Source organism: Myxococcus sp. CA039A (assembly GCF_013336645.1).
In the GTDB taxonomy this organism is placed as follows: Bacteria; Myxococcota; Myxococcia; order Myxococcales; family Myxococcaceae; genus Myxococcus; species Myxococcus llanfairpwllgwyngyllgogerychwyrndrobwllllantysiliogogogochensis.
Genome location: NZ_JABUMQ010000042.1, coordinates 1 through 45,615, shown reverse-complemented (window position 1 = coordinate 45,615; position 45,615 = coordinate 1). Strand labels below are relative to the sequence as shown.

Annotated in this window: 36 protein-coding genes and 2 pseudogenes; 23 read left to right on the top strand and 15 right to left on the bottom strand. The window is 69.7% G+C overall.

Features of this window, described 5'->3' with window-relative positions:
- Both HR086_RS09795 and HR086_RS09790 read right to left on the bottom strand, forming a co-directional pair.
- A pseudogene (locus HR086_RS09795) lies at nt 1-311 on the bottom strand (twitching motility protein); the annotation flags it as partial.
- Nucleotides 312-556: 245 nt separating this feature from the next.
- Nucleotides 557-1,096, bottom strand: coding sequence for an N-acetyltransferase (locus tag HR086_RS09790; protein ID WP_174465449.1), 540 nt, complete (start codon nt 1,094-1,096; stop codon nt 557-559).
- A 287-nt stretch (nt 1,097-1,383) separates the two neighbouring features.
- On the opposite strand from HR086_RS09790, the gene HR086_RS09785 reads away from it, so the two are divergent.
- The 3 genes from HR086_RS09785 to HR086_RS09775 all read left to right on the top strand — a co-directional run bounded on the left by HR086_RS09785 (nt 1,384) and on the right by HR086_RS09775 (nt 4,307).
- Nucleotides 1,384-2,103: an ATP/GTP-binding protein gene (locus HR086_RS09785; protein WP_174454114.1), complete on the top strand. Its 720-nt coding sequence runs from the start codon at nt 1,384-1,386 to the stop codon at nt 2,101-2,103.
- Nucleotides 2,100-3,611, top strand: coding sequence for an ATP-binding protein (locus HR086_RS09780; RefSeq protein ID WP_174460854.1), 1,512 nt, complete (start codon nt 2,100-2,102; stop codon nt 3,609-3,611). Before HR086_RS09785 ends, HR086_RS09780 begins: the two co-directional genes overlap by 4 nt.
- Nucleotides 3,612-3,719: 108 nt before the next feature.
- On the top strand, nt 3,720-4,307 hold the full coding sequence (locus HR086_RS09775; RefSeq protein ID WP_141641967.1) for an NYN domain-containing protein: 588 nt from the start codon (nt 3,720-3,722) through the stop codon (nt 4,305-4,307).
- Nucleotides 4,308-4,336: 29 nt separating this feature from the next.
- Here the strand turns inward: HR086_RS09775 and HR086_RS09770 are convergent, their stop codons facing one another.
- Nucleotides 4,337-5,047: a sigma-70 family RNA polymerase sigma factor gene (locus tag HR086_RS09770; RefSeq protein ID WP_141641968.1), complete on the bottom strand. Its 711-nt coding sequence runs from the start codon at nt 5,045-5,047 to the stop codon at nt 4,337-4,339.
- A 26-nt stretch (nt 5,048-5,073) separates the two neighbouring features.
- Between HR086_RS09770 and HR086_RS09765 the strand changes: the two genes are divergently transcribed.
- The 18 genes from HR086_RS09765 to HR086_RS09680 all read left to right on the top strand — a co-directional run bounded on the left by HR086_RS09765 (nt 5,074) and on the right by HR086_RS09680 (nt 26,592).
- Nucleotides 5,074-7,935, top strand: a complete 2,862-nt coding sequence (locus HR086_RS09765) for a serine/threonine-protein kinase (protein WP_174460855.1) — start codon at nt 5,074-5,076, stop codon at nt 7,933-7,935.
- 145 nt (nt 7,936-8,080) lie between these two features.
- Nucleotides 8,081-8,506, top strand: coding sequence for a VOC family protein (locus tag HR086_RS09760; RefSeq protein WP_174454118.1), 426 nt, complete (start codon nt 8,081-8,083; stop codon nt 8,504-8,506).
- 16 nt (nt 8,507-8,522) lie between these two features.
- Nucleotides 8,523-8,870, top strand: a complete 348-nt coding sequence (locus HR086_RS09755) for a helix-turn-helix transcriptional regulator (protein WP_174465448.1) — start codon at nt 8,523-8,525, stop codon at nt 8,868-8,870.
- 19 nt (nt 8,871-8,889) lie between these two features.
- Nucleotides 8,890-9,372 (top strand): SRPBCC domain-containing protein, encoded by a 483-nt coding sequence (locus HR086_RS09750; protein WP_174465447.1) that lies wholly within the window; start codon nt 8,890-8,892, stop codon nt 9,370-9,372.
- 88 nt (nt 9,373-9,460) lie between these two features.
- Nucleotides 9,461-10,483, top strand: a complete 1,023-nt coding sequence (locus HR086_RS09745; RefSeq protein ID WP_174465446.1) for a hypothetical protein — start codon at nt 9,461-9,463, stop codon at nt 10,481-10,483.
- A gap of 316 nt (nt 10,484-10,799) precedes the next feature.
- Nucleotides 10,800-12,413 carry a hypothetical protein gene (locus HR086_RS09740; protein WP_174460859.1) on the top strand — a complete coding sequence of 538 codons (1,614 nt, stop codon included), beginning with the start codon at nt 10,800-10,802 and terminating at the stop codon, nt 12,411-12,413.
- A 221-nt stretch (nt 12,414-12,634) separates the two neighbouring features.
- Nucleotides 12,635-14,533, top strand: coding sequence for a Hint domain-containing protein (locus HR086_RS09735; protein WP_174454122.1), 1,899 nt, complete (start codon nt 12,635-12,637; stop codon nt 14,531-14,533).
- Between the two features lie 139 nt (nt 14,534-14,672).
- Entirely contained in the window at nt 14,673-16,202 is a 1,530-nt protein-coding gene (locus tag HR086_RS09730) for a hypothetical protein (protein WP_174465445.1), read from the top strand.
- A 55-nt stretch (nt 16,203-16,257) separates the two neighbouring features.
- On the top strand, nt 16,258-17,190 hold the full coding sequence (thiL, locus tag HR086_RS09725) for a thiamine-phosphate kinase (protein ID WP_174465444.1): 933 nt from the start codon (nt 16,258-16,260) through the stop codon (nt 17,188-17,190).
- 133 nt (nt 17,191-17,323) lie between these two features.
- Nucleotides 17,324-18,649 carry a methyl-accepting chemotaxis protein gene (locus tag HR086_RS09720; protein WP_217439534.1) on the top strand — a complete coding sequence of 442 codons (1,326 nt, stop codon included), beginning with the start codon at nt 17,324-17,326 and terminating at the stop codon, nt 18,647-18,649.
- A complete protein-coding gene (locus HR086_RS09715; RefSeq protein ID WP_174460863.1) occupies nt 18,646-19,248 on the top strand; it encodes an MmcQ/YjbR family DNA-binding protein in 603 nt (200 codons plus the stop codon). Before HR086_RS09720 ends, HR086_RS09715 begins: the two co-directional genes overlap by 4 nt.
- Nucleotides 19,249-19,263: 15 nt before the next feature.
- Complete coding sequence (locus tag HR086_RS09710; RefSeq protein WP_141641980.1) at nt 19,264-19,686, top strand: chemotaxis protein CheW; 423 nt, start codon at nt 19,264-19,266, stop codon at nt 19,684-19,686.
- Between the two features lie 75 nt (nt 19,687-19,761).
- Nucleotides 19,762-20,130 carry a response regulator gene (locus HR086_RS09705; protein WP_015352829.1) on the top strand — a complete coding sequence of 123 codons (369 nt, stop codon included), beginning with the start codon at nt 19,762-19,764 and terminating at the stop codon, nt 20,128-20,130.
- 50 nt (nt 20,131-20,180) lie between these two features.
- Nucleotides 20,181-22,658, top strand: coding sequence for a chemotaxis protein CheA (locus HR086_RS09700; RefSeq protein ID WP_174465443.1), 2,478 nt, complete (start codon nt 20,181-20,183; stop codon nt 22,656-22,658).
- Complete coding sequence (locus HR086_RS09695) at nt 22,655-23,254, top strand: chemotaxis protein CheC (protein WP_174454127.1); 600 nt, start codon at nt 22,655-22,657, stop codon at nt 23,252-23,254. Before HR086_RS09700 ends, HR086_RS09695 begins: the two co-directional genes overlap by 4 nt.
- 24 nt (nt 23,255-23,278) lie before the next feature.
- Nucleotides 23,279-24,031, top strand: a complete 753-nt coding sequence (gene larB, locus HR086_RS09690) for a nickel pincer cofactor biosynthesis protein LarB (RefSeq protein WP_141641983.1) — start codon at nt 23,279-23,281, stop codon at nt 24,029-24,031.
- A gap of 5 nt (nt 24,032-24,036) precedes the next feature.
- A complete protein-coding gene (larC, locus tag HR086_RS09685) occupies nt 24,037-25,209 on the top strand; it encodes a nickel pincer cofactor biosynthesis protein LarC (protein WP_174460865.1) in 1,173 nt (390 codons plus the stop codon).
- Nucleotides 25,210-25,323: 114 nt separating this feature from the next.
- Complete coding sequence (locus HR086_RS09680) at nt 25,324-26,592, top strand: SH3 domain-containing protein (RefSeq protein WP_174465442.1); 1,269 nt, start codon at nt 25,324-25,326, stop codon at nt 26,590-26,592.
- A 66-nt stretch (nt 26,593-26,658) separates the two neighbouring features.
- On the opposite strand, the gene HR086_RS09675 is transcribed toward HR086_RS09680, so the two are convergent.
- The 4 genes from HR086_RS09675 to HR086_RS09660 all read right to left on the bottom strand — a co-directional run bounded on the left by HR086_RS09675 (nt 26,659) and on the right by HR086_RS09660 (nt 30,925).
- Nucleotides 26,659-27,369: a hypothetical protein gene (locus HR086_RS09675; protein ID WP_174454130.1), complete on the bottom strand. Its 711-nt coding sequence runs from the start codon at nt 27,367-27,369 to the stop codon at nt 26,659-26,661.
- Nucleotides 27,366-28,934, bottom strand: a complete 1,569-nt coding sequence (locus HR086_RS09670; RefSeq protein ID WP_141641987.1) for an AAA family ATPase — start codon at nt 28,932-28,934, stop codon at nt 27,366-27,368. Before HR086_RS09670 ends, HR086_RS09675 begins: the two co-directional genes overlap by 4 nt.
- Nucleotides 28,935-29,012: 78 nt before the next feature.
- Nucleotides 29,013-29,786: a VOC family protein gene (locus HR086_RS09665; protein WP_174465441.1), complete on the bottom strand. Its 774-nt coding sequence runs from the start codon at nt 29,784-29,786 to the stop codon at nt 29,013-29,015.
- Between the two features lie 125 nt (nt 29,787-29,911).
- Entirely contained in the window at nt 29,912-30,925 is a 1,014-nt protein-coding gene (locus HR086_RS09660) for a Gfo/Idh/MocA family protein (RefSeq protein ID WP_174465440.1), read from the bottom strand.
- Nucleotides 30,926-31,361: 436 nt separating this feature from the next.
- Between HR086_RS09660 and HR086_RS09655 the strand changes: the two genes are divergently transcribed.
- The gene (locus HR086_RS09655) at nt 31,362-32,078 is read left to right on the top strand and encodes a DUF2238 domain-containing protein (RefSeq protein WP_174460867.1); all 717 of its coding nucleotides are present in this window, start codon (nt 31,362-31,364) and stop codon (nt 32,076-32,078) included.
- Here the strand turns inward: HR086_RS09655 and HR086_RS09650 are convergent.
- Nucleotides 32,065-32,562 (bottom strand): hypothetical protein, encoded by a 498-nt coding sequence (locus HR086_RS09650; protein WP_174454134.1) that lies wholly within the window; start codon nt 32,560-32,562, stop codon nt 32,065-32,067. The two genes, HR086_RS09655 and HR086_RS09650, sit on opposite strands and share 14 nt — an antisense overlap.
- Before the next feature lie 165 nt (nt 32,563-32,727).
- Nucleotides 32,728-34,116, bottom strand: coding sequence for an ATP-binding protein (locus HR086_RS09645; protein ID WP_141641992.1), 1,389 nt, complete (start codon nt 34,114-34,116; stop codon nt 32,728-32,730).
- A 280-nt stretch (nt 34,117-34,396) separates the two neighbouring features.
- On the opposite strand from HR086_RS09645, the gene HR086_RS09640 reads away from it, so the two are divergent.
- Entirely contained in the window at nt 34,397-35,953 is a 1,557-nt protein-coding gene (locus HR086_RS09640; protein WP_174465439.1) for a sensor histidine kinase, read from the top strand.
- Between the two features lie 5 nt (nt 35,954-35,958).
- Here HR086_RS09640 and HR086_RS49730 read toward each other — a convergent pair whose 3' ends face one another.
- The 6 genes and pseudogenes from HR086_RS49730 to HR086_RS09610 form a co-directional block, all read right to left on the bottom strand.
- Entirely contained in the window at nt 35,959-36,996 is a 1,038-nt protein-coding gene (locus tag HR086_RS49730) for an ATP-binding protein (protein WP_141641994.1), read from the bottom strand.
- Nucleotide 36,997: 1 nt separating this feature from the next.
- Complete coding sequence (locus HR086_RS09630; RefSeq protein WP_174454137.1) at nt 36,998-38,659, bottom strand: FAD-dependent oxidoreductase; 1,662 nt, start codon at nt 38,657-38,659, stop codon at nt 36,998-37,000.
- Between the two features lie 116 nt (nt 38,660-38,775).
- Entirely contained in the window at nt 38,776-40,821 is a 2,046-nt protein-coding gene (locus HR086_RS09625) for a hypothetical protein (protein WP_174465438.1), read from the bottom strand.
- A 53-nt stretch (nt 40,822-40,874) separates the two neighbouring features.
- Nucleotides 40,875-42,764, bottom strand: coding sequence for a hypothetical protein (locus HR086_RS09620; protein ID WP_174465437.1), 1,890 nt, complete (start codon nt 42,762-42,764; stop codon nt 40,875-40,877).
- Nucleotides 42,761-44,695, bottom strand: coding sequence for a hypothetical protein (locus HR086_RS09615; RefSeq protein WP_174465436.1), 1,935 nt, complete (start codon nt 44,693-44,695; stop codon nt 42,761-42,763). The genes HR086_RS09620 and HR086_RS09615 overlap by 4 nt, the downstream gene beginning before the upstream one ends.
- A 27-nt stretch (nt 44,696-44,722) precedes the next feature.
- Nucleotides 44,723-45,615, bottom strand: a pseudogene (locus HR086_RS09610) (caspase family protein); the annotation flags it as partial.

The following is a 45,615-nucleotide window of genomic DNA, read 5'->3' as shown; positions in this document are numbered from 1 at the left end:
GCCGCGACTTCCGCCGCGCGGGACAACCTCAGGTGCATGAGGTCTCCCCGACGCATCGCGGCGATGGACAGGGCACCCAGTCCATTGGCGTTGACGGACCAGTTCGAGGGTGCGTCGGAGACGCTGGATGCCCGGGCCACACCCACCATGGCCTGGAGCGCCCGGACGACGTCGTCCGTCGTCACCGCGGCGGGGTCCACCGGCTCGTAGCCGTTGCTGCCCCGAATCATGGGAGGGCGCCCGGTGGCCAGGGTCAGCTCCGTCACTCCAGGCCGCGACAAATGGCGCAACAGCTCTGCAAGGGGTCTCATGCGGATTCGAACTCGAGCCACGGAGCGCGGAGCGCGGGGGACCGCAGGATAGTCGACATTGACGCAAAAGCGCCCACCCCTGGACGGAGTCACGCCGCGCTGAGCGCGGTGGGCCCCACACCCACCCTGTCGAGGGGGCCGGGCCATGTCCGCCAGGGTTGAAGAGAGGGGCTCCGGGGCCAGGAGGCCCGCTCGGAGCGAAGGCGGCGGGAGGCAAGCGTCCTCCCGCCAGCCAGGTCCAGGAACTACAGCTCGCGGGACATCAGCAGCCGGAGCTTGCCGGACTTCTTGGACACCACCGTGGCCACGGTGGTGAATCCCGCCTTGCGGTAGAAGCTCACCGCGGGCGCATTGGACGGGTCCACGCGCAGGGCAATGGTCTTGCGGTACATGTCCCGAGCGGCTCGGAGCGCCTGCTCCAGGACCACCGCGCCCAGGCCCTTCTTGCGCAGCTCCGTCTTCACCACGATGTTGCGCAGGTAGGCGGCGCCGGGCACCGGGCCGTCGCGCTCCACCGTGACGTAGCCGACGATCTGCGTCTGCAGCTTCGCTACGTGGATGAAGGGCTTGAGCTGGGCCAGGGCCTTGAGGCTGTCTTCCTGCGTCTCACCCCGGCTCTTCCAGGGCTCGGAGCTGGCGCGCAGGGCCGCCACCGCCGTCATGTCTTCGTCGGTGGGCAGGGTGAACTTCACCGCCGCCATCAGGTCGTTGGGGAGGCCCACCGCCGCTTCCAGCACCGGGGCTGGGGCCAGCTCCACGCCCGGGTCCACCTGCTTCATCGTCATCGCCATCTCCTCCGTCGCTCTGCGATCCTAACCGCACCCCCGCCACCGGTGCACGCGGTCATTCCGCGCACATTGTCTTCCCAAGTGAGGAGATTGCCTCCCCCGCGGTTGTGAGGGGCGGATTCCGGTCAACCCGACTCTGGCCCGTCCCATTCCAAGAATGGGCATCGCTTCCACGGCTGGCATCCAGCCGGCCTTCCGCGCGGGGCGCCTTCCCACTATAAAAACCCTGGTCATCCACGGAGGGCTGGCCTCCTCATCTAGACCCCGCCTGCCCGAGCCATCCTTTGCAACTCAACCACGCCCAGCGAGAGCTGACGCTCAAGATCGTCTACTACGGGCCCGGACTCAGCGGGAAGACGACGAATCTGCGCCAGCTCCATGCCCGGGCGTCCCCCGAGGTGCGGGGCCGGTTGCTGACGGTGGAGACGCACGACGACCGGACGCTGTTCTTCGATCTGCTGCCCGTCTTCTTCTCCACGTCGTCCGGCTTCAAGGTGAAGGTGAAGCTCTTCACCGTGCCCGGCCAGGTCATCCACAACGCCACCCGGCGCATCGTGCTCCAGGGCGCGGACGCGGTGGTGTTCATCGCGGACAGTCGGCACGGGGCGACGGCGGAGAACAACGCCTACTGGCGAAACCTCCAGGACAACATGAAGGAGAACGGCCTGGACGTGGATCAGGTGCCCGTCGTCATCCAGTTCAACAAGCGGGATTTGCCCGACGCGCGCACGGACGCGGAGCTGGAGGAGGCGCGCAAGCGCGGCGGGGAGGCCGTCGTGGGCGCGGTGGCGCTCAAGGGTGAGGGCGTGCTGGAGACCTTCCACGCGGTGGCGCAGGCGGCCTACCGGCGGCTGGATGCCCGGGCGCACCTGGCGCGCAACGTGGGGCTGACCGAGACGGAGTTCCTCTCCCAGGTCTTCGGGCGGATGGACCTGGCGGGCACCACGCTGGCGGGCCGCTACTCGGCGGTGGGGCGCGACGAGCACCTGGGGGGCGGGCGATGAGCGGCTATCAGGGGAACGCGCCACCGGAAGGCGCCACGGGCTCGCGCCGCGAGTCGGTGCTCCAGCGTCGCCTGTCGCTGGGCGAGATGCTGGACCTGCCCTCCTTCTCCGAGGTGGTGAAGAGCTTCAGCGAGCTGTACCGCGTGGGCATCAAGGTGCTGGACGCGCGAGGCACCAAGCTGGCCGACGTGAAGGTGGGCCACGGCGACTTCTGCGCCTACGTCTTCTCCTTCCCGGATGGCCGCACGCGCTGCACGGCGACGGTGGCGCGGGTGAAGGACGGCCCGGTGCACCCGCTGCAGGGCGCACGCGTGGCTCAGGGAGATGGCGCGGAGGAGGCGGGCCTCATCGCGCTGCCGTGCTTCACCGGCCTGCGCTACCTGGTGATGCCGGTGCGCTGGGAGGGGGACTTCCTGGGCCGTGTCATCCTGGGGCCCTTCACGCCCGAGGAGCTGGGGGACTTCCCCGACACGCTCACGGACATCTCCGGGCTGGAGCTGACGCGCGCCCAGGAGCTGGTGGCCAAGGTGCGGCGCGCGCCCGAGCGCACGGCGGCGCAGGTGCTCACGCACTTTGGCCAGGTGCTCGCCGCGCTGGTGGCCAGCGGCCACCGCACGTACCTGACGACGCAGCTGCATATCGAGGCGATGCTGGAGACGCACCGCGAGCTGGAGGCGCAGAACTCGCGCCTGGCGCAGGTCAACACCCGCCTCAAGGAGCTGGACCGGCTGAAGTCCACCTTCCTGGGCACGGTGAGCCACGAGCTGCGCACGCCCCTGGCGTCCATCATCGGCTACTCGGAGATGTTGGCGGAGGGGCTGGCCGGCGTGCTCAACCCGGAGCAGCTGCTCTACGTGCGCACCATCGTCGAGAAGGGTGAGTCGCTGCTCAACCTCATCTCCTCCATCCTGGACCTGAGCCAGATTGAAGCGGGCAAGCTGCGCCTGGCGATTTCTCCCGTGGACCTGGCCGGCGTCATCCAGACGGCGGTGTCCACCGTCATGCCGCAGGCGCAGCGCAAGGGCGTGGAGCTGGAGGTGCGGCTGCCGCCCCTTCCCAGGCCCCGGCTGGCGGGGGACGCGGACAAGCTGCGGCAGGTGCTGGTGAACCTGCTCGCCAACGCGCTGAAGTTCACCGCCTCCGGGGGCCGGGTGTCGGTGGTGCTGTCGGAAGCGGGCCCGCAGGAGTCGCTGGGGATGTCCGGCTATCGCGTCAGCGTGGAAGACACCGGCGTGGGCATCCGCGAGGACCAGTTCGAACGCATCTTCCAGAGCTTCTACCAGGTGGACGGCAGCTCCACGCGCGAGCACGGCGGCGCGGGCCTGGGGCTGGCCATCGTCAAGAGCCTGGTGGAGGGCCACGGCGGCAAGGTGTTCGTGGAGAGCGAGTTCGGACGGGGCTCGCGCTTCACGGTGGTGCTGCCCATGCAGCCGCCCATTCCGGAGCATGGCCTGCTGGCCGCGCTGGCGCCGCTGCCGGAGATGCCGCCGGGGCCGGACCGCTTCTGACGCGTCAGGTCGCCTGAGGTGCCGTCAGGTGTTCGTGACATGCCAGGGCGGCTCGCGGCGCTCACGCAATCCCCCTGGAAATGGCGCGCGAGCGTATTGTCCGCGCCCATGCTCACCGGACGTCCCCCCGCCGCCTCCTATGTGCTCATCGATGCGGAGAACATCGACTGGGCCGTGTCCAACGTTGTCGGCCGCAAACCCGAGTCACAGGACCGCGTCCAGTTCGACCGGCTGGTGGCCTTCTGCGAGAGCTACTTCCCCGCGCCCGTGCGCTGCGTGGTGGTGCTCAACGCGCGGGGCGAGCAGCTGCCGGACATGATGATTGGCTTCATCCGCGCGCTGAAGTCCGCGGGGTGCGAGGTGGCGCTCCTGTACGGGCGGCAGGACCAGAAGGTGGTGGACCTGGGCATCCTCAAGTTGCTGGAGTCCATTCGCGTCCAGCGCCCCAAGGCGGCGGTGGGCCTGGCCAGCCATGACGGCGGAGACTTCGCCGAGGCGCTCAAGCCCATGTTGGAGGAGAAGCGCCAGGTGGCGGTGCTCGGCCTGCGCGAGTACGTCAGCCAGCGCTTCAGGGATTTGGTGCCCTCGGGCCTGAAGATTGTCGACCTGGAGCTCAACGCGAAGGTGTTCCAGCGCCCGCTGCCCCGGCTGCTGCCGGTCAACGTGGACGAGTTCGACCCGATGATGTTCGTGTAGTCCGCTCGCGGGCACGAAAGGGGGCCGCGCTACGGCGCGTCTCCCTCCGTCGTCATCAGGCGGCGGATGCTCAGGTCGAGCTGGCTCTGGAGCTGGGCGAGCAGACTGCCCAGCTCCGGCACGCGCGCGCCCACGCGGGCCGCGAAGCGCGTGCGGGTCTGGTCCAGCAGCCATTCGCGCGCGGTGGCGAGCCAGCGCTTCACCGAGGAGCGGTCCACGCCGTACGCCTCCGCGATGCGCGCGGTGCCCATTCCGTCCACCAGATGCATTCGCAACAGGGTCCGCGCGCGCGGCTCCAGCCCCGCGAGCGCCTCCTGGAAGGCGGCGTTGAAGTCCGCCCCATAGCGGGACTTGAGGTACTGCAGCTCCATGTCGTGGGGCGCGGCGCTCAGCGCCTCCAACGGCGTGTCATCGGGGAGGGCCGGCCCTTTGCGCTCGTTCACCAGCCCCCAGGCCAGCCGCAGCACGGTCATGCGGAGCCAGGCGGAGAGCGGACCGCGCCCGGAATACTCCATGATGCGGGGCGGCATGGCGCCGTCGGCGACGAGGAAACGCGCGCGAAAGACCTGGAGCGCCTCGTCGGTTGTCGTCTCGTCCACTCCACGGCGCTTCAATGCCACGCGGACCTGGGGAATGATGCGCGCCTCGAGCGCGGCCAGGGCCACGGTGTCACCGTGAGCGCAGGCTCTCGCGAGCGCAAGGTCCTCTTCATGGACCTCGGTGTCCGGTGTCTTGGCCATCCACCCGAAGCCTACCTTGAGGACTCATGCAATGTCCCACCACGGAGAACCTCCTCGCCTTCGGTCGGGGATTGTTGCGGGGTGAAGAGGCCACGGTGGTGCAGGAGCACCTGGATGGCTGCCCCGCATGCCGCGTGCTGGTGGCGGAGGCCGTGGCCTCCGTGGACGGTGACGCGAGCCAACCCACGGCTTCGCCGACACCGCCATGGGAGCCGTTGAGTCCCGGCACCTCGCTGGGTCGCTACGTGGTGATGGCGCGCATTGGCTCGGGGGGCATGGGCGTCGTCTATTCCGCGCGGGACCCGGAGCTCGACCGCCGCGTCGCCCTCAAGATTCTGCGCTTCGACACCATCCAACCCGCCCGTCTCGCGGAAGCCCAGGGCCGGCTGCTGCGTGAGGCCCAGGCGACCGCGCGTGTCGTCCATCCCAACGTCGTCGCCATCCACGACTTCGGCCGAGTCGACGAGCGCGTCTTCCTGGCGATGGAGTTCGTCGAGGGCACCACGCTGGGGGCCCGCATGCGCGCGGGACGGATGCCCTGGCGCGAGGTGCTGGGCCTGTTCCTCCAGGCGGGGCAGGGGCTCGCCGCCGCGCACGCCGCGGGACTCGTGCACCGCGACTTCAAGCCGGACAACGTCCTCATCGACAATGCGGGACGGGTTCGCATCACCGACTTCGGACTCGTGCGCATCCTCGACGAAGGTGTCGAAGAGCCGCCGAAGCCCGGGCCCGCGCTCGTGGCCCCATCCGTGCCAGGTGTGTCTCTCACCCAGACGGGGGCGCTGCTGGGCACGCCGGGCTACATGTCCCCCGAGCAGGCGAGAGGCGAACGGCCCGACGCGCGCAGCGACCAGTTCAGCTTCTGCGTCGCGCTCCTCGAGGCGCTCTATGGCGTCAGGCCCTCCGCGCGGGCCTGTCAGATGGACGTCACGCCCGCCGAGCGCGCTCGCGAGGTCCGTGCCCTCCAGCGCGAGACGGGGGTCCCTGACTGGGTTCACGTCGCGGTGTTGAAGGGCTTGTCGCCGACCCCCGGAGACCGTCACGCCTCCATGGATGTGCTGCTGCGGGCCCTGCGGCAGGAGCCTCGCTCGCGCAGGCAGAAGCTGCTCGGGGGCGCCGCCGCGGCCGTACTGCTCGCGGCGGTGGGGGCGGGCGTCTTCATTTCCACGCGGCCCGCGCTGTGCGCGGACGACCCTGGCGCCTTCACCGACATCTGGGACGCGAAGACCCGGAGCACCGTTCACGTCGCGCTCACGAAGGACACGCTGCCCTACGCGGCGGATGCGTGGCGCGTGGTGGAGAAGGGGCTGGACGCGTACGTGCGTGATTGGACGACGGCGTCGAAGCAGGCGTGCGAGGCCACGCGCATCCACGGGCGGCAGACGGAGGGCATGTTCGAGCGGCAGTTGCTGTGCCTGGACCAACGCCGCAAGGACGTCTCCGCCTTGGTGGAGGTGCTGGCGTCGGCGGATACGACCGTGGTCCAGAACGCCGCCCGCGCGGTGAGCCGTTTGGAGGACCTGGCCCGGTGCTCGGATGTGCAGGCACTGACTTCGCCACGTCCGCTTCCGAAGGACCTGGAGACGCGACAGCGACTGGAGGCGCTTCAGAAGGAGTTCGCCACGGTCCGCGCGCGGCTGCACGCGGGGCAGCTCAAGTCCGCGCTCGAGTTGGCCTCCACGCTTCCCGCGCGGATGGAGGGCCTGGACTACCCGCCGGCGCACGTGGAGATGCTCAACGTGCTCGCTCATTCGCAGGCGGGGCTCCAACCGCGTGACTCCGTGAAGACGCTGCACAAGCTCATCCAGACGGCCCAGGCGGCCGGGCTGGACAGACAGCTAGCGGACGGGTGGGTCGCGTTGCTGCGAGTCGCCAGCACGCTTGACGAGCAGGACCCCGAGAACCTGTACGCGAGCAATGCCACCGCCGCTGTCGCACGGCTCGGAGGCGACGCGGAGCTGGAGCGCCTGCTGGCCACCAATCTCGCTGTCTTCTTGCATGCCAAGGGGCGGCTGCCAGAGGCAGTCACGCAGGGCTTGCACGCGCTGGAGTTGGCCCGCAAGGCGTTCCCCGCGGGAGATGCCCGGCTCTCGACGCCCCTGCTGAGCGCGGGGCGGGTGCTCAGCGTCGCGGGCCGTTTCGAGGAGTCCGCCGCGCTCTTGAAGGAAGCACTGGCCCGCTACACCGAGCACTACGGGCCCAACCATCCGGACGTGGCCGCTGTTCTCCAGGCGCTGGCCGTGCAGGAGACCTATCTCAACCGTTACGAGGACGCGCTCGCGAACCAGCACCGCGCGCTCGCCATCTGCGAGAAGGTGTACGGCGAGGAATCTCCGGCCGTGGCGTCGGCGCTGCACAACGGCGCCAACATGCTTCGCCACGTCAAGGGTCGCGCCGAGGAGTCCGTGGCGTACTACCGCCGCTCGGTGGCGATTCGAGAGAAGGTCTTCGGCTTGGAGAGTGCCGTTGTCGCCGAGCCCCTGGCCGGAATGGGCCAGGTCCTGCGGGACTTGGGCCGCCACGCCGAGGCGCTCGCGCTCCATGAGCGCGCCCTGGCCATTCGAGAGAAGGCTCGGGGTCCCGACTCCCTGGAGGCGGCCTATGACCGGGCCCTCATCGGCGAGACGCTCCTGGCCATGAATCAGCCACGCAAGGCCCGTCCGCATCTGGAGCGTGCGCTGGCCGTCTATGAGAAGAGCGCCTTCGGCTCCGACGAACTCCTCCTCGCGGACATGCGGTTCCTGGTCGCGCGCGCCCTGGTGGACCAACCCCGTGAAGCCAGGCGCGCACGGGACCTGGCTCAGTCCACGCTCGAAATCTACCGGCGCTTCCCCAAGGCCCGCGTGAAGGAGGCGCTCGAGGTCGAGGCGTGGCTCGCGGCCCGCTGAACCCCTGGAGCCCCGGCAGCCCTCCGTCCTGACGATGGCCGCTTCCTCGCCCGGCGGGGACGCGTCCTTGGCGCTTGCGGATGGTTAACGACAGCGTTAAATATTGCCCATGGAGGCAACGAAGTTCGTTGCCAGGAGATCCGCCATGAAGAAGGTTCCAGAGGGCTGTGCGCGCATCACCCCCGGGCTGTTCTACGTGAATGCTCCGGCCGCCATCGACTGGCTGGAGCGGGCCTTTGGCTTCCAGACGCGGCTGAAGGTGGAGGGAGGGCCGGGCGTCATCGTCCACTCCGAGCTCGTCTTCGGCGAGGGCGTCATCATGTTGAGCTCGCTCAGCGCGAAGTACCCGGGGCGCACGCCGGCCGCGGCGGGAGGCACCAGCGCCGCCTACCTCATGCTCTACGTGGATGACGTGGACGCGCACTGCGCGCGGGCGAAGGCCGCGGGCGCGAAAATCACCCGGGAGCCGGAGACGACGAACTACGGCGACGACTACTGGACGGACCGGGGCTACGGCGCGGAGGACCTGGAGGGCCACGCGTGGTGGTTCGCCCAGCGCATGAAGGGCTGAGCCCCGAAAGCACACCATGGGAGCCGCCCGACGTCTCGACGACACCTTCGCCGCCCTGGCCGACCCCACCCGCCGTGGGGTCATCGACCTGCTGCGCGAGCAGCCCCTTCGCGCCGGAGAGCTGGCCGCCGCCTTCGACATGTCTCCCCCCGCCATGAGCCGGCACCTGCGTGTCCTGCGCAAGACGGGGCTCGTCCAGGAGGACGCCGTGGAGGACGACGCTCGCGTCAAGCTGTACCGGCTGAGGCCGGAGCGCTTCTCGGAGCTGCGCGTGTGGCTCGACGAGGTGGAGGCCTTCTGGGGCGAGCAGCTCCAGTCATTCAAGGAACACGCCGAGCGCACGCGCGCGAAGAAGCGGCCATGAGTCCCTCGCGAGGCCCGACATGACGACCGAGCAGATTGCCCGCGTGACGACCTTCCTGGAGGTGGAGCCAGAGGTCGCCTTCACCGTCTTCACCGAGGAGACCAACCTCTGGTGGCGGCGCGGGCCACGCTTCCGGGGCTCCCACGCGGCCGACAGCGTGGTGCGCTTCGAGGGAGGCGCCGGAGGCCGCTTGATCGAAGAGGACGGCGCCGGCACCTTCGAGATTGGCCGCGTGCTGACGTGGGAGCCCGGCGCGCGGCTCTGCTTCGAATGGCGCGGACGCAACTTCGCCCCAGGCGAACTCACCCAGGTGGACGTCCGCTTCGAGCCCTCCCAGGGCGGCACCCGGGTCGTCCTGGAGCACCGGGGCTGGGAGGCCCTCCGTCCGGACCACCCCGTCCGCCATGGCCAGGACGTCCCGGCCTTCCTCGCGATGATGGGGATGTGGTGGGGCGGCCTCGCCACCAGCCTGCGCTCCCAGGCGACACCCCGCGTTGAATGACTGCCTGAAAACCGCCCTGTCGTAGAATTATCGTAATGCCCACTGCGAGTGTGTATGCTGTTGGAAGTTGAACGCAGGGGGGACAGTCATGGCGGAGAACAAGTATCGACACTGGAACGGTGTCTTTCTTTGGGTGCTGCTGCTGGGGCTGGGCTGCACACAGTCCCCTGGGGGTGGAGCCGGCGCGGAGCCGGTGGCCCCGGAGAGCCTGGTCACCCAGGAAGCCCGCGTGGTCACGTCTTCCTACGTGGACCTGCGGCTGCGCGTGGGCCGAGGCGTGGCGGTGGGCCGCACCTGCGGCGCGGCGAACGAGGTGACGCCCGCCTGCGGCGGTGGCAGCGGACCGGACCTGAGCTTCCACTTCATCGCCCCGTATGACGGCAGCTACACCTTCGTCACGGACCCGCTCGACACCACCGACTACGACACGGTGGTGCAGGTGACGGACTGGCACAGCAGCGCCTCGCTGGGCTGCAACGACAACGCCTCGGCCTCCACGCTCACGTCCTCCGCCATCCTCAACCTGGCGCGCAACCAGGAGGTGCGCATCACCGTGGATGGGAAGAACGGCTCCTGCGGCCGCTTCATGCTCAACATCCTCGTCGTGGAGTCCACCTGCGGCCCCTGCAACACCCCACCCGGGCCCTGCTTCTCCCCCTATGGGAGCTGCTCGGGGGCGACGTGTGTCTACTCGCCGTTGACCGCCGGCGCCGTCTGCAACGACGGCAATGCTTGCACCCTCAACGACAAGTGTGGGGCGACGGGGAGCTGTGTGGGGACGACGGTGAGCTGCAACAGCGCGCCCGGCACCTGTTACGCCAGCCCCGGCACCTGCAACCCCGCCACGGGCGCGTGTGGCTACGCGGCGCGGCCGGCGGGCACGGCGTGCAACGACGGCGACTCCTGCACCCAGGGGGATGCCTGCTACGGCGGGGCCTGCTACGGCGGCGACCGGGTGTGCTGCCCCAATGGGGTGCTCTGCAACGGCGGGTGCTGCGCGCAAGGGGACTACTGCATCGGGGGGACTTGTCGGCCCATGTGCCTGACGCAGAACGTGGTGCGCACCCCGGAGAACGACATGCTCCCCGCCTGTCCCATGGAGCTTCAGTGACATTCCTTGCGTACCGGTGAGACGCGCCGGTGCGTACGGATTGAACGCGACATTGTCTTTGTCTCGCATCCTCCCGCGTGCCGGGAGGACGCGCCCGGCGTACCGCCCGGACGCGAGGGGTGTGCAGTCTTGACGCACCCAGGGTCAAAGGCTCGCGTATCGTGGGGAATACTTATGTGTGTACGCATGAACTGGCTTATGTGGGTATTGTGGTAATTCCGATGATGTCTTGTAATTATTTGTTGAATGCTTCATAAGGGCGCGCGCTGCACAGAAGCGGTGAAACCAGCTGTGTCAATTCGAAGAGGGGGAGCACATGGACAAGCGCGTGCGGCGCTCGTGTCTTGCTTTTGCATCGATTCTGGCTCTTGCGGGCTGTAGCACGCAGGAGGACTTGCTGGAGGCGCCGGAGGAGGCCCCGCCCGCGCGGACCGCTCCACTGCACTCCGAGCGTGGCGGTATCGGCCTGCTGCACGAGTCCGGTGACAAGTCCCAGATGGCCACGGTGACGGTGAACACGTTCCGCTCGCTCATCGTGACGGAGACGGCCATCGTCAACAACTTCTCCATGCGTGAGGTGTTCGACCAGCTGGCCGCGCAGAGCGGTGTCGCGGGCCTGACGGGCCTGGCCATCTACCGCCAGCTCTGGGACACGCAGAACGCGCGGCCGGGACTCAACCAGGGCCAGCACTGCAATGACCTGACCTCCAGTGGTCAGCCGGTCTTCAACAGCTTCCCGTACCAGTGCCGGACCCAGGAAGGCTCGCAGGCCAACCAGGACCCGTTCACCAACCCGGCTTCCGCCAACGCCTACAAGGCGGTGGGCCTGTTCAACCGCTTCGACCTGGCGCCCGCGGACGGCGCCAACTGCGGCGAGTACCGCATCATCTTCGCGCGCAAGTCAGGCGAGACGAACATCCTGTCGCGCAACTTCATCATCTTCGAGGCCGTGCTGCCCAACCCCCACCCGGAAGAGGGGCTGGATGGCTGCCTCCCCGTGGCGGAGTTCTGGCACCGGCTGACGGCCAACGCGGACCCCGCGTCGCGCACCCAGCAGCTGCGCAACTTCTACTTCACGGGTCTGCCGGGCTTCCGTCCCGTCGTCCACATCGACAACTACGGCGCGGACCCGGCCACCATCGCGGGTCAGATTCGCACCAACCAGTTCATGCAGAGCAACTGGCTGTTGCGTGAGTTCAAGCTGCAGAAGACCTGCGCCTCGGGCACCTGCACCTCGCTCAAGGCCATCATCTCCACGGACAAGGTGAACCCGTTCGGCGGGCTGTTCAACCCGAACTCCACCCACGCTCGCGCCGCGGACTTCCGCTTCTTCTTCGCGACCCAGGTGGAGGCGCTGGCCCGCAACGACATCAACCTCTTCAACATGGACGTCCAGGACCAGTTCAACGGCGGCCAGAGCGATGCCCAGGGCGGAGAGAACAACTACACCGGCCAGTTCGGCAACAACGCGTCCGCGCTGCGCACGCTGATTCAGGGCGAGCTGGACCGCATCGGCAGCACGCTGACGCCGGTCAACATCGTCAACCGCGCCAAGGCGCTGTCCTGCGCCGGCTGCCATGACCTGAGCAACAGCAACGGCCTGGGCGGCGGCCTGACGTGGCCCAACTCGCTGGGCTTCACCCACATCAGCGAGCTGACGGAGGCGGGGCCGGAGGGCACGCGCTTCCGCATCTCCCCGGCGCTGGAGAACGTCTTCCTGCCGCACCGCAAGGCGGTCTTCGAGGAGTACCTCAGCCGTCCGCGCCCGTGCCACAACGTGTGCAACCCGGGCAATCCCATCGCGACGCACTGCTCGCCGTGCGCGGCGTCCGTGTGCGAAGGCGACCCGTTCTGCTGCACGGGCAGCTGGGACGTCATCTGCGTGGACCAGGCCCAGGACGTCTGCGGTCTGTCCTGCAACGCGCTGTAGCGCGGAGTCTTCCGGTGTCCCGGTTGGCGGTCGTCGCACCCCCACGTCCGCCGGGGCGCCGAGCAGTCCCGTCGTGAGCGGGCATGGGCAGGTGCCCCATGCCCAGGGGGTCAAGGGCTCTCTCCTCGTTGGTGAGGAGGGGGCCCGTCTCAAGAGAAGTCATCGGATGCGTTGTGGTTGTCGTTGGCAAAGGCAGTCCACTGCAGCAGAGGGGGTTACAAATGAAGCCGTACTCGCGTTTCTCGGTGCCTGTTTCCGCGGCCCTGCCGCTCGTCGCGCTCGCGACGTCAGCCTGGGCCGGGCCGTTGCGCTCCCCGGACCGGGGGTTGGACCGCGCGACCCTGGTGGAGGACTCGCAGTACATGCGCCGTGTCCTGGAGGAGAAGTCCCGGGGCGCGACGGGTGAAGCCGTTGCCATCGACCTGGCGGACCCGGGCCAGTACCGCTTCGTGATGAACCGCCTGCGTGGCTCCGGCAAGACGGCCACCAACTCGCCCAAGCTGTTCCAGCGGCTGGGACTGGCGCGCGAGAAGGCCCTGGCGCTCAAGGCCTCTGGCAAGGAGGCGGAAGGCGCGTCCCTGGTGAACAACTGGGGCTGTGACCACTTCCTCAACCTGACCCGCGGCGTCACCGCCGGCGCGGTGCGCGTCTACGAGAGCAACCCCTGGGCCGCGTGTCTCAACGGCGCCAGCTACGTGTACACGGACATCGTGGCCTTCAACGCGAACAACGCGGAGACGGACACCGCCGTGGTCGACTCGGCGTCCGGTGAGGAGTACGCCGCCGGCCAGAGCTTCGACGACGTCATCGTCCGTCCGGCCATCCCGGTGAACCAGGACCGGCAGGTCATCCTCGACTCGATGATGATCGCCATGAACGAGAACACCGGCGAGGAGGTCGTCACCTTCGTGCGCGGCCAGTCCAGCACGACGACGGGCGGCGCGGACCTGTCGCTGGAGCACCCGCGGCTGTCGGTTCCCACGAGCATGAAGCTCAACACGGAGCTGTGCCAGATGCGCGGCGGCATCGACTGTGACTACGCCGCGGTGGGCGCCACGCTGGCTCCCTCGGGCGGCAGCACGCCGGCGAGCATCGCGCTGCGCAACACGACCGTCACGACCAGTTGGGTGGGTGACGCGGCCAACAACTTCCCGGTGACGGCGCCCTGGAACTTCACGCACATCTACATCCCCACCAAGTTCACCTTCAACGCGGGCAGCAAGAACGGCGTCGCCTGCCTCATCAAGGAGATCCTCCCGGGCTCCAAGGTGCGCATGGTGAAGCCCGTCACGGGCGGCACGTGCATGAGCCAGGCGGACCTGGTCCCCTCGCTGACCAGCTCCATCAACAGCCAGACGGCCACCGTCAAGCTGCTGGCGGACCTGTCGCGTGAGACGTCCATCGCCGGCACCGGTACGGAGAACTGCAGCACCCAGACGGTCCTCAACCAGGCGGTGGAGTACGTCATCACGGTGAGCACCAAGGTGAACTGCGGCACCCCGGCGAACACGGTGGCCACGGTGACGGTGCGCATGCTGAGCGACGCGCGCTATCGCTATGGCGTCATGGTCTACAACAGCTGCATGGCCGAGGGCACGAAGGTGGTGCTCGCCGACGGCACCATCGCCAACGTGGAGGACGTCAAGCGCGGCGCCCGCATCGTGACGAACGCCAAGGGCGAGACGCTGACGGTGACCGACGTGCAGACGGGTGGCGAAGTGGAGCCGATGGTGAACCTGCGTGACGACAAGGGCCACGCGGTCAGCCTCACCGACAGGCACCCCGTCATCATGGCGGACGGCAAGGCCGTGGCCGCTGGCACGCTGAAGGTCGCCGACCGCGTCAGCACCCGCGACGGCGTGGCCACGCTGACCTCCGTCACCCGCGAGAAGTACGCGGGCAAGGTCTTCAACTTCAACCTGGGCACCAAGGAGGAGCTGGCGCGCGCGGGCAAGGGCTCCAACACGCTGTTCGCCAACGGCTTCCGCGTGGGCGACAACGCGATGCAGGGCGAGCTGACGGCGCCCGTGGCCGACTCCCGCCCGGTGCTGGAGCGTCTGCCGGCCTCGTGGCACCAGGACTACGCGCGCTCCGCGTCGTTCGTGGCCGGCCAGCGCTAAAGCGGCTGCTCGCGGTGAAAGAGCTTCCGGGCTTCTTCCCTTGAAGAGGCCCGGACCCGGCGCCCCACCGACGGCTCGTCCGACGGTGGGGCGTCTGTTTATCGAGTCAACAGTCAAACCGGCAGTGGCAGGAGGGCGGATGCGAAACACGGTCGTCGTGAGCGTGCTGGTGGTGATGGGTCTGGGAGTGTCGGCCTGCGGGGAAGACCCGCCGACGCCGCCTCCTCCGAACTTCTGTCCGGAGCGCCCCGCCGCCCAGGAGCCCGTGCCGGGTCAGGCGCCCCTGCTGGTGCGCGCGCGCCCGCTGCCCCAGGCGTGGCTTGCGCGCCGCAACCTCGCCACCATGACGGCCTTCACGCGCGCCCAGGACCCCGGTGAGCCAGGCGTGGAGAGCCGGGCCTGGTGGGCCTCGCCCTGCTTGATGGGCACGCCGGGCCTGCAGGTGGCGACGCCCCGGGTGGCGGTGGCCGACGATGGCCGCGCGGTGACGGTGTGGACGGAGAAGGACGGCCTCGACGAGCGGCTCTGGTTCAGCGAGTACGTGCCCCAGACGGGCTGGACTCCCGCCGAGACGGTGGGCCTGTCGCGCGAGTTCCCGGAAGACGCGCTTCGGGTGCGTCAGCCGCAGGTGGTCGCCGACACGCAGGGGCGCTCGCTCGCGGTGTGGCTGCAGAGCGAAGGCTCCGGGGCGGCGCAGCTCTGGTACTCCCGCCACGCGCCGGGGGAGGGGTGGAGCAAGCCGGACCGCGTGTTGTCGCGCTCGCTGGGAGACGCGACGTACCTGGAGGTCTCCCGCGACGCGGCGGGCACCGTCACGGCGGTGTGGACGCAGTTCGACGGGGACACGCTCAGCGAGAACGTCTGGGTGACGCGGGGCTCGCCCGAGACGGGCTTCGAGGACGCGCGCCGCATCGACACGCCGGTGCCGGGCTTCTCCCTGGAGCCGCAGGTGTCCGTCAGCGGTGACGGCCACGCGGTGGTGGGCTGGTACCGGTTCGACGAAATGGAAGGCATTGGCATGGCCTGGTTCAGCCGGTGGACGCCCGCCGAGGGGTGGAGCGCCGCGGAGCGCACCAGTCCGGACGGCGTGGACAGCTTCTACGCGGAGCCGCTCGCGGGCCCGGGCGGCGCGGTGCTCGCGCTGTGGAGCGAGCTGGGCGGGGTGAACGTGGAGCTGTGGGCGCGGCCCTTCGTGCCCGGCACCGGCTGGGGCGAGGCGCAGCGAGTGGAGGAAGCGCTGGGCAGCTCCGGCGCGGCCCAGGCCAGTCAGGAGCAGGGCGGACGGGCCATGGTGGTCTGGCCCCGCGCCCGTGCCTCCTTCACCCGGCTGTCCGCCCAGGCCTATGACTTCGCGACGTACGGCTTCCGCGAGCGGCGGGACGTGGACGCGCAGCCCCTGATGCTGGGACACGCCACGGACCCGCAGGTGGTGTCCCTGAGCCGCAACCAGGCGCTCGTGGTGTGGTCGCACGAGTTGGAGGGCGGCCATCGCGTCGCGACGAGCCGCTACACCGCCAGCCAGGGGTGGGGCAGGGCGCTGCTGCTCGACACGGCGCCGTCCGCGCAGAGCGGCTTCCCGCGGCTCTCCGTGGGCCCCACGGGCGTGGGCGTGGCCACGTGGCTGCACGGCGGCGAGGTGCCGGGCCTGGGCGTCAGCGTGTTCCAGTAGTCGCCGCGCACGCGCGCGTTGCCTGGAAGCGGCGGCTGGTCTTTCCTGCCGGGCGATGCCTGGTGAGTTCGACTTCATCCGCCGCTTCCTGCACCACTTCCCCAAGGCCCGCGTGCCGGTGGGCCCGGGCGATGACTGCGCGGTGCTCGCGCCGTCGCGCGGCGCGCTGTGTGTCACCACCGACGCCGTGGTGGAGGACGTGCACTTCACCCGCGCGGGCTTCTCCCCGGCGGACATCGGCCACAAGGCCCTGGCGGTGAACCTCTCCGACGTGGCCTCCATGGGCGCCACGCCGCGCTGGTTCGTCTGCGCGCTCGCGCTGCCTCGGGACTTCCCCGCAGCCCACCTGTCTGGAATCGCCCGGGGCATGGCCGCGCTGGCGCGCGAGCACCGCGTGGACCTGGTGGGCGGCAACTTCACCTCCGCGCGCGAGCTGTCCGTCACCATCACGGCCACGGGCGAGCTATCGCGTCCACCGCTCACCCGCTCGGGCGCCCGGCCCGGGGACTGGCTCTATGTGTCCGGCACGCTGGGCGACGCGAGGCTCGGCCTTGTCCACTTGAAGGCCGGTTTGAAACGCGGCGCCGCCGTTCGCCGCCAGCGCCGGCCCGTGCCGCGCGTGGCCCTGGGCCAGCTCGCCTCGCGCTTTGCGTCCGCTGCGCTGGATGTTTCCGATGGGCTTGCACAAGACCTGGGTCACCTGTGCACCGCATCGGGAGTGCGGGCGGTGGTGGAGCTGGCGCGTCTGCCCATGTCCGCGGCGGTGCGGCGGGAGCTGGGGTCGGAAGGGGCGCTGGCGGGAGGCGAGGACTACGAGCTCTTGCTGGCGGTGGCTCCGGGGCGCGGGCGGGCATTCGAGCGGGCGTGTGCTCGCGGCGGGCACGTCGTCACGCGCGTGGGCGTGCTGTCAGAGGGCGCGGGGTGGGTGATCCACGATGAAGCGGGACGCGCGGTGCGCCGGCCGGGCGGGTTCGACCACTTCCGGTAGCATCCCAGGTGGATTGACCCTGTCCGACAGCAAGGCTAAACCCAAGGCGCTTCCGCACCACCCCCGAAAGCATCCCGTGCGCCGTCCCCTACGTGACGACACTGCCCCTGGCCTGACCCCTCGCCGCGAGCCCATGCAGCGGCTCCTTCGCGCCGTGGAGGGTCCCCGTGCGACCAAAGAGGTCTCCCTCCGCCAGGTCATCTTCAATGGCTACGTCATGCTGGGGCTGGTGCTCATCGGCTGGATGTTCCTGGCGGACGCGCTCTTCAAGGACGTGTTCCCCCAGCTCGCGGCGTGGAAGGACGGAGTGCGGCTGGGCGTGGGGCTCCTGCTCACCCTCACCGCGGCGTTCCTGCTGCCTTCCTGGTTGGTGCGCATCACCCGCGTGAAGGTGCTCAGCCGCTCCGCCTATGAGATTTCGCAGGGAGACCTGTCCAAGCCGGTGGCCGCCGAGGGTGGCCGCACGCGCGACGAAATCGACGAGCTGACGGGCGCCATCATCCGCATGCAGGAGAACCTGCGGGAGCTGGTGGGCAAGATTCAGGAGACGGCCAAGAGCGTGGCGGACACCGCCATCGACCTGCAGCGCTCGGCGGAGAACGTCAACGGGTCCACGGAGGAAGTGGGCTCGTCGATGAACATCATCGCCGGGGGCGCGGAGTCGCAGTCGCAGCTGGTGTCCAAGGCGTCCAAGGTCATCACGGAGATGGCCAGCAGCATCCAGCGCGCGACGGGCAGCGCGGAGGACGCGGCGCGGACCACGGCGGAGACGAGCAGCGCGGCGGAGGACGGCTCCAAGGCGGCGCGGCTGGCCGGCGACAAGGTGAAGAAGGTCTTCAACCGAATCGAATCCGCCAGCCAGCAGGTGTTCGCCTTCGGCGAGAAGACGCAGGAGATTTCGAAGATTGTCGACGCCATCACCCAGGTGGCGCAGCAGACCAACCTTCTGGCGCTCAACGCGACGATTGAAGCGGCGCGCGCGGGTGAGTACGGCCGCGGCTTCGCGGTGGTGGCCGACGAGGTGCGCAAGCTGGCGGAGAGCGCGGGCCGTTCCGCCGAGCAGATTTCGAAGCTGGCGCGGGACATCTCCGGTCAGTCCACCTCCGTGGTGAGCGCCATGAAGGAAGGCATCGCGGAGCTGGCCGAGGGCCGCGAGGACCTCACCAACATCGTGCGCAGCATGGGCGCCATCACCGACACCATCCGCAAGGGTTCGGAGAAGGTGCACCTCATCTCCGAGAGCACCCGCGAGCAGCACAAGGGCAGCGAGGAGATGGTGAAGGCCATCGAGGAAATCAAGCTGGTGGCGCGCAACAACGCCGCGTCCACGGAGGCCATCCAGTCCGTCATCCAGGAGCAGACGGCCGCCGTGTCGCGCATGACGTCGCTGGCCAGCGAGCTGACCAACCTGTCCGTCGAGCTGCAGAGCGTGGTGCGCAGCTTCCGTCTGGGGCCATGAGCAAGTCCTCCGCTTCGTCGTCCGATGCCGCCCTGCGCGCCGTGGAAGTCCGTCTGCGCGAGGTCATGCTGGCGTTTCCCCACGTCACCGAGGAGTTTCCGTGGGGCCACCGCACGGCCAAGGTGCGGGGGAAGATGTTCGCCGTCCTCGTCCTGGACGAGCAGGGGCTGACCGTCACCACCAAGCTTCCCCAGTCCCACGAGGCGGCGCTGATGCTCCCCTTCGCCGAACCCACCGGCTACGGCCTGGGCAAGAGCGGCTGGGTGACGGCGCGCTTCGCCCCCGGTGAGGTGGCCCCGGTGGAGCTGTTGTCCCTGTGGGTTCACGAGAGCTTCCGCGCCGTGGCGCCCAAGGCGGTGCTCGACGCCGTGGACGGTGGCAAGCCGCCGCGTTCGTCCCAGGTGAAGAAGTCCACCCCGGCCAGGAAGAAGGCCGTGTCGGTCGGGAAGAAGCCCACGTCGGCCGCGAAGAAAGTCGCGCCGGCCGCGAAGAAATCCCCGCCGGCCGCCAGGAAGACGGTGGCGAAGAAGGCGGCGCCCGGGGTGAAGAAGCCCCGCACGGCGCGGCGCGCCACCGCGTCCCGCTCAAAGCAAAGCTGATACAACACGACCTCTGTGCGGCACGTCATCTTCCGGGTGGAGAAAGAACGCTACGGGCTGCCGCTGTCGGCGGTGCGGGAGGTCGTGGTTCCCCCGGAGAAGTTCACGCGGGTTCCGCGTGCGCCCCCGGCGATAACGGGGGTGATGAACCTGCGGGGCCGGGTGGTGACGGTGGTGGAGCTGCGTCAGCTCCTGGGGTTGCCGGACGGTGCCACGCCGCCGTCCCGCGTGGTTCTTCTGGACCGGGGCCGGAGGGATCTGGGACTGTTGGTGACGGACGTGGATGGAATCGAGGCGGTGGAGCGGGTGAGCACGGCACCGGGCAAGTCGACGCCGGCCATCCGTGGCGTTGCTCGGCTGGGCGGGCTGGGAGTGACCGTGCTGGATCCAGAGGGACTGGACGCCGCGGTGGTTGCCTTGTTCACCCATTCCAAGTGAGTAGCCCCCTGGAAAGCGCGGGTGATAGTGTCCGCGCTCCTCTAGGCTAGGCGATTCGGAGGCGGAGTTCTTCACATGGCTAAGCGGGTCCTGGTCGTCGACGATGCCATCTTCATGCGCAACATGATCAAGGACATCTTCGCGTCTGGAGGGTTCGAGGTCGTCGGCGAAGCGGCCAACGGTCTGGAAGCCGTGGAGAAGTACAAGGAGCTCAAGCCTGACCTCACCACGATGGACATCGTGATGCCCTTCAAGAGCGGCATCGAGGCCACGCGGGAGATCATCAAGCACGACAGCAGCGCGGTGGTCATCATGTGCTCCGCGCTCGGGCAGGAGAGCCTGGTGATGGAGGCCATCGAGGCGGGTGCCTCGGACTTCATCGTCAAGCCGTTCCGGGCCGAGGATGTGCTGGCCGTGGTGAAGAAGGTCCTGGGAGAGGCGTGAGCGGCATCGCCTCCGGGCGGGTTCGCGACGCTTCCTGACGAGGTCGGGCCATGACGATGGACATGTCCCGCTACCTGGGCCTCTTCATCTCGGAGGCCACCGAGCACCTGGAGGCGCTCGGGCGGGACCTGGTGCAGTTGGAGCGCGAAGGCTCCTCGAGCGCGGTGGACTCGATGTTCCGCCATGCCCACTCGGTGAAGGGCATGGCGTCGTCCATGGGCTTCGAGCCCATCGCCATCGTCGCGCACCGGGTGGAAGACCTGGTGGACGCCGTTCGGCAGGACCGTGGCCGGTTGGACCGGGACCTGGTGGACCTGCTGCTGAGCGCCTCGGACACGCTGCTGGCGCAGGTTCGCGCCGTCGCGGAGGGACGCCCACCGGATGACGCGTCGGCGCTGCTCGCGCAGCTGGGTGTCCGCGTCACGGCGATGACGGGCCATGCGCCCACCGCCACCCGCGTCGCCAAGGTCACCGTGCTCAAGCCGGAGGGCTCCGACAACGGAGAGGACCCCAGCTCGGGCTCGTCGGGCAGCGGCGGTGCGTCCGGCTCTGGTTCGTCGGGCACCGGCGGCGCGTCCGGCTCTGGCTCTGGCTCGGGCTCGTCGGGCAGCGGCGGTGCGTCTGGCTCTGGCACGGGTTCGTCGGGCAGCGGCGGTGCGGGCTCCACGGGGTCCACGCCTTCGAGCACGCCCGAGTCAGGCTCCGGTGGTGGCACGTCATCGGGGACGTCCGGGAGTTCGACTCCCGCGCCGGACACGTCGTCTGGCGGAACACCGGGCCCGGGCTCGCAAGGCACGACTCCCGGCAATGGCTCTCAAGCCTCGGGCGCCGTCGCGCCGGACGCGCCGGACGCGCCAGCTCGGCTGACGGCTCCGGAGACGGGGGTGGGAGGCGTGCGGGAGGTGCTGGGAATCGGCGCGCCTCCGTCCTCCGGCAATGGCATGGCGTCCCCGGCGACGCCGCCCGTGCTCCCCGAGACGCTGGTCGCGGACCTGGGGACGGCCCTCAAGGCGGCCTCCACGGGAGTGCTTCCCGACGACCGCGCCACCCAGCGCTGGGCGGTGCGGCTGCGCATCTCCCCCACGTGTCAGGTGCCCGGCGTGCGGGCCTTCCTGGTGCACAAGCGGCTCACCACCCTGGGCACGCTGGTGGACCTGCGGCCCGCGCTGGAGGAGCTGAAGGCCGGGCGCATCCCGGACGGCTACATCCAGTTGGAGCTGGAGACGTCCGTGGGCGAGGCGGGCATCCAGTCCTCGCTCAAGAACGTGGCGGAGGTCGACGTCGTCTCGGTGAAGCTGGCCGTGGCCGTCCCGGTGCCGGTGGTCGTCCCCACGACGACGGCCGAAGGGGGCCGCGCGACGGGAGACTCCTCGGCGCGCACGGTGCGCGTGCGCACGGAGCTGCTCGACTACTTCCTCGACACGGTGGGCGAGCTGATGCTCGCCACGGCGCGCCTGCGCGAGGTGGGCAAGGTGCTGCCGGAGAACGTGCGGCCCGTGCTGGACGAGGGCGTCTACCGGCTGCACACGCTGGTGAAGGACCTGCACGACAAGGTGATGTCGGCGCGCATGACGCCGCTGTCGCTCATCACCGACCGGCTGCCCCGCGCGGCGCGCGACATCGCCCGCCGCAAGGAGCGCGAGGTCGACCTGGTCATCACCGGCGCCGAAATCGAGCTGGACCGCGCCATCCTCGACGAGCTGGCGGACCCGCTGCTGCACCTCTTGCGCAACTGCATCGACCACGGCCTCGAATCCCCCGAGGAGCGCATCGCCGCGAAGAAGGGACCGCGCGGGCGCGTGCTCGTGGCCGTCAAGCGCGCCAGGGACCGCGTCATCCTCGAGCTGGAGGACGACGGCCGGGGCATGAACCCCGCGAAGCTGAAGGCCGCGGCGGTGGCGCGCGGACTGCTCCCTCCGGAGGTCGCCACACGGCTGACGGACCGGGAAGCGTTCATGCTGTCGTGCCTGCCAGGGGTGTCCACGGCGAAGGACATCACGGACATCTCCGGGCGGGGCGTGGGCATGGACGCCGTCAAGCGCGTGGTGGAGAGCGTGGGCGGCACGCTCGAAATCGACAGCGAGCCGGGCCGGGGCACGCGCTTCACACTGCGGCTGCCGCTGACGGTGGCGGTGGTGCACCTGCTGCTGGTGGAGGTGGGGGACGAGGTGTTCGGCCTGCCCATCGCCAAGGTGGTGGGCGCCACGGAGGCGGACGGCGACGCACTCAGCCGCAGCCGCGAGACGGCGCTGCTGCCGCATGGCAACTCGCTGTTGCCCGTGCATGCGCTGGACACGCTCGTCGGGGTGCCGTCGCCGGGGCTGCGGGGTGTGCGGCCCTTCGTGGTGATGGAGGGTGACTCCGGCCGGGTGGCGCTGGGCGTGGACCGGCTGCTGGGGCAGGAGGAAGTGGTGCTCAAGCCGCTGTCACGGCCGCTGGATTTGTTGCCGGGACTCTCCGGTGTGACCATCCTCGGGAGCGGCCGTCCGGTCTTCATCCTGGATGTGCCGAGGTTACTGTCCGCGTGAGCTTTCCCCTCCCCAGCGACGCGCAGCTCGATGCCCTGCGCGAGGTGGCCAACATCGGCTGTGGCCATGCCGCCAACGCCCTCTCCCGCCTGATGGGCGGGCGCCAGGTCGACCTGTCCGTCCCTCGGGTGGTGCTCACCGGCCCCTCGGACGCCGCGGGACTGCTGGGGGGAGACGCGCCCGCGGTGGCGGCCTGGCTCTCCATCACCGGCGCGCTGCGGGGCGTGTTGATGCTGGCGATGCCGCTGGCGGATGGAACGGCGCTGGAGACGCTGCTCTTGGGCGGGCAGGGGGCCGGGCAGGCCGAGCGTGACAGCGCGGTGTCGGAGGCCGCCAACATCGTCGCGAGCGCCTGCCTGTCCGCCATCGGCAAGCTGACGTCGTGGCGACTGATGCCGTCGGTGCCCACGCTGCGCAGGGACACGGCGCGAGCGCTGGTGGACGCGGCGGTGTCCCAGGTGGAGGGCGATGCCAGCCGCGTGGTGGTGCTGGAGGCGCGCTTCATGGCGGCGGCGACTCCGCCGGTGAGCGGGCAGCTGCTCCTGGTGCTGGAGCGGGACAGCTCCCGGGCGCTCCTGGCGCGGCTGGGCGTGTAGCCCGTTTCGGAGTAGACGGGCCCCATGGATGAGAAGGCGCTGAAGCAGCTCCTGGGGAGCGTGAAGTCGGGCCGCGTCTCGGTGGACGCCGCCGTGGGCAAGCTCAAGGATTTGCCCTTCGCGGAGCTGGGCTACGCGACGCTCGACACCCACCGCAACCTCCGCTTCGGTTTCCCCGAGGTGGTGCTGGGCGAGCCGAAGACGGTGGAGCAGCTGTTGGGCATCGTCGGCGCGCTGGTGGAGCGCAAGCAGACGGTGCTGGTGACGCGGCTGCAGCCGGACAAGGCCGAGGTCCTCGTGTCGCGCTTCCCCAAGGGGCTGTACCACCCGGTGGCGCGCATCTTCCATCTCAAGCAGGGCAAGGTGCGCTCGGGCAAGGTGGCCATCGTCACCGCGGGCACCAGCGACATCCCCGTGGCGGAAGAGGCCGCGGTGACGGCCGAGGCCATGGGCGCGGAGGTGCGGCGCGTCTACGACGTGGGCGTGGCGGGCATCCACCGGCTGTTGCGGCGCCGGGAGGAAATCCAGGAGTGCCACGTCGCGGTGGTGGTGGCCGGCATGGAAGGGGCGCTCGCGAGCGCGCTGGGGGGGCTCGTGGGCATCCCCGTCGTCGCGGTGCCCACGTCCGTGGGCTACGGCGCCAACTTCAAGGGCCTGTCCGCGCTGCTGGCGATGGTGAACTCGTGCGCCTCCAACGTGGCGACGATGAACATCGACAACGGCTTCGGTGGAGGCTTCTACGCGGCGCTCGTCTCCCGCACGAAGGGACGGCGGTGAGCCCCATGCGACGCATCCTCTACCTGGAGCCGGTGGGCGGCATCGCCGGGGACATGTTTCTGGCGGCGGGCATCGACCTGGGGCTCAAGCCCGAGGCGATTGAAGCCGCGCTGCGGGGCCTGAGCGTCCCGGGGTGGAAGCTGGCGGTGAGTCGCGCCGTGCGCCACGCCATCAGCGGCACCCACCTGGATGTGGTGTTGGACACGCGCGAGGCGCATCCGCACCGCGCCTATGCGGACATCCGCCGCCTCATCGAGTCCGCGTCCACGCTGTCTCCTCGCGTGAAGGAGCGCGCGCTCGCGGTGTTCCGCGCCATTGGCGAGGCCGAGGCCAAGGTGCACGGCGTGTCCATCGACGACATCCACTTCCACGAGGTGGGCGCGGTGGACTCCATCGTCGACATCTGCGGAGCGGCGGTGGTGCTGGAGCTGTTGGGCGACCCGGAGGTCCACGCGGCGCCGCCTCCTTTGGGCAGCGGCTCCATCCGCGTGGCGCATGGCACCATGCCCATTCCGGTGCCGGCCACGCTGGAGCTGTTGCGCGACGTGCCCGTGCGCTTCGAGGGCGTGGGCGAGCTGACGACGCCCACTGGCGCGGCGCTGCTCAAGGTGCTCGCGCACATTGGCCACCCTCCCGACTTCATCGTGGAGAAGGTGGGCTACGGCGTGGGCACCAAGGACTTCAAGGACAGGCCCAACGTGCTGCGTGCGTCCCTGGGCCGCATGGAGGCGACGCGCTCGGAGGGGCTGTGGGTGGTGGAGGCCAACCTGGACGACGCCACGCCCCAACTGCTGGGACACCTGGTGGAGCGGCTGCTCGCCGTCGACGCGCTGGATGCGTGGGTGACGCCCGTGGTCATGAAGAAGAGCCGCCCCGGGCACCTCTTGAGCGCCCTGGTGGAAGGCGGCCTGCGCGACACGGTGGTGGACACGCTGCTGCGCGAGTCCACCACGCTGGGCGTGCGCTACCACCGCGTGGAGCGACAGGCGCTGGAGCGCGACTGGGTGGAGGTGGAGACGCCTTGGGGCAAGGTGCGCGTGAAGCGCGGCCTGCGCGATGGCGCCGTCCTCAACGCGCACCCCGAATTCGAGGACTGCCGCCGCCTCGCGGAGGCCGCTGGTGTCCCGCTCAAGCAGGTGGTCGCCGCGGCCCTGGTGGCGCTCAGCCAGCGAAGCTGAGCCGCGGTCCTCCAGGTTGTGTAAGGCCCCCCGGCCAGATGACGGATGAACCGGGGGACATGGTCATGCGAAAACATTCTTGCTAGTTTGTTTCTGGCAAGAGGGGGGAATTCCATGACTGATGCAATCCGTAGGAGCCTGGGGCCTGTCATCCGGACGGTGGGGAACGTCGCCATCGAGAAGACGGTGCCGCCGCCGCTGCAGCAGGTGGCCAAGGCGGCCATGAACTTCGCGGTGTCGTCGTTCGAGCAGGCCCGTCCCGCCCGCGCGCAGGTGTCGCTGGAGGTCCCGCCGCCTCCCGTGACGAACGCGTCGGTGCAGGGCAACGACAGGCTGGAGGTGGGGGACAAGCTCCAGGTGGAATCAGGGATTGGGGTGAATCTGCGGGAGCGCCCGTTGGCGAGCTCCAGGGACCTTGGCGGCTTCAGGAACGGGGAGCGATTGGAGGTCATCGCGCCGCCGCAGGGCTCGCCAGAGCAGGCCGGCTTCGTCTACGTGCGCGGCCCCGATGGGAGCACGGGCTGGGTGAGCACGTCCTTCACCCGGGAGCTGACGGAGGCCGAGGCGGCGCAGGCGCCCGTGGCGGTGGGGACTCCCAGCGACGAAAACACGGCGGCCTCGGCGGAGTACCAGGACGTCTACGTCGACCAGTTCGGCGCCGAGGGAGACGTGGGCGGCGACGGCGAGAACGCCAACTGCGGTCCTTCCGCCACCCTCACGGCGCTGCGCAACGAGGGCCTGGAGATTCCGCCCATCCCCGACCTCGTCACCACGCACGGTCAGGACACCACGGGCGCGGAAGTGCAGGCGGTGCGCTACTGGGGCAACCACGAGAACGACTCCGGCGATGACGGCGTCGGCACGAATGACCAGGGCGAGGTCGTCTACGCGTTGGGGGAGAACGGGAGCTACACCGGCACCACGGACATCGAGCACGCGGTGACGGCCGCGGGCGGCACCTTCTACCGGCCGGCGGCGAATCCAGGGGCCATCGCGGATGCCATTCGCGATGGCAGCACGGTGGTCATCTCCGGCTCGTTCTTCGAGTACTCGACGGCGACAGACCTGACGCCCGAGGCGCTGAGGGCCCCCGAGGGTCGCGTCTACGTGGACGACAACGGCGACTTCCTCCCCGACGAGACCGCGCCGGGTGAGTACACCCTCGCCACCGAGAAGAAGAAGGACACCTGGACACAGGGCGGTGGCGCCATCGAACACTTCGTCGCCGTGGTGGGCGTGACGGACGAGGGCAACTTCATCGTGTGTGACCCCGCGCATCCCTCGAAGGCGCCCATCGAGGTGTCTCCCGAGAAGCTCGATGCCTTCATGCGTGGCAACCGCAGCGCCATCGCCATCGACGGTCCGACGACCGAGGCCTCGTAGTCGCGAGGAGTCCAGGTCCGGGGTGCCGCCCTTCGCCCGCTCGGGTGGCGCGGGCACCCCGGCCGTTCATCGCCAGCGCCTGAACCGGCTCCGCCACGGTGTGAACAACAGGGCGAGGAGGAACATCATCCCGATGCCCACCCAGCGCACGTCGCCCGGGCCGAAGCGAAGCAGTCCGAGCGTCACCCCGACATAGGCCCCCATGGCGAGGCACCGCGCGAACGTCGAGGGCAGCAGGGCCAGCAGCCCGGTGCCCACGGTAGAGTGACGCGCGAAGAGGCGCCACGCGCCGTGCTTCTGCTCCTCCGCGCGCAGCTTCCCCAGGAGGAACGCGTAGCGCTCCGAGTCCTCGCGGCGCTCCTGCTCCAGCCGTTGGAGCGCGCCCTCCCGCTCGACGCCGAGCTGCTTCGCGCGCTGCTCTCGGTGCTCGCGCGTGAGCTGCTCCCTGTAGGCGAGCTGCTCGGGCGTCCCCAGGTCCGCGCCGCACTGCTGGCAGTGTTTCGCGAAGCGGCCGTTGTTCGACGCGCAGACGACGCAGCGGGGAAAGTCCGGCCCGTCGTCTTCCGAGCTGTCGGGCCGCTGCTCCAACACCACCGGGGCCTGGGCCTTGAAGCGCTCCAGGTGCGCCTCGGGGACCTCGCCCTGGGGCAGCGCGCCGCGCTCGGCGATGTCCTCGAAGCGGCGCCCTCCGTCTTGAAGCTGGGGTGGCAGCTCCCGCTTCGCGCGCTCGCCCCGGTCCTTCTCCAGGTGGAGGAAGCGCGACAGCTTGGAGCTCATGTCGCCCTCTGGGGCAGGGTCCTCCCGGACGAGGCCGGACGCGTGCGGCCTCTCGCCCAGTCGCGCAGCCGGCGAATCTCGTCGTGCATCGTCACCGACAGCGGGAAGGTGTCCTGGATGGTGCGCACCAGGTGCCGCTGGGCCAGTTCGGTGTCCTCCGCGAAGGCTTCATAGAGCCCGGCCACCACCACCTGCTCGATTTCGGCGCCGCTGAAGCCCTCGGTGAGCGTGGCCAGCTCCTCCGTCGAGAAGCCCTCTGGCTCCCGCTTCCTCCGTCGCAGGTGGATGCGGAAGATGGCCTCGCGCTCGGCCTGCTCGGGCAGGTCGATGAAGAAGATTTCGTCGAAGCGTCCCTTGCGAAGGACCTCTGGCGGCAGGCCGTCGATGCGGTTGGCCGTGGCCACCACGAACACCGGCGCCGTCTTCTCCTGGAGCCACGTCAACAGCGTGCCGAAGACGCGCGCGGACACGCCGGTGTCTCCCGCGCCGGAGGAGGCCACACCGGACAGCCCCTTCTCGATTTCGTCCACCCACAGCACCACGGGCGCCACGCTCTCCGCCACGCGGATGGCCTTGCGCAGGTTCTCCTCGGAGGAGCCAATCAGCCCGCTGAAGATGCGGCCCATGTCCAGCCGCAAGAGCGGCAGGTTCCAGTGCGCGGACACGGCCTTCGCGGTGAGGCTCTTGCCACAGCCCTGCACGCCCAGGAGCAAGAGGCCGCGGGGCTCCGGCAGGCCGAACTGGCGGGCCCGCTCGCCGAAGGCCGCGGTGCGCTGGCTCAGCCACCCCTTGAGGTTCTCCAGCCCTCCCACGTTCCCCAGCGACTCCTCGGGCGGGTAGTACTCGAGCAACCCGCTCTTGCGAATCACCTGCCGCTTCTCGTCCTGGATGCGCTTGATGTCCTCGGGGCCCAGCTTGCCGTCATGGGCAATGGCCTTGGCGAAGGCGTTCTCAGCCTCCGCCATCGTCAGCCCGAGCGCCGCCTTGATGAGCTGGTCGGCGTGGTCCCTCGACAGGTCGATGGTCGCCTTGTTGGTGCGCCGCACCACCGCGACAATCTCTCTCAGGAGCTGGAGCAAATCGTTGTACCCGGGCATGGGCACGTCGATGACGGAGATTTCCTTCTCCAGCTCCACGGGGATGAGCAGGGTGGGCGACAGGAGGATGACGGTGGTGAAGGTGCTCTTGAGGAAGTGCGCCAGTTCCCGCAGCGCGCGCACCACGCCCCGGTCCTCGAGGTAGGGATGGAAGTCCTTGAGCACCACCAGCGCGGGCTCGCCCAGTTTCTCGATGGCGGCCATCGCGTCGATGGGGTTGCGCGTGTCCTCGGGCAAGGGCGCGGTGCGCGAGGTGCCCATGCTGCGCAGGCCCCGGGTGATGGACCAGGTGAAGAGGGCCTTGCCGTGCGCGCGCGCCAGCTCCGCGAGGATGGCGTCGACGCGGTGCTCCTCCCACGACACCAGGTAGAGCAGCGGGTAGCGAGCCCGCACGAAGATGTCGAGCTCCTCGAGCCACGGCTCGGCGGGACGGGAGACGCGGGCGCTGCCGGGGGAGAAGGACGACATTCGTCCAGTACTCTAGTGGGCACCGCGCGGAAGCGAAAACGCGGATGCCCACGGGAGTGGCGTGCGTCCGACAGGGCTCTACGCGGGCCGGCTCGGCGCGATGAGGGTGAAGGCCGCCCCCACCGGGTCCGTCACCACGGAGTAGCGACCATGGGGCGAGTCGGTGGGCTTCACGTGGACCTTGCCGCCCAGCTCGGTGACCTTGCGCACCGAGGCGTCCGTGTCCGTGACGGCGAAGTAGTTCATCCAGTGGGGTGGCAGGTCGGCGGGCCACTGCGCGGTCATCTGGAGCACTCCGGCCACGGGTTCGCTCCCTTTGTCGAGGGTCCAGTAGTCCATGCCGAGGTCCAGCTTCTTGGCCTCCAGGCCCAAGAGGGCGGAGTAGAAGTCCTTCGCGCGGATGCCGTCGCGGGTGTTCACCTCGTGCCAGGCCATGGTGCCGGGCTCTCCCACGAGCTGCGCGCCTTTGTGCCCGCGTGATTGCCAGAGCCCGAAGCTCGCGCCCGTGGGGTCCGTACAGAAGGCGAGCCGGCCCGCGTCGAAGACATCCATGGGGGCTATCGCCACCTTGCCTCCCAGCTTCTCGGCGCGCTGGACGAAGGCATCCACGTCATCCGCCTCGAAGTAGACGCTCCAGGCGGTGGGGTAGGGCGCGTCCTTGGGCTTCAGGCCGATGCCGGCCACCATGCGGCCGTTGAGCTGGCACATCGAATAGAACCCCGACTCCTCGGGACCGATGAGGTAGGTCCATCCAAACAGCGTGCTGTAGAAGGCGCGGGTCCGCTCCAGGTCGGGCGTCGTCAGGTCCATCCAGGTGGGCGTTCCGACTGCATGCGCTTCGACTGTCGGCATGTCGTGCTCCTTCATGGGGTGGGGCTTCGTGCGGGTGAAAGGTAGCCACCGCTGGGGAAGTCGCGCGTGCCACCTTGCTTGCTCTGTCTGTCCGGAGGGAGTGGGCCCTTGTCGCGGCGTGTCCTTCACGCCGCCGAGGAGGAAGGCACGTGGACCCTCTGGCCCTCTTCGTTGGAGAGGAGCGCCGCCGCGATGACCTCCTGGACGATGGCGCCGTCTTCCACCGTGGCGAGCCCGTCGCGGGGTGCGCCGCGCAGCAGGCCGAGGAATCGGCGCGCGCCTTCTTCGTGGGCGCGGGCCCAGGGCTCGGGCTCTCCAGGTCGGGGCTCGATGCCGGGGGCGAGGTCCTTCCAGGTGCCTTGCTCGAAGCCGCGTACGGGGGAGATGCACCAGCCTCCGCGCGAGGGCACGTAGCCCCCGGAGAAGCCCACCTCCCAGCCGTGGCCGAGCAACGTCCATCCACCGTGAAGGCCCGGCTCCGGACATGCGGCATGCGTGAGCACCAGCACGGCGCCGGAGGAGAGTCCCACGTGCAACGCGGCGGTGTGCACGGGCCGGCCGGAGAGCGAGGCCTGCACCCAGACAGGCGCGTGTCCTGTCAGCCACAAGGCCGCGTCGATGACGTGCGACAGGCCGCCCCAGTCTCCGGATTCGCCCGTGCGGGGCGCGTCGGGTGCATCGTCGCCGATGGACGTGAAGCCAGTGCGCAGCGTGAGGACGAGGTGGCGCACGGAGTGTCCACGGAGCCAGTGCTTCAGGGCGCGAAGGGGTGGCAGCATGCGGTAGGGGAAGTTGACGGCGCTGGGCGTCGGGGTGTCGTGGGCGCGGCGTGCCACGAGGCGTGCTTCTTCGACGGTGCGAGTCAGGGGCTTCTCGCAGAGCACCGCGCGTCCGGAATCCAGGGCGGCGAGTACATGGGTTGCGTGCAGTGCGTCTGGGCTCGCCACGACCACCGCGTCCACGGCGGCGCACAGTTGATGCACGTCCGTGGTGGCCAGGGGAATGCCTTCCTGCTCGGCCGCGATTCGGGTGGCCACGGGGTCGCGTCCGCACAGGGCCGCGACATCCGCACCCGCAGCGCGGAAGGCGCCCACGTGCATGCGCCCCCACTTCGTCCCGATGATTCCAATGCGCGCCATGGGGGCGCAGCCTGCCAGAGACCGAGGTCCGAGCGTGTACCCACGCTGATGGAAGAGCGCCCTTACGGTGTCGACCAGCGAAGCGAGGCCCTTCGTGTCATGCCTGACTGAGCCGTGCTGGCGAGCAACTGGCGTGAATGCCACCGCTACGGACATTCGAGCCCGTTGGGTACAGCCCTCATGTGTCGGCCAGCGAAGTGAGGCCCTTCGTGTCATGCCGTGCCGGCAAGCACGGGCCGAGCAACTGGCATGAATGCAGCCGCTGCGGCCATGCCAGCCCGTCCGATACGACTCTCACGGTGTCGCCCCGCGAAGCGAGGCCGTTCGTGTCATGCCGTGCCGGCACGCATGGGGCGAGCACGCCTCCGCTGGGGACATGCGATGCTGTGCGCGGCCCGGCCTTCACATCCGGGCACGCCCGAGACGAGGCCCCTTGATGCAGCCCGCGGTTTCCCTGTCCTCGACGCCCTCCGCCGACTTCGTCGCTCCGTACTTCGCTCCCGTGCGCGGCACGCGAGAAGAAGCCCGGGTACCGCTGGTGCTCGCAGGCGTGCTGGCTCCCATCCTCATCGCCACGTTGCTGTTCAGCCCGGAGGGCCCGCTCAACTGGCTGCTCGAAGTGGGCCCAGGCCTCATCGGCATGGTCGTCCTGGCCGCCACCTTCCGCCGCTTCCCCATGTCTCGCTGGGTCTACGTCTGCGTCTTCCTGCACGTGCTCGTGCTGACGTACGGCGGCTACTACACCTATGCCCTCACGCCCCTGGGCGACTGGGCGCGAGACACCTTCCACCTGTCGCGCAACCCCTATGACCGGCTGGGGCACTTCGTTCAGGGCTTCTTCCCCGCGTTCATCATCCGCGAGGTGCTGCTGCGCGCCACGCCCCTGCGGCGCGGCGGTTGGCTGAACTTCCTCACCGGCTCGGTGGCGCTGGCCATCAGCGCCTCCTACGAGCTGCTGGAGTGGTGGGCCGCGCTCGTGTTGGACCCCGAGGGCGGCGACAAGTTCCTCGGCTCGCAGGGCGACATCTGGGACGCGCAGTGGGACATGTTCCTCGCCCTCTGCGGCGCCACCCTGGCCATGGCCCTCTTCGGCCGTGCCCACCTGCGAAGCGTGGAGCGACTGGTGGCGCGCGCGAAGCTCACATCCACTTGAGCGAGTAGCGCCGCACGGTGTGCCGAGGCGTCATCTTCGCCTCGGTGACTATCTTCCCGAACCCCATCAGGAAGCCGCGGAACGTCCCCAAGAGCAGCGGCGCGGGAAGGCGCGAGCCGCTCTCCAGCTCCGCCGCCAGGGGCATGAAGGCCACGGTGCGCGTGCTGTCCGTCGCGGGCAGGTCCTTCACCAGCGCGCGCAGCACCAAGTCGAAGTCGCTGAACACCTTCTCCACCGAGTCGAAGCCCTTCGCCCGAGCCAGCGGCAGCGTGCGCATCGCCGAGCGCTGGGCGATGGCCTCCACCGCCCTGTCTCCCAGCGCCGCGTGCAGCTCCCCCGTCATGCGCACGTAGTCCTCCCACGCGTACCACGTGTCGTCACGCATGCTGTTGATGGTGCGCTGGTGCGCTGGAAAGCGCGAAGACGCTGCCGTCATCGCGCCGAGGATGGCCTTGAACCAGGCGCCCTGGATTTCGCCGGACATGAGTTGCTCCCCTGACTGGAGAGCACTCCACCCGCGTGGCCCCTCGCGAACCAGAGGGCCCCCCACGCGGGCGTGCACGGCACGACGCTCGCGAGCGTCGAGGACAGGTCTTCCGTCTCCCGGTGGATGCTCCGCGCGTGCTCCGCAGGACACCCGCCCGGAGCGCTACACCGGCAGCCGCACCTGCACCCGCGTGTGGCCCGGCTCGGAGAGGACGCGCACGTCACCGCCGTGCCGCTCGATGATGCGCCGGCTGATGTCCAGCCCCAGCCCCGCCGCGTGCGGCTTCGTGCTGAAGAAGGGCTCGAAGATGCGCGGCATCAAGTCCCTGGGAATCCCGGGCCCGTCGTCGGCGACCTCCGCCACCACCTGACCGGCTTCCGTCCAGGTGCGCAGCTTCAGCGTCCCGCCGCGCTCACCCAGCGCCTCCAGCGCGTTCAGCACCAGCTGCGTCCACACCTCGTCCAGCGCGCCACCCTCCGCGCTCAGCTTCGGGGCTGTCCGCTCGTACTGCCGCTCCACGGTGACGTGGCCGCCGTCCAGCCGGTGGCGCAGCACGCCCAGCGCGGTCTCCAGGCCGTCATGCACGTCCACTTCCGTGGCCGGTGCCCTGTCCATGAAGCTGTACGCCTGCACCGCTTCCACGAGGGCGGAGACACGGGCACTGCCGCGCTCCACTTCCGCCAGCAGCACGTCGCCGCTCACCGCCGCCACCAGCCAGGACAGCGTGTCGCGCAGCAGCGCCTCACCCACGCGGTGCGCCACCGAGTCCAACCACGCCACGTCCAGCCCGGACGCCACCAGCGCGGGCGCGACGTCCCACGCGTCCGTCATGCCGCGAATCTCCAGCCACGCGCCCACGTCCTCCTCGCGCCGCGTCCGCGCGAGCGGCTCCAGCGCGGGAGTCGCCCGGCCGCGGTCGGCGGCCTCGCGAGGCAGTGCGAGCAACGCGCCACGCTGCGCGGAGGACAGGCCATGCTGCCCCAGCGCCATGGCCCGAGCGGACACCAGTCGCAGCGTGTCGCGCAGCCGTGTCGCGCTCCGGTTCGCCGCCGTCGCCGGGTTGCCCAGCTCCGGTGCGAGCCCCGCCACCATCTGCCCGGGCGTCAGCAGCCCGGGCTGCTGCGTGGACACCACTTCCTGCGGCTGGGTGCGCTGGGCCGCCACCTCCATGAGCCCCCGTCCCAGCGAGGGCGCCTGCCGCAAGAGCTCCCAGAAGGCGGCGGGCTCCAACCTCAGCAAGCGCACGTCCGTCTGCGCATGGCCGGTGGTGGGATAGGGGGAGTTCAGGAAGAGGATGAGCTCCCCGAAGATGTCGCCCGCCTCCAGCGTGCCCGTGGGGGCGTCCTGGTCTCCCACCCGGCGGGACCACACCGTGCGTCCCTCGAGGATGACGGACAGGCCGTCGGCGGGGTCTCCCTGCGCGGCGACTCGAGTCCCTGCGGCGAAGTGAAGCTGGCGCCCATGACTGGCCACCCAGTGGAGCTGCTCGTCGCCCAGCCGGGAGAACAGTGAAACCCGGCGCAGCGCTGTGACGATGTCCTCGCTTCCCATGTCCCTTCGATGCTGCCTGGGTCCGAGGAAGGGTGTCCATCTCCGGATGGCCCCGTGGACCCGGAATCGACATGGACCGTGGGATGCAAGTCCTGTAGGCGCCCGGCGCCTTGGGGCTCGAGGGGGGGCCTCACCCGACTGGGAGCAGGCGGCCTCCGCCTGGCTGTCCGCTCCCGCGCGACGCATGTCCGGCAGGGTGGCGGACGACGGAGCATGTGGGGAAGCGAGACTCGCGGACGGGGCGCAATGTTGGGGGAACCCTGACAGGAAGGAGCTCCGCATGGAGCCGCACGCCGCTCCCCATCCGCGCACGGAGGCCCAGGGCCTGTCGCCGACGAGCCCTCCGCCCACCTCGGCAGGCGCGGAGGAAGGCGACGGGGCGGCTGTCTTCCTGTCGGAGCTGCGGACCGTCTCGCTCTTCTCCGACGTGGACCCCGAGGAGGCCGAGTGGCTGCGCGGCGAGTCCACGCACGTGGAGCTTCAACCCCAGGAGTGGCTGGGCCACGAAGGGGAACCCGCTGCCTTCTACCTCATCCTGGAAGGGGAGCTGCGCATCACCAAGACGGTGGGAGGCGTGGAGACGCTCGTCTCCGTGTTCCGCGCCGGAGAGTTCTTCGGGGAGGTGCCGCTGCTGCTCGGCCAGCGCTTCCTCGCCAGCAGCCGTGCCCTCTCGTACTGCCGGCTGGTGCGGCTCAGTCACAAGGCCTTCTGGCAGATGCTCGCGGAGTGTCCCACGGCGAACCGGGAGATCCTCCGGAAGATGGCCGAGCGCATGAAGGCGCTCCAGTCCATCTCGCTCCAGCAGGAGAAGCTGGCGTCGCTCGGAACGCTGGCCGCGGGGCTGGCCCATGAGCTGAACAACCCCGTGTCGGCGGTGATGCGCGGCGTGCGCGAGTTGGGGGAGCGGCTGGGAGAGCTGCCCTCGCTGGCGCTGTCCCTGGACTGCCGCACGCTGTCCGAGCCCCAGGTGCGGGCGCTGGAGGCTCGCGCCTCGCTGGAGCCCGTCTCCCGCAGTCCCCTGGACCGGGGAGACGCGGAGGATGCGCTCGCGCGGTGGCTGGGCGCGCGCGGCGTGGAGGACGCGTGGGTGCTGGCGCCGGAGCTGGTGGAGTCGGGCCTGTCGCTCGAGCGACTGGAGCACGAACTGGAGTCGCTGCAGGGCGACGTGCTGAAGGGCACGCTGCGCTGGGTGGCCGCGACGCGGGGAATCTCGGTGCTGCTCGAAGAGGTGGGGCAGGCGGGGGGACGCATCGCCGCGCTGGTGAACGCGGCCCGGGCGTACACGTACCTGGATGAAGCGCCGCTGCAGCGCGTGGACATCCACGAGGGATTGGAGAGCACGCTGGCCGTGCTGGGGCATCGGCTGCGCGGCGTGCGCGTGGAGCGGGACTATGACCGGAGCCTGCCGCCCATCACCGCGTACGGCACGGAGCTGAATCAGGTGTGGACCAGTCTCATCGAGAACGCGGCCGACGCCATCAAGGAGAACGGCGGGGGTACGCTGCTGCTGCGCACGCGCGGCGACGGAGACCACGTGGAGGTGGAGGTGGTGGACGACGGCCCCGGCATCCCCGAGGACGTGCTGCCCCGGGTCTTCGACCCGTTCTTCACCACGAAGGGTGTGGGCGAGGGCACGGGCCTGGGGCTGAGCATCACCCACCGCGTGGTGTCCACGCTGCACCGAGGCGAGGTGGTCGTCACCTCCAGGCCGGGCGAGACGCGCTTCCGGGTCCGCCTGCCCCTCGAACTCGACAGCGCCTTCATCCCCGAGCCCGCGCGTCCGCGTGCGTCCGCTCCACATCCGCGTCCGGAGCTCGAGGAGCTGCGCGGCGCGTAGCGGTGTCACCCCGGCGGAGGTGTCTTCAGCGGAAGCCGGACCTGGAAGGACGTGCGTCCGGGCTTCGACTCCACGCGCACGTCGCCGTGGTGTCGGTCCACGACGACTCGGCGGGTGATGTCCAGGCCCAGGCCGGTGCCGTGGCCCATGGGCTTGGTGGTGAAGAAGGGCTCCCAGATGCGCGGCAGCAGCTCCGGCGGCACTCCGGGCCCGTCATCCACCACCTCCACGAGCAGGAAGTCACCGTCCTTCGCGGTGCGCACGGTGAGATGGCCCTTGCCGCCCATGGCGTCGATGGCGTTGTCGACGAGGTTGGTCCACACGTGGTTGAGCATGCCGGGCAGGGCCTGGACGCGTGGCAGGTCGCGGTCGTACTCGCGCTTCACCTCGACGCCGTGCTTCAGCTTGTAGTTGAGCAGCAGCAGCGTGTTCTCCAGGCCCTCGTGGACGTCCACGGGTTCGAGCTGCTCCTTGCCCGCATGGGTGTATGACTTCACCGCGCCGGCCAGCTCCGCCAGGCGCGTGGTGCTCTGCTTCACCTCCGCGAGCAGTGCCCGCGTGCGCACCATCGCCTCCAGCCACGCGAGCGCGTCCGGCAGCGCGTCGGCGGGAAGGGCCTGGGCCAGCGCCTCCAGCTTCTCCTGTCCGATGGCCGCGTCGAGCAGCGTGGGTGAGAGGTCCCACGCGTTCACCACGCCGCGTTCATCCATCCAGGTCGCGAGCGCGTCCTCCGCGTCACCTCGGGTCAGCGGGTCCAGGTCCCGCGTGGCGCCCCGGCCCTGGCTCTGCCGGCACGTGCGCAAGAGCAGCACGCGTTGCTCCTCCGTCAGCTTCCAGCGCTCCAGCGCGAGGGACAGGTCCTCCTGCGCGTCCATGGCCAGGGTGAGCTGCTCGGTGGCGCGGCGGCCCGCGGAGGCGGGGTTGTTCATCTCGTGCGCCAGCCCCGCCGCATGGCGGCCCAGCGCGGCCAGCTTCTCCTGGCGCAGCAGCGTGCCTTCCAGGCATCGCAGACGCTCCTGGGGCTCCTTCACGTCCGCGGACACGTCACACCTCACTCAGGTATTGGTGGATGAAGGAGATGGCGATGGAGCCCTCGCCCACGCCGGATGCCACGCGCTTGATGGAGGCATGGCGCACGTCGCCCGCGGCGAAGATGCCCGGCACGCTCGTCTCCAGGAGGAACGGTGGACGGTCCGGCTTCCAGCCCTTGGGGCGCTGGCCTCCGGGCATCAGGTCCGGTCCGGTGAGGACGTAGCCGCGCGCGTCCCGGGCCACCAGTCCGTCCAGCCACTCCGTCCGGGGCACGGCGCCAATCATCACGAACAGCGTGCTGGCGGGCACGGTGCGCTCGGGTTGTCCCCGCGTGGCCAGGGTGAGGCGCTCCAGGTGGGCGCCGCCCTCCACGCGCGTCACCTCGGTGTCGAGCAGCACGGTGACGTTGAGCAGGGAGCGCACCTGTTCGACGAGGTAGTGGGACATGCCCCGCTCCAGCGAGTCGCCGCGCACCACCAGCGTCACCTGCCGGGCGAACTGCGCGAAGTAGAGCGCGGCCTGTCCCGCCGAGTTGGCGCCGCCGATGATGTAGACGTCCTCTTCCTTGCAGGACACCGCCTCCGTGCGCGACGAGCCGTAGTAGACGCCCGCGCCGGTGAGCGCCTCCATGCCGGGGGTCTCCAGCTTCTTCCATTGAACGCCCATTGCGAGCAGCAGCGCGTGACAGCTCAGCTCCGTCCCATCCGCCAGCGTGACGATGCGGTACGGGTCCTCCACGCGCAGGCCGCTCACCTCCTGGGGCGTGAGGATTTCCACGCCGAAGCGCGCCGCCTGCGCCACCGCGCGCCGGGTCAGGTCTCCGCCGCTCAGGCCCGCGGGGAAGCCCAGGTAGTTCTCGATGCGAGAGCTGGTGCCCGCCTGTCCGCCCGGTGCGCTGCGCTCCACCATGACGGTGCTCAGGCCCTCGGAGGCTCCGTACACGGCGGCGGCGAGCCCCGCGGGTCCTCCACCGATGATGACCAAATCGTAGAAGGGCTTGGTGGCGCGGACCTTCAGGCCGATGCGTTCGGCCACCTCCAGCGTGGAAGGCCCCATCAGCCGCGTGCCGTCCGGGAAGAGGACCAGGGGCAGCTTCTCCACGGCCGCGCCACCGGCCTGGGCCAGCAGCAGCCGGCCCTCGTCGCTGACCTCCACGTCGAGCCACTGGTAGGGCACCTGGTTGCTGCCCAGGAAGTCCCGCAGCGCATGGGAGCGAGGCGCCCAGCGGTTGCCCAGCACGCGGATGCCCTCGAACGTCGGAGGGTGGTGCGCCCACCACTCCTCGAGCAGGTCGGTCAGCACCGGATAGAGGCGCTCCTCGGGAGGCTCCCACGGCTTGAGCAGGTAGTGGTCCAGGTGCACTTCGTTGATGGCGTGGATGGCGGCCTGCGTGTCCGCGTACGCGGTGAGCAGCACGCGCCGGGCCTCGTCGTAGAGCGCCTTGGCCTGCTCCAGGAACTCCACGCCGGACATGCCTGGCATGCGCTGGTCCACCAGGAAGAGGGCCACCGGGTCTCCGCGCAGCCGCAGCTGACGCACCGTCTCCAGCGCCGCCTCACCCCGGTCCGCGCTCAGCACGCGGTACTCGCGGCCGTACTGCCGCCGCAGGTCGCGCTCCACCGCGCGCAGCACTTCCGTGTCGTCGTCCACCGCGAGGATGACGGGCTTGGCCATGCGGTTCGCTCCCCTTGGGAGAGAACGCACCGGACAGCGCAGGTCCTCCAGGCGGGCGGACGGGCCGTGCGCGGGCCGCCCGGAGCCCTGGCGTCAGCGAGCGCCCGCGAGGCGGGCTACGGCGGGCACGTGGCCGCCTCGTCGTTTCTATCGATGACGCGCTCGTCGAGGGCGCCCGTGTGGACGGCCTCCGCGAGCAGGGTGGCCCGACACGAGGGGAGCCACGTGTTGCCGGTGACCATGAAGCCGACGCGGACCTGGGCCAGCGAGTCGAGCCGGAGCTCCGTGAGGCTGGGATTGTCCCGGACCGTCAGGCCGTCCACCTCGCGCAGGCCCTTCAGCCCGACGAGGGTCGGCAGGTTCGTGTTCCCATCCGCGTAGAGGTTGCTGGCGATGGTCAATCGCTCCAGGCCCGACAGGTCCATCAGGGACCGGTTGTTGGTGATGACCAGCTCGCCGCGGATGCTCTGGAGGGAGCCCAGCTCCGTGACTTGATACAGCCTCGGATTTCCGATGACGCGGAAGTAGGGACCCACGTCCCGCAAGGCCCGCATGGGGCCGAGGACGGACAGGTTGTTGTTGTTCTCGATGGTGAAGCCCCCCACCCGGGAGAAGTTGGGCAGCTCCAGGCGCTTGAGCTGAGGGTTTCCCGACACCACGAACTCCCGGCCGACGGTCTGGAGGTTCTCCAGCAGGGCGGTGTCCTCCAGCGCCTCATTGCGGACGAGGGAGGCGTCACCCGGGATGTTCCGCAGCTTGCGCAGCCCGGCCAGCGAAAGGAGCGAGGGATTGTCGACGATGTGGAGGGACCCGACGAGGGCGACCTGCGGCAGTGGAACGTCTCTCAGCGCTGGGTTGCCCGTGATTCTCACGGTGCCCGTGATGCTCTCGACGAAACTGAAGGTCCCCGCGCCTTCGAGGACGGCGTTGTCCGTGATTTCAAGGCCCTGTCGAGGGGTGAGGGCGCCCGTCCCCGCCAGGGAGAACAACCGGGCGTTCTGCTCCACCCTCAGGCTCCGGCCCACCTGGACTTCGCGGCTCGGGGGGAAGGAGGCGGGGCCGAACATCAGCGAGTTCAGTTGCGGATTGCGGGCGATGACCACGTCATCCCGGACGAAGCGAAGCCCCGTGAGCGCCACGCGCACGAGCAGCGGGTTGTCGTGGATGTCCACGGAGCCTTCGACGAACTCCAGCCCGGGGAGCACCACCTCCGTGGCCACCTGCGAGGAGATGATGAGCCCTCCTCGGATGTGGGAGATGTTCTGGAGCGCGGCGACGTCCGTGGCGTCGAGCAGCTCGTAGGTGCCGTCATGGGTGGCGGCGGACCGGCATGCGTACTGCCGGCCCAGGACCTCCAGCTCCTCCAACACCAGACTCCCGTCCTCGTCTCCGCCGTAGGCCACGGCCACGCCGCCAGCGATGCAGTTCACGCCGGGCGCCTCCGCGTGCTGGCGTGTCAGGATGCTCCCCGGCGGTCTGCAGATGCGGGTGGAGGCGCGAAGCTCGTCGTCGTCGAGGGTGCCGTCCTGGTCCAGGTCGGGTCCCGACTCCACGGCGTAGACGTCCGAGGAGCCGCATTCACTGTCCTCGCGCGTCCCGAGCCCCACCACGCGCGTGAGCACCGTGTCCGGCTCCTGGCAGCCGTAGACCGCGCGGGTGATTTCGTCGTCGGACAGGATGCCGTCCTGGTTCGTGTCGTTGCCCGCGTGAGTCAGTTGGCCGCCCAGCGGACACGCCTCGCCCCGGGGCTCCCTCCGCGTGCGCACCAAGACCCCTGGGAAGGTCGTGGCGCAGACGTACTCCTCGGCCGTCACCTCGGTGTCGCCGAGCACGCCATCCAGGTCAGTGTCGATGCCCGACTCCACCCGGCGACCGCCGTGCTCGCAATGCGGGCCCGCCGGTTCCTCCCGCGTGCGCTGCACGACTCGCGGGGGCGCCTTGTCGCAGGAGTACTGGATGCTGTCCGCCTCGTCGTCGGACAAGAGCCCATCGTCATTCGCGTCCGGTCCCGCGAGCATCACCTCCCCGCCATGCTCGCAGTGCTCGCCCGCGGGCTCTGGCTCCTTGCGCATCAGCGTCGCGTGGGGTTCGAGGAAGTCGCCGAGGCGAATCGCATCGCAGCCCCCCAGCAAGAAGAGCGGAACAACCCAGGTCCATCGCATCGGAGGTCCTCTTGGTCGCTTCTCGTCGCGCGCGCTGTCCCCGCCAGACGGACTCATGGGCAGGTGGCCTGGTCGTCGTTGTCCGCCACGAAGAGCACGCCGGGGGTGCCTGTATAGGCGCGCCCCACGAATTCGAGGACATGACAGGTGGGAAGCCGCGGGTTGCGCTGGGCGGACAGGTAGCTGGACACCTCCTGCACCGTGTCCAACCCCAGGCGGGTCAGGTTGGCGTTGTCCTCCACCATCAGCGATTCGATGGTGCGCAGCTTCGCGAACTCACCCAGGTTGCCGAGCGCGTCGCAGCGCCGCACCGAGAGCCCCCGCAGATGTTCCAGGTTCGCCAGCCCATGTAGCGCGGTCAGCTTGGGATTGTTGTCGAGGGAGAGCCAGGGCCCGTTCACGAGGGGAATCAGGCCACCCAGGGTCTTGAGCTCCGGGAGGGAGTCCACCGAGATGCCCGTCGCCACGCTCCGCAGCTCGGGCAGGTCCCCCCACACCGTCATCGCGTCGTTGCGGGCGAAGGTGATGCTCCCCGCATGCCGGAGCGAGAAGAGACCGTAGGAGTTGAGCATCCCCGCGTTCTCGCTCACCTCCAGCTCGCCGGAGACGACCTGGAGTGACGACAGTCCCATGAGGTTCGGCAGTTGGGGGGTGCCCTTCACCCGCAGGTTTCCACCCACGGACTCCAGCTTCGTCCCCCCGAGCGTGACCAGGTGGGTGTTGCCCTCGATGACGACGTCCCCGGCCACTCGCACCAGGTTGGGCAGGGGCAGCCTCGGAAGCGTGCCGTGAGCGCTGATGGTCAACGCCCCCTCGAGGAACTGGATGGAATGCAGCCCCGGGCTCTCGGGCGCGTGCGTGAGCGCCGCGTTGCCTTTCAGGAGCACGCCGCCGCGAGGAACCACGAACCGGAGGCCGTCCAGGCTCGTCAGCCGGGCGTTGGACTCGACGGCCAGATTCGTGGTCACCCACAGTTTCTCGCCGCTCGCGCCGCCGACCTCCAGCGTCTCCAGCATGTCGTTGCCGCGAATCTCCAGCCCCTGTCCGACGAAGCGCAAGCCGGGCAACTGCATGCGCGTCAGGGAGGGATTGCCTTCGATGACCACGGCGCCATCGACGACCTCCAGTGAGGGCACCCTCACCTGGGAGAGCGACGGACCGCCGCCCCGGAACTGGAGGGTGCCTCGGATGCGGCCGATGCCCTGGAGCACGGCGAGGTCCGTGTCGTTCCGCACCAGGAAGTCGCCCTCGAAGGTGTTCCGGTCCCGGCAGATGAAGCTGGAGGCGAGGACCTCCGAGGCGTCCAACACCCTGTCGGTGTTCTGGTCCATGCCCGCGAAGACGCGAGTCCCGCCCGCCGCGCACTTCTCACCCGCCGGCTCCCAGTCCAGCTCCACCAGGAGCTGGGGCTCCTGCGCGCAGAGGGAGAGCGTGGTCCGCACCTCGTCGTCGTCGAGGTTCTTGTCGCCGTTCTCGTCGGGCCCCGTGTCGACGATGGTGAGCCTGGTGGGCTCGGAGCAGGAACTCGGGGGCGGCTCGGGGATGCGCACGCGGGAGAGGATGGGCGCGTCGGAGACCTTCCAGCAGGTGTACACCTCGCGGGCGACCTCCTCCGGGTCCAATGTGTGGTTCCCGTTCGCATCGTGCCCGGCGCGGGTGACCTGGCCGTCTCCCAGGCACCGCGTCCCGAAGGGCACCGGCTCCACAATCACCAGCAGGTCGGGGACGATGGCGCACTGGACCTCGGTGCTCGTCACCTCGTCATCGTCGAGCACGCTGTTCGCGTTGAGGTCCGTGCCCACGAACATCACCCGTCCTCCCAGGGGACAGCGCTCCCCCGGAGGCTCCACGATGGTGCGGGAGAGCGCGGGGAACAGCTCGCTCAACCGGAGGGCTTCACAGCCCATCACCAGGGGCAGCAACGCCAGCCATGACCATCTCATCGAGTGCTTCCTTGGGGGGCCCACGCGCCCTGCGCTGCTGTATCGCCGACAGGGAGCACCGGCGTCGCGCAGGTGGCCGTGTCGTCGTTGCCCCGGATGTCGCGCTCCGTCCCGATGAACACCCGGTCCGCGAAGGTGTTGGCCAGACAGGTGGGCAGCGCCGTGTTCCAGACGATGTCCAGCGTCTGGCGCACTTCCAGGAGGCCGCCCAACCCGAGTCGTTCGAGCGCGGGATTGGAGTCCACCTTGAGCTTCGTCAGCGACTTGAGGTGTGAGAGCCCATCCAGGTGCTTGAGCGTCGGGTTCCCCGTCACCTCGAGCTCCTCCATGCTTCGGAGGTTGCCCAGCCCCGACACGTCGTTCAGCACGTCGTTCTCCGAGAGCGCCAGTCGCGGCAGGGAGGACAGGGCCGGGAAGGTCCCCAGGTGCGTCAGCGCCTTGTTGCGCGTCAGGTCGAACCGGCCGTGGATGGCCGTCAGCCGGGGGAAGTCGCAGGCCGTCAGGGCGTCGTTGTCGGCGAGGGACAGCCAGCTCACGCTGTGCAGCTCGCCCAGCCCCGATGTGGAGACCAGGGCGTCGTTGTCCGTCACGTAGAACCCCTCCTGAATCGTCCGGAGTACGGGCAGGCCCGACAGGTCGGTCAGCGAGCCGTTCTGGCGGAGCGTCAGGGTGTTGCCCACCGTCTCCAGTTGCGTCAGCTCCAGCTCGGTCAGCGCTGGGTTCTCATTGATGGCGATGGAGCCACCCACCTGCTTGAGGACGCGGAAGGGCAGTCGGGTCAGCTTCGCGTTGCCGATGACATCGAGCGAGCCGGGCAGCTCCGTGAGGTTCCACGAGGCAGGGAGGGTGAGCGAGTCGTTGTCGAACAAGGACAGGCTGCCCCGGGGCCTCACGTTCTTCAGCCCATCCAGGCTGGCGAGGCGCGGGTTCTGCTGCACGGACAAGTCCCGCTCCACCCACAGGATGCCCTGCTCCGTCGAGCCCCCGAGCGTCAGCGTCTCCAGCTCCGGGTTGGAGTAGACGGCGACGTCGCCGCCCACGAAGCGCAGCCCGTCCATCTCCAGACGCGTCAAGGCCGTGTTGCCGCCCACGTACAGCGGCCCCTCCACCGCGGAGAGCGATGGCAGGACGAGCTCGGCCAACGCGGTGTCCTGGATGTTCAGCGAGCCCTGGATGCGGGAGAGGGAGCGCAGCACCTCCAGGTCCACCGCGTCGCGCAGATAGTAGTCGCCTGTGAAGGTGTTTTCGGAGAGGCACACGTAGGTGCGCGTGGCCACCTCGGAGTCCTCGAGTGTGCCGTTGCCGTTCGTATCGGTGCCCACATTGAGGCGCGTGCCACCGGAGGCGCAGCGGGCTCCGGGCGGCTCGGGTTGCGGGCGCACGCGGACCATCGACGCGGGAGCGCAGACGATGGTTTGCGCGCGGCGCTCCGTGTCGCCCAGCGCTCCATCGCCATCCAGGTCCGGCCCTGCCTCCAGGAGGGACGTCCCCTCGTCACAGGCGAGGGGATACGAGTTCAGGTCGCTCACGCGGTACACCACGGTGGACGCATCCCGACAGGTGACGACTTCCTGCGTGACTTCCGCGTCCTCCAGCTGCCCGTCGCCATTCACGTCCAGGCCCGCGCGAAAGCGCTGGCCGCCCAACGGGCAGGGTGTCCCCGGAGGAAGCGTCTGCGTCACCACCAGCACTCGCGGCGGTGCCAGGGCACAGTCGTAGGAGGTGCTGCTCACCTCGGCGTCGTCCAGGACGCCGTCGTCGTCCAGGTCCAGGCCCGTGAGCGTGCGCCGTCCGCCGTGCTCGCAGTTCTCGCCGGAGGGCTCGGGCTCGAAGCGGGACAGGGGATTGTGCTGACGGACGAGTTGCTTCAGGTCGATTCCGTCACAGCCCACGGTGAGCACGAGCAGCGTCATCCAGACAGGTCGCATCACGAAGGCTCTCCCCCGGGCCGCACGGTGTCAGCGTCTCAGCGCCAGCTCGACGCCGAACATCCGGTCCCACCTGTCATCGCCGTCCAGCGTGACGCGGTCCGCTGAGGCCGTCGCGGCCAGTCGCAGCTTCAGTCCCAGCAGCCGCCCCGCCACGCCCGCCGCCGCGTGTGTCGTCAGCAGCGTCGGGTCCCACATGCGCTTGTTCGGCGACGTCACCCCCAGCACACCCCAGCCGAGTCCCGCCTCGAGGAACAGCGGCGTGCGCTCCCCATCCCTCAGGCCGAAGAGGCCCTGCACCGTGGTGCGGTGCGTGCGGATGCCCTCGAACGCCACCGGCATCAGCGAGTAGGTGGCGCGCGCGCCGTAATAGAGGTGCGGCCACGTGTCATCGCGCCAGGAGAGGCTCGGGCCGGTGGAGAACCTGCTCAGCCCCAGGGGCGCCTGATGCCCCACGAGGCCCACCTCCCACGCGGAGGAGGCGGAGGGGCTGGCCATCGCGAAGCGCCGGGACACGAAGTCGCCGCCGCCCGCGGCTGGAGGAAAGGCGCGGGAGAAGTCCACCGGCACCAGACCCGCGGCGACCACGTACTGGTCATAGAAGTCCTTGTCGAGCGGCACGGCGAACAGGCCCCGGCGCAGGGCCTCCTCGGCGGGACCGCGCTCCTGGAGCTCGCGGGGCTTCAGGTCCGGCAGCACCTCCTGGGACAGCTCCGCCAGGGTGACGCGGGCCTCACTGGTGGGCGTGCGCAACCAGTACACGTCGCGCTCCGGCAGCCGCAGCATCACGTACTGGTCCTCGGAGCGACGCACGTCCGCGAGCCGCCGTCCGTCCGAGTCCTCCACGGAAAGTCGCGAGTGACCGAAGCCGCTGGACAGCGTGAGGCTGGGGCCGCTGGGGGCCGGGCCGACGAGGGGACGGC

What these genes read in the sequence shown, in the direction of transcription:
- HR086_RS09790 (WP_174465449.1), bottom strand. Translation starts at nt 1,096, where the DNA reads ATGACGATGAAGCAGGTGGACCCGGGCGTGGAGCTGGCCCCAGCCCCG.
- HR086_RS09780 (WP_174460854.1), top strand. Translation starts at nt 2,100, where the DNA reads ATGAGCGGCTATCAGGGGAACGCGCCACCGGAAGGCGCCACGGGCTCG.
- HR086_RS09775 (WP_141641967.1), top strand. Translation starts at nt 3,720, where the DNA reads ATGCTCACCGGACGTCCCCCCGCCGCCTCCTATGTGCTCATCGATGCG.
- HR086_RS09770 (WP_141641968.1), bottom strand. Translation starts at nt 5,047, where the DNA reads ATGGCCAAGACACCGGACACCGAGGTCCATGAAGAGGACCTTGCGCTC.
- HR086_RS09765 (WP_174460855.1), top strand. Translation starts at nt 5,074, where the DNA reads ATGCAATGTCCCACCACGGAGAACCTCCTCGCCTTCGGTCGGGGATTG.
- HR086_RS09760 (WP_174454118.1), top strand. Translation starts at nt 8,081, where the DNA reads ATGAAGAAGGTTCCAGAGGGCTGTGCGCGCATCACCCCCGGGCTGTTC.
- HR086_RS09755 (WP_174465448.1), top strand. Translation starts at nt 8,523, where the DNA reads ATGGGAGCCGCCCGACGTCTCGACGACACCTTCGCCGCCCTGGCCGAC.
- HR086_RS09750 (WP_174465447.1), top strand. Translation starts at nt 8,890, where the DNA reads ATGACGACCGAGCAGATTGCCCGCGTGACGACCTTCCTGGAGGTGGAG.
- HR086_RS09745 (WP_174465446.1), top strand. Translation starts at nt 9,461, where the DNA reads ATGGCGGAGAACAAGTATCGACACTGGAACGGTGTCTTTCTTTGGGTG.
- HR086_RS09740 (WP_174460859.1), top strand. Translation starts at nt 10,800, where the DNA reads ATGGACAAGCGCGTGCGGCGCTCGTGTCTTGCTTTTGCATCGATTCTG.
- HR086_RS09735 (WP_174454122.1), top strand. Translation starts at nt 12,635, where the DNA reads ATGAAGCCGTACTCGCGTTTCTCGGTGCCTGTTTCCGCGGCCCTGCCG.
- HR086_RS09730 (WP_174465445.1), top strand. Translation starts at nt 14,673, where the DNA reads ATGCGAAACACGGTCGTCGTGAGCGTGCTGGTGGTGATGGGTCTGGGA.
- thiL (WP_174465444.1), top strand. Translation starts at nt 16,258, where the DNA reads ATGCCTGGTGAGTTCGACTTCATCCGCCGCTTCCTGCACCACTTCCCC.
- HR086_RS09720 (WP_217439534.1), top strand. Translation starts at nt 17,324, where the DNA reads ATGCAGCGGCTCCTTCGCGCCGTGGAGGGTCCCCGTGCGACCAAAGAG.
- HR086_RS09715 (WP_174460863.1), top strand. Translation starts at nt 18,646, where the DNA reads ATGAGCAAGTCCTCCGCTTCGTCGTCCGATGCCGCCCTGCGCGCCGTG.
- HR086_RS09705 (WP_015352829.1), top strand. Translation starts at nt 19,762, where the DNA reads ATGGCTAAGCGGGTCCTGGTCGTCGACGATGCCATCTTCATGCGCAAC.
- HR086_RS09700 (WP_174465443.1), top strand. Translation starts at nt 20,181, where the DNA reads ATGACGATGGACATGTCCCGCTACCTGGGCCTCTTCATCTCGGAGGCC.
- larB (WP_141641983.1), top strand. Translation starts at nt 23,279, where the DNA reads ATGGATGAGAAGGCGCTGAAGCAGCTCCTGGGGAGCGTGAAGTCGGGC.
- larC (WP_174460865.1), top strand. Translation starts at nt 24,037, where the DNA reads ATGCGACGCATCCTCTACCTGGAGCCGGTGGGCGGCATCGCCGGGGAC.
- HR086_RS09680 (WP_174465442.1), top strand. Translation starts at nt 25,324, where the DNA reads ATGACTGATGCAATCCGTAGGAGCCTGGGGCCTGTCATCCGGACGGTG.
- HR086_RS09675 (WP_174454130.1), bottom strand. Translation starts at nt 27,369, where the DNA reads ATGAGCTCCAAGCTGTCGCGCTTCCTCCACCTGGAGAAGGACCGGGGC.
- HR086_RS09670 (WP_141641987.1), bottom strand. Translation starts at nt 28,934, where the DNA reads ATGTCGTCCTTCTCCCCCGGCAGCGCCCGCGTCTCCCGTCCCGCCGAG.
- HR086_RS09665 (WP_174465441.1), bottom strand. Translation starts at nt 29,786, where the DNA reads ATGCCGACAGTCGAAGCGCATGCAGTCGGAACGCCCACCTGGATGGAC.
- HR086_RS09660 (WP_174465440.1), bottom strand. Translation starts at nt 30,925, where the DNA reads ATGGCGCGCATTGGAATCATCGGGACGAAGTGGGGGCGCATGCACGTG.
- HR086_RS09655 (WP_174460867.1), top strand. Translation starts at nt 31,362, where the DNA reads ATGCAGCCCGCGGTTTCCCTGTCCTCGACGCCCTCCGCCGACTTCGTC.
- HR086_RS09650 (WP_174454134.1), bottom strand. Translation starts at nt 32,562, where the DNA reads ATGTCCGGCGAAATCCAGGGCGCCTGGTTCAAGGCCATCCTCGGCGCG.
- HR086_RS09645 (WP_141641992.1), bottom strand. Translation starts at nt 34,116, where the DNA reads ATGGGAAGCGAGGACATCGTCACAGCGCTGCGCCGGGTTTCACTGTTC.
- HR086_RS09640 (WP_174465439.1), top strand. Translation starts at nt 34,397, where the DNA reads ATGGAGCCGCACGCCGCTCCCCATCCGCGCACGGAGGCCCAGGGCCTG.
- HR086_RS09630 (WP_174454137.1), bottom strand. Translation starts at nt 38,659, where the DNA reads ATGGCCAAGCCCGTCATCCTCGCGGTGGACGACGACACGGAAGTGCTG.
- HR086_RS09625 (WP_174465438.1), bottom strand. Translation starts at nt 40,821, where the DNA reads ATGCGATGGACCTGGGTTGTTCCGCTCTTCTTGCTGGGGGGCTGCGAT.
- HR086_RS09620 (WP_174465437.1), bottom strand. Translation starts at nt 42,764, where the DNA reads ATGAGATGGTCATGGCTGGCGTTGCTGCCCCTGGTGATGGGCTGTGAA.